The organism is Bradyrhizobium sp. T-1 (assembly GCF_053592855.1).
This window is the reverse complement of sequence record NZ_CM132115.1, coordinates 7,590,001-7,646,233: the sequence shown is the minus strand read 5'-3', so window position 1 is coordinate 7,646,233 and position 56,233 is coordinate 7,590,001. Positions and strand designations below refer to the sequence as shown.

Annotated in this window: 50 protein-coding genes, 2 tRNA genes, 2 rRNA genes, 2 pseudogenes and 1 riboswitch (2 of these 57 running past the window's edge); of the genes and pseudogenes, 33 read left to right on the top strand and 23 right to left on the bottom strand. The window is 64.3% G+C overall.

The features are described from left to right. From ACWAT4_RS36570 to ACWAT4_RS36550, 5 genes are all read left to right on the top strand, one after another. On the top strand, positions 1-754 hold the 3' portion of the coding sequence (locus ACWAT4_RS36570; protein ID WP_212297343.1) for an ABC transporter permease. Its footprint begins 206 nt before the window's first position; only the last 754 of its 960 coding nucleotides appear in the window; its start codon lies beyond the left edge, outside the window; it ends in the stop codon at positions 752-754. Further along, positions 720-1,637: an ABC transporter permease gene (locus ACWAT4_RS36565; RefSeq protein ID WP_212297342.1), complete on the top strand. Its 918-nt coding sequence runs from the start codon at positions 720-722 to the stop codon at positions 1,635-1,637. Before ACWAT4_RS36570 ends, ACWAT4_RS36565 begins: the two co-directional genes overlap by 35 nt. Then, positions 1,637-2,632 (top strand): ABC transporter ATP-binding protein, encoded by a 996-nt coding sequence (locus tag ACWAT4_RS36560; RefSeq protein ID WP_212297341.1) that lies wholly within the window; start codon positions 1,637-1,639, stop codon positions 2,630-2,632. Before ACWAT4_RS36565 ends, ACWAT4_RS36560 begins: the two co-directional genes overlap by 1 nt. Beyond that, positions 2,629-3,597, top strand: a complete 969-nt coding sequence (locus tag ACWAT4_RS36555; RefSeq protein WP_449729328.1) for an ABC transporter ATP-binding protein — start codon at positions 2,629-2,631, stop codon at positions 3,595-3,597. The genes ACWAT4_RS36560 and ACWAT4_RS36555 overlap by 4 nt, the downstream gene beginning before the upstream one ends. A gap of 64 nt (positions 3,598-3,661) precedes the next feature. Then, positions 3,662-4,912 carry an MFS transporter gene (locus ACWAT4_RS36550; RefSeq protein WP_249209557.1) on the top strand — a complete coding sequence of 417 codons (1,251 nt, stop codon included), beginning with the start codon at positions 3,662-3,664 and terminating at the stop codon, positions 4,910-4,912. A gap of 13 nt (positions 4,913-4,925) precedes the next feature. Here the strand turns inward: ACWAT4_RS36550 and ACWAT4_RS36545 are convergent, their stop codons facing one another. The 8 genes and pseudogenes from ACWAT4_RS36545 to ACWAT4_RS36510 form a co-directional block, all read right to left on the bottom strand. Beyond that, entirely contained in the window at positions 4,926-5,549 is a 624-nt protein-coding gene (locus ACWAT4_RS36545) for an HAD family hydrolase (RefSeq protein WP_449729327.1), read from the bottom strand. Between the two features lie 94 nt (positions 5,550-5,643). Next, positions 5,644-7,545, bottom strand: coding sequence for a sensor domain-containing diguanylate cyclase (locus ACWAT4_RS36540; RefSeq protein ID WP_449729326.1), 1,902 nt, complete (start codon positions 7,543-7,545; stop codon positions 5,644-5,646). A 182-nt stretch (positions 7,546-7,727) separates the two neighbouring features. Beyond that, positions 7,728-7,949, bottom strand: a complete 222-nt coding sequence (locus ACWAT4_RS36535; RefSeq protein ID WP_212426115.1) for a dodecin — start codon at positions 7,947-7,949, stop codon at positions 7,728-7,730. A gap of 148 nt (positions 7,950-8,097) precedes the next feature. Next, a complete protein-coding gene (locus tag ACWAT4_RS36530; RefSeq protein WP_449729325.1) occupies positions 8,098-9,348 on the bottom strand; it encodes a glycosyltransferase family 87 protein in 1,251 nt (416 codons plus the stop codon). A 102-nt stretch (positions 9,349-9,450) separates the two neighbouring features. Continuing rightward, complete coding sequence (locus ACWAT4_RS36525; RefSeq protein WP_008142962.1) at positions 9,451-10,008, bottom strand: HNH endonuclease; 558 nt, start codon at positions 10,006-10,008, stop codon at positions 9,451-9,453. A 213-nt stretch (positions 10,009-10,221) separates the two neighbouring features. Beyond that, positions 10,222-10,428, bottom strand: a pseudogene (locus ACWAT4_RS36520) (SBBP repeat-containing protein); the annotation flags it as partial. 167 nt (positions 10,429-10,595) lie between these two features. Continuing rightward, the gene (locus ACWAT4_RS36515; protein WP_212426117.1) at positions 10,596-11,681 is read right to left on the bottom strand and encodes a DUF2855 family protein; all 1,086 of its coding nucleotides are present in this window, start codon (positions 11,679-11,681) and stop codon (positions 10,596-10,598) included. Then, positions 11,678-12,418 carry a DNA-3-methyladenine glycosylase family protein gene (locus ACWAT4_RS36510; protein WP_449729324.1) on the bottom strand — a complete coding sequence of 247 codons (741 nt, stop codon included), beginning with the start codon at positions 12,416-12,418 and terminating at the stop codon, positions 11,678-11,680. The genes ACWAT4_RS36515 and ACWAT4_RS36510 overlap by 4 nt, the downstream gene beginning before the upstream one ends. A gap of 187 nt (positions 12,419-12,605) precedes the next feature. Here ACWAT4_RS36510 and gluQRS point away from each other — a divergent pair, with 187 nt between their 5' ends. Both gluQRS and ACWAT4_RS36500 read left to right on the top strand, forming a co-directional pair. Beyond that, complete coding sequence (gene gluQRS / locus ACWAT4_RS36505) at positions 12,606-13,475, top strand: tRNA glutamyl-Q(34) synthetase GluQRS (protein WP_449731310.1); 870 nt, start codon at positions 12,606-12,608, stop codon at positions 13,473-13,475. 104 nt (positions 13,476-13,579) lie between these two features. Next, positions 13,580-14,848, top strand: coding sequence for an ATP-binding protein (locus ACWAT4_RS36500; RefSeq protein WP_212426119.1), 1,269 nt, complete (start codon positions 13,580-13,582; stop codon positions 14,846-14,848). Here the strand turns inward: ACWAT4_RS36500 and ACWAT4_RS36495 are convergent. After that, on the bottom strand, positions 14,775-15,668 hold the full coding sequence (locus ACWAT4_RS36495; protein ID WP_212297333.1) for a YihY/virulence factor BrkB family protein: 894 nt from the start codon (positions 15,666-15,668) through the stop codon (positions 14,775-14,777). The genes ACWAT4_RS36500 and ACWAT4_RS36495 overlap by 74 nt on opposite strands. 329 nt (positions 15,669-15,997) lie before the next feature. On the opposite strand from ACWAT4_RS36495, the gene ACWAT4_RS36490 reads away from it, so the two are divergent. The 6 genes from ACWAT4_RS36490 to ACWAT4_RS36465 all read left to right on the top strand — a co-directional run bounded on the left by ACWAT4_RS36490 (position 15,998) and on the right by ACWAT4_RS36465 (position 20,160). Next, on the top strand, positions 15,998-16,192 hold the full coding sequence (locus ACWAT4_RS36490; protein ID WP_212297332.1) for a twin transmembrane helix small protein: 195 nt from the start codon (positions 15,998-16,000) through the stop codon (positions 16,190-16,192). A gap of 88 nt (positions 16,193-16,280) precedes the next feature. Next, entirely contained in the window at positions 16,281-16,853 is a 573-nt protein-coding gene (locus ACWAT4_RS36485) for a cob(I)yrinic acid a,c-diamide adenosyltransferase (RefSeq protein ID WP_449729323.1), read from the top strand. Between the two features lie 126 nt (positions 16,854-16,979). Beyond that, positions 16,980-17,729: an electron transfer flavoprotein subunit beta/FixA family protein gene (locus ACWAT4_RS36480; protein ID WP_018646529.1), complete on the top strand. Its 750-nt coding sequence runs from the start codon at positions 16,980-16,982 to the stop codon at positions 17,727-17,729. Continuing rightward, positions 17,729-18,673 carry an electron transfer flavoprotein subunit alpha/FixB family protein gene (locus tag ACWAT4_RS36475; RefSeq protein WP_212426121.1) on the top strand — a complete coding sequence of 315 codons (945 nt, stop codon included), beginning with the start codon at positions 17,729-17,731 and terminating at the stop codon, positions 18,671-18,673. Before ACWAT4_RS36480 ends, ACWAT4_RS36475 begins: the two co-directional genes overlap by 1 nt. Positions 18,674-18,883: 210 nt before the next feature. Continuing rightward, a complete protein-coding gene (locus tag ACWAT4_RS36470) occupies positions 18,884-19,765 on the top strand; it encodes a 3-hydroxybutyryl-CoA dehydrogenase (protein ID WP_212297329.1) in 882 nt (293 codons plus the stop codon). A gap of 200 nt (positions 19,766-19,965) precedes the next feature. Next, complete coding sequence (locus tag ACWAT4_RS36465) at positions 19,966-20,160, top strand: hypothetical protein (RefSeq protein WP_212297328.1); 195 nt, start codon at positions 19,966-19,968, stop codon at positions 20,158-20,160. A gap of 6 nt (positions 20,161-20,166) precedes the next feature. On the opposite strand, the gene tlpA is transcribed toward ACWAT4_RS36465, so the two are convergent. Next, positions 20,167-20,832, bottom strand: a complete 666-nt coding sequence (gene tlpA / locus ACWAT4_RS36460; RefSeq protein ID WP_212297327.1) for a thiol:disulfide interchange protein TlpA — start codon at positions 20,830-20,832, stop codon at positions 20,167-20,169. A 101-nt stretch (positions 20,833-20,933) separates the two neighbouring features. Here tlpA and argH point away from each other — a divergent pair, with 101 nt between their 5' ends. The 3 genes from argH to lysA all read left to right on the top strand — a co-directional run bounded on the left by argH (position 20,934) and on the right by lysA (position 24,005). Continuing rightward, positions 20,934-22,331 (top strand): argininosuccinate lyase, encoded by a 1,398-nt coding sequence (gene argH / locus ACWAT4_RS36455; RefSeq protein WP_212426122.1) that lies wholly within the window; start codon positions 20,934-20,936, stop codon positions 22,329-22,331. Positions 22,332-22,424: 93 nt separating this feature from the next. Next, complete coding sequence (gene lptM, locus ACWAT4_RS36450) at positions 22,425-22,715, top strand: LPS translocon maturation chaperone LptM (RefSeq protein ID WP_212297325.1); 291 nt, start codon at positions 22,425-22,427, stop codon at positions 22,713-22,715. Positions 22,716-22,739: 24 nt separating this feature from the next. Next, a complete protein-coding gene (gene lysA, locus ACWAT4_RS36445; protein WP_212297324.1) occupies positions 22,740-24,005 on the top strand; it encodes a diaminopimelate decarboxylase in 1,266 nt (421 codons plus the stop codon). Between the two features lie 80 nt (positions 24,006-24,085). On the opposite strand, the gene ACWAT4_RS36440 is transcribed toward lysA, so the two are convergent. Continuing rightward, positions 24,086-24,994, bottom strand: a complete 909-nt coding sequence (locus tag ACWAT4_RS36440) for an NAD(P)-dependent oxidoreductase (RefSeq protein ID WP_449729322.1) — start codon at positions 24,992-24,994, stop codon at positions 24,086-24,088. A 140-nt stretch (positions 24,995-25,134) separates the two neighbouring features. Then, on the bottom strand, positions 25,135-25,518 hold the full coding sequence (locus ACWAT4_RS36435; protein WP_014491654.1) for a carboxymuconolactone decarboxylase family protein: 384 nt from the start codon (positions 25,516-25,518) through the stop codon (positions 25,135-25,137). Positions 25,519-25,695: 177 nt separating this feature from the next. Between ACWAT4_RS36435 and ACWAT4_RS36430 the strand changes: the two genes are divergently transcribed. Then, the gene (locus ACWAT4_RS36430; protein ID WP_449729321.1) at positions 25,696-28,305 is read left to right on the top strand and encodes a TIGR02302 family protein; all 2,610 of its coding nucleotides are present in this window, start codon (positions 25,696-25,698) and stop codon (positions 28,303-28,305) included. A 63-nt stretch (positions 28,306-28,368) separates the two neighbouring features. Here ACWAT4_RS36430 and ACWAT4_RS36425 read toward each other — a convergent pair whose 3' ends face one another. After that, on the bottom strand, positions 28,369-28,743 hold the full coding sequence (locus tag ACWAT4_RS36425; RefSeq protein WP_128954176.1) for a response regulator: 375 nt from the start codon (positions 28,741-28,743) through the stop codon (positions 28,369-28,371). Between the two features lie 47 nt (positions 28,744-28,790). Continuing rightward, entirely contained in the window at positions 28,791-29,669 is an 879-nt protein-coding gene (locus ACWAT4_RS36420; protein WP_212297321.1) for an MJ0042-type zinc finger domain-containing protein, read from the bottom strand. Positions 29,670-29,863: 194 nt separating this feature from the next. On the opposite strand from ACWAT4_RS36420, the gene ftsE reads away from it, so the two are divergent. From ftsE to ACWAT4_RS36400, 4 genes are all read left to right on the top strand, one after another. Continuing rightward, a complete protein-coding gene (gene ftsE / locus ACWAT4_RS36415) occupies positions 29,864-30,523 on the top strand; it encodes a cell division ATP-binding protein FtsE (protein ID WP_057746699.1) in 660 nt (219 codons plus the stop codon). Beyond that, positions 30,516-31,484 (top strand): cell division protein FtsX, encoded by a 969-nt coding sequence (locus ACWAT4_RS36410; RefSeq protein ID WP_212297320.1) that lies wholly within the window; start codon positions 30,516-30,518, stop codon positions 31,482-31,484. Before ftsE ends, ACWAT4_RS36410 begins: the two co-directional genes overlap by 8 nt. A gap of 72 nt (positions 31,485-31,556) precedes the next feature. Next, a complete protein-coding gene (locus ACWAT4_RS36405) occupies positions 31,557-32,261 on the top strand; it encodes a YdcF family protein (protein WP_212297319.1) in 705 nt (234 codons plus the stop codon). Between the two features lie 11 nt (positions 32,262-32,272). Continuing rightward, a complete protein-coding gene (locus tag ACWAT4_RS36400) occupies positions 32,273-33,046 on the top strand; it encodes a lysophospholipid acyltransferase family protein (protein ID WP_212297318.1) in 774 nt (257 codons plus the stop codon). On the opposite strand, the gene ACWAT4_RS36395 is transcribed toward ACWAT4_RS36400, so the two are convergent. After that, a complete protein-coding gene (locus ACWAT4_RS36395) occupies positions 33,043-33,648 on the bottom strand; it encodes a gamma-glutamylcyclotransferase (RefSeq protein ID WP_449729320.1) in 606 nt (201 codons plus the stop codon). The two genes, ACWAT4_RS36400 and ACWAT4_RS36395, sit on opposite strands and share 4 nt — an antisense overlap. A 110-nt stretch (positions 33,649-33,758) precedes the next feature. Here ACWAT4_RS36395 and ACWAT4_RS36390 point away from each other — a divergent pair, with 110 nt between their 5' ends. From ACWAT4_RS36390 to ACWAT4_RS36375, 4 genes are all read left to right on the top strand, one after another. Further along, on the top strand, positions 33,759-34,943 hold the full coding sequence (locus tag ACWAT4_RS36390; RefSeq protein WP_449729319.1) for a DUF2125 domain-containing protein: 1,185 nt from the start codon (positions 33,759-33,761) through the stop codon (positions 34,941-34,943). Positions 34,944-35,101: 158 nt separating this feature from the next. Next, a complete protein-coding gene (locus ACWAT4_RS36385; RefSeq protein ID WP_212445266.1) occupies positions 35,102-35,317 on the top strand; it encodes a hypothetical protein in 216 nt (71 codons plus the stop codon). A 280-nt stretch (positions 35,318-35,597) separates the two neighbouring features. Further along, complete coding sequence (locus ACWAT4_RS36380) at positions 35,598-37,169, top strand: hypothetical protein (RefSeq protein WP_449729318.1); 1,572 nt, start codon at positions 35,598-35,600, stop codon at positions 37,167-37,169. A 77-nt stretch (positions 37,170-37,246) separates the two neighbouring features. Then, the gene (locus ACWAT4_RS36375; RefSeq protein WP_212297313.1) at positions 37,247-37,690 is read left to right on the top strand and encodes a hypothetical protein; all 444 of its coding nucleotides are present in this window, start codon (positions 37,247-37,249) and stop codon (positions 37,688-37,690) included. Here the strand turns inward: ACWAT4_RS36375 and ACWAT4_RS36370 are convergent. Genes ACWAT4_RS36370 through ACWAT4_RS36360 form a run of 3 tightly spaced genes read right to left on the bottom strand, consistent with a single transcriptional unit; the run spans position 37,687 to position 40,606 of the window. Beyond that, a complete protein-coding gene (locus tag ACWAT4_RS36370) occupies positions 37,687-38,628 on the bottom strand; it encodes a prephenate/arogenate dehydrogenase family protein (RefSeq protein WP_212297312.1) in 942 nt (313 codons plus the stop codon). The genes ACWAT4_RS36375 and ACWAT4_RS36370 overlap by 4 nt on opposite strands. Next, positions 38,625-39,722: a histidinol-phosphate transaminase gene (gene hisC, locus ACWAT4_RS36365; RefSeq protein WP_212297311.1), complete on the bottom strand. Its 1,098-nt coding sequence runs from the start codon at positions 39,720-39,722 to the stop codon at positions 38,625-38,627. The genes ACWAT4_RS36370 and hisC overlap by 4 nt, the downstream gene beginning before the upstream one ends. Before the next feature lie 35 nt (positions 39,723-39,757). Next, complete coding sequence (locus ACWAT4_RS36360) at positions 39,758-40,606, bottom strand: chorismate mutase (protein WP_212297310.1); 849 nt, start codon at positions 40,604-40,606, stop codon at positions 39,758-39,760. A 195-nt stretch (positions 40,607-40,801) separates the two neighbouring features. Next, positions 40,802-40,881: riboswitch (SAM riboswitch) on the top strand. A 93-nt stretch (positions 40,882-40,974) separates the two neighbouring features. Here ACWAT4_RS36360 and metX point away from each other — a divergent pair. Then, on the top strand, positions 40,975-42,192 hold the full coding sequence (metX, locus tag ACWAT4_RS36355; protein WP_212297309.1) for a homoserine O-acetyltransferase MetX: 1,218 nt from the start codon (positions 40,975-40,977) through the stop codon (positions 42,190-42,192). A 15-nt stretch (positions 42,193-42,207) separates the two neighbouring features. Further along, positions 42,208-42,870, top strand: a complete 663-nt coding sequence (gene metW, locus ACWAT4_RS36350; RefSeq protein WP_449729317.1) for a methionine biosynthesis protein MetW — start codon at positions 42,208-42,210, stop codon at positions 42,868-42,870. Between the two features lie 103 nt (positions 42,871-42,973). On the opposite strand, the gene ACWAT4_RS36345 is transcribed toward metW, so the two are convergent. Further along, on the bottom strand, positions 42,974-43,837 hold the full coding sequence (locus tag ACWAT4_RS36345; protein ID WP_449729316.1) for an alpha/beta fold hydrolase: 864 nt from the start codon (positions 43,835-43,837) through the stop codon (positions 42,974-42,976). A 216-nt stretch (positions 43,838-44,053) separates the two neighbouring features. Between ACWAT4_RS36345 and ACWAT4_RS36340 the strand changes: the two genes are divergently transcribed. Further along, a complete protein-coding gene (locus ACWAT4_RS36340) occupies positions 44,054-44,710 on the top strand; it encodes a TIGR02594 family protein (protein ID WP_212297306.1) in 657 nt (218 codons plus the stop codon). 203 nt (positions 44,711-44,913) lie between these two features. Here the strand turns inward: ACWAT4_RS36340 and ACWAT4_RS36335 are convergent, their stop codons facing one another. Then, positions 44,914-45,702 carry an MOSC domain-containing protein gene (locus tag ACWAT4_RS36335; RefSeq protein WP_449729315.1) on the bottom strand — a complete coding sequence of 263 codons (789 nt, stop codon included), beginning with the start codon at positions 45,700-45,702 and terminating at the stop codon, positions 44,914-44,916. 243 nt (positions 45,703-45,945) lie between these two features. Here ACWAT4_RS36335 and clpB point away from each other — a divergent pair, with 243 nt between their 5' ends. Next, a complete protein-coding gene (gene clpB / locus ACWAT4_RS36330) occupies positions 45,946-48,585 on the top strand; it encodes an ATP-dependent chaperone ClpB (protein ID WP_449729314.1) in 2,640 nt (879 codons plus the stop codon). A gap of 157 nt (positions 48,586-48,742) precedes the next feature. Here clpB and ACWAT4_RS36325 read toward each other — a convergent pair. The 3 genes and pseudogenes from ACWAT4_RS36325 to ACWAT4_RS36315 all read right to left on the bottom strand — a co-directional run bounded on the left by ACWAT4_RS36325 (position 48,743) and on the right by ACWAT4_RS36315 (position 53,551). Further along, positions 48,743-50,361 (bottom strand): annotated as a pseudogene (locus ACWAT4_RS36325) (hypothetical protein). A gap of 145 nt (positions 50,362-50,506) precedes the next feature. Continuing rightward, positions 50,507-52,570: a M23 family metallopeptidase gene (locus ACWAT4_RS36320; protein ID WP_212297303.1), complete on the bottom strand. Its 2,064-nt coding sequence runs from the start codon at positions 52,568-52,570 to the stop codon at positions 50,507-50,509. Between the two features lie 687 nt (positions 52,571-53,257). Beyond that, positions 53,258-53,551, bottom strand: a complete 294-nt coding sequence (locus tag ACWAT4_RS36315; RefSeq protein ID WP_143270136.1) for a hypothetical protein — start codon at positions 53,549-53,551, stop codon at positions 53,258-53,260. 10 nt (positions 53,552-53,561) lie between these two features. On the opposite strand from ACWAT4_RS36315, the gene ACWAT4_RS36310 reads away from it, so the two are divergent. From ACWAT4_RS36310 to ACWAT4_RS36295, 4 genes are all read left to right on the top strand, one after another. After that, positions 53,562-55,048: ribosomal RNA gene (locus tag ACWAT4_RS36310) — 16S ribosomal RNA — on the top strand. A gap of 186 nt (positions 55,049-55,234) precedes the next feature. Further along, positions 55,235-55,311: transfer RNA gene (locus tag ACWAT4_RS36305), tRNA-Ile, on the top strand. A gap of 33 nt (positions 55,312-55,344) precedes the next feature. Further along, positions 55,345-55,420, top strand: a tRNA-Ala gene (locus ACWAT4_RS36300). Positions 55,421-55,820: 400 nt separating this feature from the next. Further along, positions 55,821-56,233 (top strand): 23S ribosomal RNA (locus ACWAT4_RS36295) (it continues 2,460 nt past the right edge of the window). The 16S and 23S rRNA genes sit together here with 2 tRNA genes alongside, the layout of an rRNA operon.

Sequence of the window (56,233 nt, the reverse complement as noted above, 5' to 3'; positions counted from 1 at the left end):
GCTCAACGCCATGCTGCACGGCGACTGGGGCTTCTCCTTCGTCAGCCGGATGAACGTGGACACGCTCATCCTGCAGCGCCTGCCGGCCACGCTCTACGTGATCGGCTCGGCGCAGATCCTGGCGCTGCTGATTGCGATTCCCGTCGGCGTCTATGCGGCCACCAAGCCCTATTCGCTGTTCGACCAGATCGCGAACACGCTCGCCTTTGTCGGCTTCTCGCTGCCGACCTTCTTCACCGGCATCCTGTTCATCCTGATCTTCTCGGTTACCCTGGACTGGCTGCCTTTCGTCTACTCCACGGACATCAAGGCGACCGGCATCCGTTGGGTGCTCGAAATGATCCGGCAGGCGATCATGCCGGTGGCGGTGCTCGGCCTGTTCCAGGCGGCGTCGATGACGCGCTTCGTGCGCTCGGCGATGCTCGACGTGATCCGGCTCGACTACGTCACCACGGCGCGCGCCAAGGGCCTCGGCCAGGCCACGGTCATCGTCAAGCATGTGATGCGCAACGCCATGATCCCGGTCGTCACGCTGATCGCGCTGCAGATGCCCGCCGTTTTCGGCGGCGCCATCGTCACCGAGCAGATCTTCCGCATTCCGGGTATCGGCTCGCTTCTGATCTCCTCCATCCTTTCCAACGACACGCCGGTGGTGATGGCCGTCACCTTCGTCTTTGCGTGCCTGGTGGTGCTGTTCAATCTCATCGCGGACGTCCTTTATGGCTGGCTTGACCCTCGCATCTCCCTCCGCTGAGCGGGGCGTCTACTCGCCCTGGCGCGAGACGTGGCGGCGCTACAGCCGCCACAAGCTCGCCGTCGTCAGCGCGTTCCTGCTGCTCGTCCTGATCCTGGCGGTCGTGGTCGGTCCCTTCATCTGGCGCGTCAAGATCAACGACATCGACATCGTGGCCGGCCTGCAGGGGCCGTCGCTGACCCATCCCTTCGGCACCGACGACCTCGGCCAGGACATCCTGGCGCGCATGATCTATGGCGGGCGGATTTCACTCGCGGTCGGGCTCGCTGCGATGCTGGTGTCGGTGTTCATCGGCACGCTGATCGGCGCGCTCGCCGGCATGTCGCGCGGCGCGCTGGGTCACGGATTGATGTGGCTCACCGATCTCTTTCTGTCGCTGCCGCAACTGCCGCTGCTCCTGCTGCTGATCTATCTCTTCCGGGACGGGCTGAAGCAGGTGTTCGGCCCTGAAGGCGGCATCTTCATCCTGATCGTGCTCGTGATCGGCGGCCTGCGCTGGATGCCGGTCGCGCGTCTCGTCCGCGCGCAGTTCCTGTCGATCCGCGAAAAGGAGTTCGTCGAGGCCGCGCGCGCGCTCGGTGCCAGCCCGGTGCGACAGGTGGTGAAGCACATCCTGCCCAATGCGCTCGGTCCGGTGATCATCGCCGGCACGATCGACGTTGCGGCCGCGATCATCGCGGAATCGACGCTGTCCTTCCTCGGCCTCGGCTTTCCGCCGGATACCCCGACCTGGGGCCGGCTGCTGTTCGACGCCAAGGACTTTCTCGACATCGGCCCGCACTGGGCCTTGTTTCCAGGCGGCGCGATCTTCATCGCGGTGGTCGCCATCAACTTCATCGGCGACGGTCTGCGTGACGCGCTCGATGCGCGACGGGTGATCTGATGGCGCCGCTGCTCGAGATCAAGGGTCTCAAGACCCACTTCTCCACCGACGACGGCATCCTGCAGGCCGTTGATGGCGTCGACATCACCATCAACAAGGGCGAGACGCTCTGCGTCGTCGGCGAATCCGGTTGCGGCAAGACCGTGACCGCGATGTCGATCCTGAAGCTGATCGCAATGCCGCCGGGCCGTATCGCGGCCGGCGAGATCATCTTCGAGGGCCGCGATCTGGTGCCGCTGACAAGCAACCAGCTCGACGACATCCGCGCCAAGGAGATCGGCTTCATCTTTCAGGAGCCGATGACCTCGCTCAATCCCGTGCTCACGATCGGCGAGCAGATCGCCGAAAGCCTGCGCCGGCACGAGGCCGTCACCAAGAAGCAGGCCCTCGATCGCACCATCGAGATGCTGAAGCTGGTGCAGATCCCGAACGCCGAGGGCCGCGTGCATCACTATCCGCACCAGTTCTCCGGCGGCATGCGCCAGCGCGTGATGATCGCTATGGCGCTCGCCTGCAAGCCCAAGCTCGTCATCGCCGACGAGCCGACCACTGCGCTCGACGTCACCATCCAGGCGCAGATCCTTGACCTGCTGCAGGACATGAAGGAACGCTTCGGCATGGCGGTGATGCTGATCACCCATGCCATGGGCGTCGTCGCCGAAACGGCGCAGCGTGTCGTCGTGATGTATGCCGGCAAAGTGGTGGAGGAAGCGGATGTCGACGCTCTCTTCGCCGATCCGCGCCATCCCTACACGCAGGGCCTGATCCGTTCGATCCCGCGCATCGATCTCGACAGCGAGCACAAGACGCGGCTCGAGGCGATCGGCGGCTCGGTGCCGATCCTGATCAACCCGCCGGTCGGCTGCCGTTTCGCGCCGCGCTGCAAGTTCGCCATGGACGTCTGCATCGAGAAGGAGCCGCGGCTGCGCGAGATCGCGCCCGGCCATCGCATGGCCTGCCATCTCGGCGATACGCAAGTGGGAGGCGCGGCATGAGCGAGCCCTTGCTCCGCGTCAGCGGCCTGAAGAAGTATTTCCCCGTGCTGGGCGGCCTGTTGTCGCGCCAGGTCGGCAGCGTCTACGCGGTCGACGGCGTGTCGTTCTCGGTCGATCGCGGCGAGACGCTCGGTCTCGTCGGCGAATCCGGGTGCGGTAAGTCGACGACGGGGCGTTGCGTGCTGCGTCTGATCGAGCCGACCGACGGCGAAGTCGTGTTCGACGGCCAGGACGTCGGCAAGCTCGGCGGCGGCGATCTGCGCGCGATGCGGCGGAATATGCAGCTCGTGTTTCAGGATCCGTTTGCCTCGCTCAACCCGCGGATGACCGTCGGCTCCATCCTCGGCGAAGCCTTCACCATCCACAATCTCGCCTCCAACGCCACGGAGCGTGAGGAGCGTGTTGCGGGCCTGCTCGTCAAGGTCGGCCTCAAGGCCGAGCACATGCGCCGCTATCCGCACGAATTCTCCGGCGGCCAGCGTCAGCGCATCGTGATCGCGCGGGCGCTCGCGGTCGAGCCGAAGCTGATCGTCTGTGACGAGCCGGTGTCTGCGCTCGACGTCTCGATCCAGGCGCAGGTCATCAACCTGCTGGAAGACCTCCAGGCCGAGCTGAACCTCACCTATCTCTTCGTCGCGCATGACCTCTCGGTGGTCGAGCACATCTCGGACCGCGTTGCGGTGATGTATCTCGGCCGCATCGTCGAGCTTGCGAAGGCGAGCGACCTCTATCGCAATCCGCAGCATCCCTACACCAAGGCGCTGCTGTCGGCCGTGCCGGTACCGGACCCCAAGCTCAAGCGTAACCGCATCCGTCTCAAGGGCGACGTGCCGAGCCCGATGAGGCCGCCGTCCGGCTGTCACTTCCACACCCGTTGTCCGATCGCCCAGCCGCGCTGCGCCGAGGCCGCGCCGGAGCTGAAGGAAGGCGCGGGCGGACATTTTGTGGCGTGCCATCTGGCCTGAGTTACGCGGTGCATAGGTCGCCGGCGGTCTTGATCCCAAGGGCCCGTCCGGCGTAGGGGGACGCATGAGCCAGGTACAGGACGTGACGCTGGGTGCGGTTGATATGGCCCGTGCGACGGATCGCGACGCCGCGGCGCGCCGGGCGCTGTGGGGATCGGCGCTCGGCTACGCCATGGATGGATTCGACCTCCTCATCCTCGGCTTCATGCTGACGGCGATTTCGAAAGACCTTCATCTCACGCAGCCGCAGGCGGCCTCGCTGGTGACGGGAACTTTGGTCGGTGCGGTGGTCGGCGGCTTTGTCTTCGGCATGCTGTCGGACCGGCTCGGGCGCGTCCGGGTTCTGACCTGGAGCATCGTCCTGTTCGCGGTCTTCACCGGGCTCTGCGCGCTGGCGCAAGGCTATTGGGACCTGCTGATCTATCGGGCCATCGCCGGCATCGGTCTCGGCGGCGAGTTCGGCATCGGCATGGCGCTGGTGGCCGAGGCCTGGCCCGCGAGCAAACGCGCGCGGGCAACATCCTATGTCGGGCTGGGCTGGCAGTTCGGCGTGCTCACGGCGGCGCTGGTGACACCGGTGCTGTTGCCGGTCATCGGCTGGCGCGGGATGTTTGCGCTCGGCGTACTTCCGGCGGTGATCGCCTACGTGATCCGGCGCAAGCTGCACGAGCCGGATGTCTTCATTGCGCACAAGGCGAACGCGACGAAAGCTGGCTCGTCACTTCGTGCGCTCGTGGCTGATGCGGAGACGGCCAGGATCGGCATCGGGATGATCATTCTCTGCTCGGTGCAGAATTTCGGCTACTACGGCATCATGATCTGGCTGCCGAACTATCTCTCGACGCGGTTCGGCTACGGCCTGACGCAATCGGCGCTGTGGACCGCTGTCACCATCGCCGGCATGGCGCTCGGCATCTTCCTGTTCGGCCATGCCGCGGACCGTTTCGGCCGCCGTGCGGCGTTCCTGACCTACATGCTGGGCGCGGCGATCATGGTGGTGGTCTACTCGCAGTTGACGGCCGCCGGCGCGTTGCTGGTCGGCGGGGCCGTGATGGGCTTCTTCGTCAACGGCATGCTCGGCGGCTATGGCGCGCTGATGAGCGAACTTTATCCGACCGCGGCGCGAGCCACTGCGCAGAACGTGTTCTTCAACATCGGGCGGGCAGTGGCCGGTTTCGGTCCGCTGGTGGTCGGCATCGTCAGTGCCGCTTACGGCTTTCCGACCGCGATCGCAGGTCTTGCACTGCTTTACCTGATTGACATCGTGGCGTTGCTCGCCCTGATCCCGGAGCGGCGCGGCGTCGATCTCGCCTGACGTCGGATTCGCCTCACTCCTCACGAAGCAGGCCGTAGCCTGACAGGGCCGTCTTGAACGTTTCCACGGACGAGTGGTGATGCGCAAGGAGGCCGGCTTGCCGTGCCCCGGCGACATTTGCCGCGAGGTCGTCGACAAAGAGGATGGTCGCGGGGCTGGCCTTGAGCTCTGAAACGCAGCGGCTGTAGCAGAGCGGATCGGGCTTCGCCGCTCCGAATTGGGCTGACGTGTAGATCTTGGAGCCGAACAGCGGCCGCAATTCCGGCAGCAGCGTATCGATGTGATCGGCGACCAGTGTGGTGTTGTTGGTCAGGACCGCAATATCGACACTTCGGCGCAGCTGACCGACGATCTCCAGCATGGCGCGATCGGCCCGCATTGAACAGCGTCGCGCCTCCACCCATTCGTCGAGCGACAGCGGATAACCGATGCGCTCGCCGAAGCCTCGCAGATAGTCGGCGGCATCAAGCGTGCCGGAATCGCCGAGCAGCTCGAAGCCGCTGTCCCAGATCGCCGAGTGGACGGCTTCGCTGCTGGTCCCCGCAAGCGCGGCGAGGTGCGCGACACGCTTTCCCCTGTCGTAGCCGCAGAGAACGTTGTCCATATCGAAGAGGACGAGCTTGATTTCGTCAGCCACAGCAGCGCTCTCGGATGGCCGAACATCCGGCCGTGACCGCAGTCATAACCGGTCGGAGCGCAGACAACAAACCCGGCGGCGTTCGTCGATCCCGTCACGCACTCTTCGCGGGCCAGGGGACGACCTGTCCCGACATCACCAGCCGGTCACGGCCGCTGTCCTTGGCGGTGTAGAGTGCGCGGTCGGCGGCAGCGACCAGCGTGCTTGAATCCGTGACCTGGGACGGAAGGCCGGTCGCGGCGCCGACGCTGACGGTCACCAGGCGGGACGGTGGATTTTGCGCATGCAGCATGGCGAGATCGTGCAGCGCCTGGCGAATCCCTTCGCCGACTTCGGCGCAGCCATCCGGGCCGGTGTTGGGCAGCAACACGGCGAATTCCTCGCCGCCATAACGCGCCGCGAGGTCGGCAGGGCGCCTGGCGGTGGCGGATAGAATCCGGCCGAGCGCGCGCAGGCACCCATCGCCGGCCAGATGCCCGTAATGGTCGTTGAACTTCTTGAAATGATCGACGTCGATCAGCAGGAGCGACAACTGGGTGCCGTCGCGCCGCGCGCGCGCCCATTCATCGGCCAGGCGCTCGTCGAATGCGCGCCGGTTGGCAAGGCCGGTGAGGCCGTCGGTCGTTGCAAGCGAGGCGAGCTTGTCCTGAAGATCTTTCTGCTCCGTCATGTCGCGTATGACGGCAACGACGCCGTCGATCTCGCCGCTGTCCGATGCCAGGGTCACGTGCAGTGCCGCTTCGGCCCAGATCTCACCCTTGTCGCGATGACGTTGGCGATAGACGAACCGCGCCTCCTCGGCTTCGCCTCTCTTCAGCGCGGCGATGGCCTGCTCGACCCGTTCCATGTCATCGGGGTGGATGCCGGCCAGGGCCGACGTATCAAGCAGTTCCTCGGCCGACCATCCGGTGATGCGCACGCATGAGGGGGAGACGTAAAGCAGGCGGTTATCGAGCCCGATCCGGGTCACCATGTCGCTGGATTGCTCGGCCAGCAGACGGAAATTCGCTTCCTTGGCGACCAGGACCTGTGCCATGCGCTGCCGCTGCGACAATTGACGGACCAGATAGAAGCCAATCACGGCGATCAGCAGCACGAGGCCGAAGACGACGATCGCGCGCGTGGCCGCGGCGTGTCGCCAAGGGGCGAGCACGTCGTCCTTCGACTTGCTCGCGAGCACGAACAGCGGATAGCGGCTGCTGCGCTGGTAGTAGCTCAACCGCTGCACGCCATCGAGTGGCGACTTGAAATAATAGACAGCCGCGGCGGGACGGCTCTCCCAGTTCTTGAACAAGGGCGCATTGGACAGGTCGCGTCCGACGAAAGCTCCGCTCTCGTCACGAGTCCGCACCAGCATGGTGCCGGCATTGTTGAGCAGCGATACCGAGCCATTCGGCCCAAAGTCGAACCGCTCGTAGAACTTTGCGAAATAGGCGACGTCGATCGTCAGCAGGGCGACGCCGGCGAAGCTGCCGTCGGGATGATTGATCCGGCGTGACGCCGTGATGATCCATTGGCCGCCGGAGCGACTTTTGACGGGGCGACCGATCAGCGTGCCCTTGTCGGGGGAGTCGCGGTGCTGGCGAAAATACTCGCGGTCGCTGTTATTGAGCCCGGAGAAGTCGATTTGCTCGGTGGTGGCAAGCCAGCGGCCGGTCTCGTCATAGACGAAGATGCCGCGAATGCGATCCGAGGATTTGCGGGTCGGCAAATAGGTCTGGAGCTTTGAGATTGTGTCCGGGCCGGTCCCGTCGAGCTCCAGCCGGTGGACCAGCCCGACCAGGATCGTATCGGCGAGCTCGAACGTGTCGTCTGCATGCTGGATCAGCGAATGCGCAAGATTGGCGACGTCGATCTCGGCGTTCTTGAGCTCGGTATTGCGCGTTTCCCATTCGCGCCAGGCGCTCAAGCCTAGGATCGTCATGCAGATCAGCGCGACGAAGCCCGCCGCCCAGAGCGGAAGGCGTGTCTTGCCGAGTTCGCGGCTCGTGACCATGGGGCTTGCTCCAATTCGGGGCAAACCTCTCACTTTGGCCTTAACGGCTCATTGCAACAACTGTGATGATTGTGCGGAGCCGTACTCAACCGGAGGAAGTTTCCGACGTTTTGATCGACTCTCGTCGGCGGATGTTTACCAAGGTTTCCGTAACGCGATGGTTTCGTCTCGCGTCCGTCGTGTCACCCTTCCAGCGTGAAACCGACGCGCAACGTCACCTGGTAGTGGCGCACGGCGTTATTCTCGATATGACCACGCGTCTGCACCACCTCGAACCATTTCATCTCGCGAACGGTTTTCGCGGCGCGGCTGATCGCGTTCTTGATCGCGTCTTCGATCGAGGTCTCGGACGATCCGACCAGTTCCAGGATCTTGTAGACATGATCCTTCTCGGCTGTGGGCATGGCGAGTCTCCGTCGGTTGCGCTGCCGCATTCGCGGTCGCATGGGCATCAGAACTGAACGGACAGCAGCCGTTCCGGTTCCGCTGGCTGCCATGGCCTGCCCGCGCCATTCGCGCAATGACGTCACCGCGCGCTTATCGGACGCGAAGCTACGCTGGCTCGCCGTGCAGGCGGATCGCGGCAGGCTTGGCCTCGCGCAGCAGGACCCACAGCAATATGGCGAGCACCGCCATGAGCGCGAAGCCTCCGACGGCCGGCGTCATGATACCTCCCGGGCTGCTCGCATGGACGCTCTCTGCGGACAGCCGCGCCGATTGCAGAAGTCCGTAGGCATTCGCCAGCAGGAGGAGGGCGTAGAGGGTGCTGCGTTCGCGCGGGCTCGCCAGGCTGGCAAGCTCGGGAAGCAGCAGCGCAAGACCGATCCCCACGATCGGCAGGTCATAATCGTAGGCGTAGGGGCTGATCATCACCGACGCGACCGCGACGATGCCGAGCGCGAAGCGGGGAGACGGTCCGCGAGCAATCGCGAGTGCGACGGTGACCAGCGCAAGCGCCGCCATGGCCATCTGGCCCCAGAACGCCCAAGCCGCGGGGAGGCCGGCGTTGTACAAGGCCGCATAGGCCGAGATCATCCGAAACAGCTGGTAGCGGCCGTCCTCCAGATAGCTTGCTGCTTCGCGAATGCTGCCGAGCCACGCGATCCAGATTTGCGGACCGAAGGCGAGCGTGCAGACGAGCGAGCTCGTGGTCACCACGATTGCAGCCGTCAGCACCGCCGGCCAGCGGCGCGTCAAAAGCATGTAGATGCCGGCGGCAACGGCCAGATGAGGCTTGATGACCATCATGCCGAGCACGACGCCTGATAGCACCGGACGCCGGTCGGCGTTGATGCAGACCAGCCCGATCAGCGCACCGGTCAAAAGGCCGTTCTGGCCGATACCGATGGTGATCGCGATGGCCGGAAAAAAGACGACGAGCACGGCTGCGAAGCCGTGTCCCGCGATGACGCGCAGCACCATCAGATAAGCCGCGAGCGTGACCGCCGTGAAGAGAAAATAGGCGGCCCAGCCCGGCAGGAATGCGAAGGGGGCAAGCAGCAGGTCGAATTGCGGCGGATAGGTCCAGGGCATGACGCCGACAGAACCGCCCGCGGCCGCCATCTGCATCTTCGTGAACGACGCAAACTGGTAGGTCAGATCGAGATCGCCGAGCCAGATTCGCTGCGCGACAATGTGGAAGGCGGCGAAGTCCGCGGTCTGGCTGCCGTACCAGAGGCCGCCCTCGAAGAACCGGAAGGTCTTGAAGCCTAGGATGACGGCCAGCAGCGCAAGAATGACGCAGAGATAGATCGTCCGCTTCCGCGGCGAGGTCTGGATCTGCTCCAACGTTGCGGTGAGCATCGGTTCGCTATCTCTACGCCGCGGCAAGGCCTGCCGATCTGCGGGCGAGATTGCGGATCGAACCTTAAGGTCCGGTAACGAAAGCCGCCGGTTCTTGCAGCACTACGGATCCAGCTCCGTATCCCAGTAGAGATAGTCCAGCCAGCTGTCGTGCAGATAGTTCGGCGGAAACAGGCGGCCGTTGCGGTGGAGCTGGTGGACCGTCGGCGCGAACGCGCTCTGGCGCGGAAACATCTTGGCTTGCGCCGGTGTCAGATTGCCCTTGCGCAGGTTGCAGGGCGAGCAAGCCGCGACCACGTTCTCCCAGGTGGTCTGGCCGCCTTTGCTGCGCGGGATGATGTGGTCGAAGGTGAGGTCTTCGGGCGAGCCGCAATATTGGCAGGCGAAACGATCGCGCAGGAAGACGTTGAACCGGGTGAAGGCGGGGTGGGTGGTCGGCTTGACGAAGGATTTGAGCGAGACCACGCTCGGCAGCTGCATTTGCAGCGTGGGACTGTGAACCGCCTGATCGTAATGCGCTACGATGTTGACGCGGTCGAGGAACACCGCCTTGATCGCGTCCTGCCACGACCACAGAGACAGTGGGTAGTAACTCAGCGGCCGGAAGTCCGCGTTGAGGACCAGCACCGGCCAACTGCCTTGCGAGACATGTGCGTTCAAGTAACGCTCCCGGCCTCCAATATACGCTGCGAAGCAGCATGTACTGACATACTACATGCAGCGTGACGGGATTGTGAAGCCCGTTGAGCGACTTATTCAGGGCGCACGCAATACGGCGGCGGGGTGGCAAACGCTCAAAAACGCCGCGATTTGGCGCGGGCGCGCGGTATCGGCGCGGAACAGCCTCGACCAAGACCTTGGGACGCGCGGCGGCTATTCCCGCACGCGCTCCAGCTTCTGCAGGCATCGGGTGGCGCGCACGACGGCCGGCATCTCTTCGTCCGGAAAGCTGGTCTTCCAGTCGGTGACGCCGACTACGCCGACATAGATGTTGCCTTTCGAATCCAGCGCGATGCCGTGCGGTGCCAGAAACTTTCCGCTGGCGACACCCGGGCCTTCCACGCTGCCGAGCCGTGCGAGTGCCGCGCGATCTGGCTTGCCCATCGCGCGCTCGAACCCATCGAGCCAGGCTTGGGCGGAGACGGCCATATCCTTGGTGCGATCCAGTATGCGCGACCTCGTGGCCGCCTTCGCGGCGTTTCCTTTGAGAGGAACGCTATACTGGATTAGCCGACGTCAAAAGCGCATTACCCGAGCAGCGAGAGCATGTGGCCCTGCTCAGGCGGAATGCGCCCCTTCAGCGTCGCGAGATAAATGCGCTGCACGGCTTCCGGCCCGCGGCTCTCGACCACGCTCAGGCATCTTTCCAGCATCGGCGCGAAGCCTGACCATGCGGCGCCAAAACGCTGCTCGATACCGCCCGGACCCCAATCCTTCGCGCGCTTGCGGATGTGGTCGGGCGCGAAGAACCAGCGTGGCTTTGCGCCGGGCAACGTGCCCTCGTTCGCGTCGGTGGCGCGATGCGTCAAGCCGACGCGTACCGAGCAGGCCATCTGCCCGCCGAAATGGTTGTGCAGCCCGGCCCGCAACGCGCTGCTGCCGGCCATGTCGACGAAGGCAACCGGCTTGTCGGTCGGGAGTGAATTGACGCGGTCATAGGTGACGACGTCGTCATAGCAGGGCAGCGAGCCGACAAAACCCGCATTGCCCGCCGAGGTCAGCCCGATCACCTTGCGGCCGCGGCTGTGCAGGAGATGCGCAAGCCCGAAAGCAGTCTTGCTCGAGGCGCTCGACAACAGCACGGTGCGCGCGCCGAAATCGTCGTTCTCGGCCAGAAAATCGTCGACCAGGAACGACAGCATGAACAGCGGTCGCAACAGCGCCTGTAGGTCGCCCTGATGCCCGGCAAAGGCGGGATCGCCGGTGACGCGGGAATAGAGATTGTAAACCGGCGCGACCTGCTTGCGATGCTCGGCGCCGTCACGAAGCGCGCGCTTGCTGACGTCTGCGGCTTCGATGACGAGATGGGTCGCCATCGGGAAATAGCCGAACAGAAGTTCGCCGACGGCGACGCCTGGATGTTTGGAGGCAATGACCTCGCCGAAGCCCCACACCGGGATGTTGCCAAAGCCCTGCGGCGCCGGAAAGATCTGCCAGTATTTCAGCTCGTCGCCCATCACGGCATAGGTGATGTTGTTGGCGGTGAACGCGAAGCGATCGACCTTCACCAGAAGCGCATCCGCGGGCAATGCGGCTGCATCCGGAAGAGTGGTCTCGATCAGCTTGCATTGCTCGAGATCGTTGCGTGCGACGACGAAGTCGGTCGATGTCATGGTGAAGGTCCCGGCTTTTTCCGTGCCGGCATCTTCTCCTTTACGGCCGTGCGCTTTGCAACAGCAACTTTGTTTGAAACGGCGTTCACTTCGCCGGCGATCACGCCCTCGCGCTTCTTCACCGCGCGGTAATAGCTCCACCACAGATGCGCGGCGGCGCCACGGAGCGGTCGCCAGGGCTCGGCGAGTGGTGCCATCTGCTTTTCGGTCGGCCGGGCCTTCAGGCCTAGCCCGATGCGGATGCCCTCCTGCACGGCAAGGTCGCCGGCCGGCCAGGCGTCGCCGTGGCCGAGGCAAAACAGGAGATAGACGTCGGCCGTCCATGGCCCGATGCCGGGCAGCGAGATCAACGTGTGATGCGCGGCGTCGGCATCCTCTTCTGCGAGCACGTCGAGGTTCAGCCGCTCCGCGATGATTTCGCGCGCGAGATGTTTCAGCGTCTTGATCTTGGCTGCGGACAGGCCAAGCCGCCCCAGCCGGTTGGTACGGGCGCGGCGTACCGCGTCATGGTCGAATGGATCGAAGGCGGCCGACAGCCGTCCCCAGATCGCCGCCGCGCTCGCGGTCGAAAGCTGCTGCCCGCAGACGATATGGGCAAGCCCGGCAAAGCCAGGTTCGCGCCGCCGCAACGCCGGCATGCCCGCGATCTCCAGCACGGGCTTGAGGCGCGGATCGCGCTTGATCAGCGCATGAACGGCCTCTTCGAGATCGGATTGGGTTTCGAGGTGGATGGTCATTGCAGTTTGCCAAACTCTCTGCGGCGTCATGGCCGGGCTTGACCCGGTCTGGAATATCTTACTCCGTCATTCCGGGGCGATGCGAAGCATCGAACCCGGATTCTCGAGATTCCGGGTTCGGTCCTGTGGACCGCCCCGGAATGACGGCCGTGCGTTCAAGCCCGGCCATGACGAGATCAGTCGCATGATGCCACCCGTTTTCCGATTTGCCCCCAGCCCGAATGGCCATCTGCATCTCGGCCACGCTTATTCGGCGCTGCTCAATTTCGACCGCGCCCGCGAAGCCGGCGGAGCGCTGTTGCTGCGGATCGAGGATATCGATGCCACGCGATGCCGGCCGGAATTTGAGGCCGCGATCTACGAGGACCTCGCCTGGCTCGGGATTGACTGGGAAACGCCGGTGCGGCGGCAGTCGGAGCATCTCGCCGACTATCGTGCCGCGTTGGAAAAGCTCTCCGCGCTCGGTCTCGTTTATCCTGCGTTCGAAAGCCGCGCCGAGATTGCCAGGCTGGTTGCTGCGTGCAAGGCCGATGGGCCATGGCCGCGCGATCCCGACGGAGCTCCGCTCTATCCGGGCGAAGCGAAATCGCTGCCTGCCAGCGAGCGATCGCGTCTGATCGTTTCAGGTGCGCCCTACGCGTTGCGGCTCGACATGGCGGTCGCCCGCCAGCGGGTCGCCGGCCTGACCTGGAATGAGTTGGGCGAGGGGCCCGATGGCGAGCGTGGCACGGTCGCCGCGCGGCCCGAGGCGTGGGGGGACGTCATCCTGGCTCGCAAGGAGACTCCAACCAGCTATCATCTGTCCGTGGTGGTCGACGACGCGCTTCAAGGCGTGAGCGAGATCGTGCGCGGTCAGGACCTGTTTCACGCCACCTCGGTCCACCGCTTGCTCCAGGCTTTGCTCGACCTGCCCGAACCCGCCTACCGCCACCACGCCCTGATTCGAGGCGCCGACGGCCGGAAGCTGTCGAAATCGGACTGTTCGACCGGCCTGCGCGAGTTGCGCGCGGCTGGTGTCTCGCCCGCGGGTATCCGCAGGTCCGTAGGATTAGGCTAAGTTTCTCTGGGGGTTAGCCAAACACCGCCGTGACTCCGAGGGTTCCGCCGTGCCATGCTCGGCTTCGAGCCTGGGGTTCGAAGGGGATGCTTCGAAGGGGATTTATGGCGGCGAAAACGCGGACCACGCGAAAGTCCAGGCAGCCGCCTCGGAAGCGGTCCGGGGCGGTCGGCAAAGTGCAGAAGCGCAGCACCGGCGCCGTCGCGCCCGACGTGATCCAGGCGGCACTTGCGGCCTTTGCCCATGAGGTCCGCACACCCCTGACCGGCATTCTCGCGATCAGCGACCTGCTTTCGACCTCCGACCTCGGCGAGCGGGAGCGGCGCTGGGCCGACACCATCAAGGCCGGTGCCGAGCATCTGGCGAACCTTGCGACGCTGTTCGTCGATGCCGCCAAGACCGGCAAGGGTGCGGGCGGCGGCACGTTGCGGCAGGATTTGTTCGATCTGCGGGCGCTGGCCCGTAGCACCGGCGATTCGCTCGCCGGTCGCGCCGCCGCCAAGGGGCTCCAGGCCAAAGTCGAGATCTCCGACAAGCTCCCGGGCCTCGTGGTCGGCGATCCCGTCCGCCTCCGTGCCGCGCTCGAAAACCTGATCGACAATGCAGTCAAATTCACCGAGCGGGGCGGCGTGGCGATCTCGGCTGCGCCCTGGCGCCCCGCCAAGGGCAAGGCTGGCGGCAAGGGCAAAGAGAAGGACAAGCGCCGGGTCGGTGTTGCCTTCTCGATTTCCGACAGCGGCATCGGTCTGACCATGGCCGAGATCAAGCGGCTGTTCCGTCCGTTCACCCAGGCCAATGTCACCATCGCCTCGCGGTTCGGCGGCGCCGGGCTCGGTCTGTCCTCGGTGAAGCAACTGGCGCGGGCGATGGGCGGCGACATCACGGTTGCGCCGCGGCGCGGCGGCGGCGCAACCTTCATGCTGACAGTCACGCTCGATGCGGCGGGGCCGGCGAAGTCGCGCAAGGCCGACGGCGACAAGGCGAATGGGCTGGCGGCGCTGCGGGTGCTCAGCGTCGAGGACAATCCATTCGGCCGCGTCGTGCTCAACACGATACTGACCGAGCTCGGCCATCATGCCGAGTTCATCGGACGCGGCGAGGATGCGGTGAACCGGCTCGCGCAAGGCGGGTTCGATGCCGTGCTGATGGACATGGTCTTGCCGGGGATCGACGGTGTCGAGGCGATCCGGCGGATTCGTAAGATGCAGACGCCGCTGGCTCAGATCCCGATCATCGGCGTGTCGGGCCGTGGCGAGGACGAGGCAGCGTCGCGCGAGGCCGGCGCCGACGCATTCCTGGTCAAGCCTGTGTCCCCGCGGGCTTTAGCGACTGCGCTGCTTGAAGCGACACGCCGTGAGGAAGCCGTGACTTGATGATCGCGGCGTTGAGTTCGCCGCCGTAAACGAAGATCGCGGCGATGAAGTACAGAAACACCAGCGCGATGATCACCGAGGCCAGCCCCGCATACATCGTCACGTAATTATTGGCGAAGCGGGCCAGATATTGCCCGAACACGACGCCCGAGATCAGGGACGCCACCATCGTGAAGACGATGCCGGGCAGGATTTGCACGAAGCTGCGCCGCCCTGCCGGCAGCCAGGCGTGCAGGATGAACAGCGCCACCACCAGCGCGGCGATGGTGATGCCGTAGCGCAGCCAGGTGAGGATGCTTTCGTTGGATTCGACGAACAGCGGAATGTGGCGCCGCGCAGCTTCGATGAGCAGCGGGCCGAGCACGATCAGGAACGCCATGGCGAGCGCGGTGAAGGCCGCGACCAACGTGTAGCCGATCGACTCCAGCCGCAGCCAGTACCAGCGCCGCATCTCCACCACCGCGTAGGCGCGGTTGAGCGCGACCCGGAGCGCCTCGACGCCGTTCGAGGCGAAATAGACCGATAGCACCGCGCCGATGGTCAGCACGCCGGAGCGGGTGGTGGTCAGCACGTCGTGCACCTCGCCCGAGATGGAATCGGAGACCTGCTTGGGCCAGACCTCGAGCATCAGGCTGGCGGCCTGGTCGGCGAGCTCCTTGGAGCCAAAGAAGCCGGCGAGCGAGGTCAGCACGATCAGGAAAGGGAACAGCGCCATCAGCGTCGACAGCGCGATATGGCTCGAGATCGCCCAGCCGTCGTCGGCCAGGAACGTGTAGAACGCGTCCTCCACGACGACGTAGATGGTGCGGATCGCTTTCACGGCTTGCTCCAGAGCAACGCTGCTCTCTCTTCGCTCGCGGCCCGAATTCGCCTCGCCCCGCTTGCGGGGAGAGGCCGACGCGCGGAACGCGCGGCGGGTGAGGGGGACTCACCGCAGGGGCCGAGAGAGGGAGACTCGCGGAGGCTCCCCTTCACCCGAAATCCGCGTTGCGCACGTATTCCGGCCTCTCCCCGCAAGCAGGGAGAGGCGAACCGGACGGGCCGCATGCGCAAATCGGAAATCATGCCGCTAGCTTCTGACATTATCGGCCTGAAAGCCAGATTGGGAACGCCATGGCGGAGCGCCGCACACGGTGTTATCACCCCCAAATGGCATCTCTCCTGAGTACTTTCATCTTGCCGGTGGCAGCCGGCGCCGTGGCGTTGGTGCTGCTGCTCGGCCTCGTCAACATGATGCGTGGCGGCTCGCCCAACACCTCGCAGAAATTGATGCGCTGGCGCGTGCTGCTTCAGTTCATCGCGATTGTCATCGCCATGATCGCGGTCTGGGCGATGGGGCGGTAGGGCATGATCCGGACCCGAAGAACCGCGTTCGCGCAAAGTGTGAAGCGGTTTTCCGACAAGATCATGCCCTGAGAACAAGGAGACTTTCATGGTCGTGCTCAACCGCATCTACACGAAGACCGGTGACGACGGCACGACAGCGCTCGGGACCGGGGAGCGCCGTCCGAAATATGATTTGCGCATCGCGGCCTATGGCACGGTCGATGAGACCAATGCCGCGATCGGCGTGGTGCGCCTGCACACGAAGGAAGCGCCGGAGCTCGATGCGATGCTCGGCCGCATCCAGAACGATCTGTTCGATCTCGGTGCCGATCTTGCGGTGCCCGAGCGCGAGGGTAAGGCGGAACGGCTGCGGGTGGTGGCGAGCCAGGTCGAGCGGCTCGAGCACGACATCGACGCACTCAACGACAAGCTCGCGCCGCTGACGTCCTTCGTGCTGCCGGGCGGTACGCCGGCCGCCGCCTACCTCCATGTTGCCCGCACGATTTGCCGCAGGGCGGAACGCGTGATGGTGGAACTGGCGGCCCAGCCCGGAGAGCCGGTCGGCGCAGCTGGCATCCAATATATGAATCGCCTGTCGGACTTCCTGTTCGTGGCCAGCCGCGCTGCTAACCATAACGGCGTCGGCGATGTGCTCTGGGTTCCGGGCCAGAATCGCTGACCCATTGAGGTCGGCATTTCAGGGGGCTAAAATTAGGGTCTTTCGCGCGTTGACCGGGCCGGATCAGGCCTTTAGGTTCCGCGCCAGTTGAATAACCCCCCTCCCAAATTGAGTGAAAGAGGATCGATGAAGGTCTTAGTGCCGGTAAAGCGGGTGGTCGATTACAACGTCAAGGTCCGCGTCAAGGGCGATGGATCGGGCGTTGAACTCGCCAACGTCAAGATGTCGATGAACCCGTTCGACGAAATCGCGGTCGAGGAAGCGCTGCGTCTGAAGGAAGCCGGCAAGGCGACCGAAGTCGTGGTGGTCTCCATTGGACCGGCGCAGGCGTCGGAGACGATTCGCACGGGTCTTGCCATGGGCGCCGATCGCGGCATCCTGGTGAAGGCCGAGGGCACCGTCGAGCCGCTCGCGGTCGCCAAGATCCTGAAGAAGGTTGCGGACGAAGAGCAGCCGGGCCTGATCATTCTCGGCAAGCAGGCGATCGATGACGACAGCAATCAGACCGGCCAGATGCTGGCTGCGCTGCTGGGCTGGTCGCAGGCGACCTTTGCCTCGAAGCTCGAAGTCGAAGGTTCTGACTTCAAGGTGACTCGCGAAGTCGACGGCGGCCTGCAGACCGTGAAGCTCAAGGGACCGGCGATCGTCACCACCGACCTGCGTCTCAACGAGCCGCGCTACGCCTCGCTGCCCAACATCATGAAGGCCAAGAAGAAGCCGATCGCGGAGAAGACCGTCGCTGATTACGGCGTCGACGTCGCTGCGCGCCTCGAAGTTCTCAAGACGACTGAACCGGCAGGCCGCAAGGCGGGCGTCAAGGTCAAGGACGTCGCCGAGCTGGTGTCCAAACTCAAGAACGAAGCCGGGGTGCTCTGATGACGACGCTTCTGATTGCCGAACACGACAATGCGTCGTTGAAGGATGCAACCAACAAGGCCCTGACCGCGGCCGCAGCGCTCGGCGCCGACGTCGAGGTGCTGGTGGCGGGCCAGAACGCCAAAGCCGCTGCGGACGCCGCGGCCAAGCTTGCCGGCGTGAAGAAGGTGCTGCTCGCCGATGGCGAGACCTATGCGCACGATCTCGCCGAGCCGCTGGCCGCGCTGATCGTCTCGCTGGCCCCGTCCTATGACGCGATCGTCGCGCCTGCGACCTCGCGCTTCAAGAACGTGATGCCGCGCGTCGCCGCTCTGCTCGACGTGATGCAGGTCTCCGAGATCATCAAGGTCGTCGCCCCCGACACCTATGAGCGTCCGATCTACGCCGGCAACGCCATCCAGACGGTGAAGTCGAAGGACGCCAAGAAGGTCATCACCGTCCGTACCTCCACCTTCGCCGCAGCAGGCGAGGGCGGCAGCGCGCCGGTCGAGAACGTTGCGGCGGCGGCCGATCCGGGCCTGTCGACCTTCGTCGGCGAGGAAGTCGCCAAGAGCGACCGTCCCGAGCTGACCTCGGCCAAGATCATCGTTTCCGGTGGCCGTGCCATGCAGAGCCGCGAGAACTTTGCCAAGTATATCGAGCCGCTCGCCGACAAGCTCGGCGCCGGCGTCGGTGCCTCGCGCGCGGCGGTCGACGCCGGCTATGCGCCGAACGACTGGCAGGTCGGCCAGACCGGCAAGGTCGTGGCCCCCGAGCTCTATGTCGCGGTGGGCATTTCCGGCGCGATCCAGCATCTGGCCGGCATGAAGGACTCCAAGGTGATCGTCGCGATCAACAAGGATGAGGACGCGCCGATCTTCCAGGTTGCCGATTACGGCCTGGTCGCCGACCTCTACCAGGCGGTTCCGGATTTGACCGCCGAACTCGGCAAGCTCGGCAAGTAAAACGCGCTAAAAACACCGGCCGGAGGTATAAGCTCCGGCCGGTGTTTCATTTCTGAGGCGTTTTCTTTGGCGTGGGGCACGGCTTCGAAGCGATCCAATCTAGGTTTCGAGCCAGGATTCTGATCTAATCGAGGTTCTGATTAAATCGGCTCTCCCGGCTCAGGGGATTAGGCAGGGCGCGATATGCGCGCCGTTCCGGTGGATGACATTATGGCGGCAGTAATCAAGAAGGTCGGCGTGATCGGCGCGGGTCAGATGGGCAATGGCATTGCGCATGTGGCGGCCCTGGCCGGCTTCGACGTGGTGCTCAACGACATCTCAGCCGACCGCCTCAAGTCGGGCATGGCGACCATCAACGGCAATCTGGCGCGCCAGGTCTCCAAAAAGGGCGTGACCGAGGACGACAAGGCCAAGGCGCTCGCGCGCATCAAGCTCGCCGAGAAGCTCGACGACCTCGCCGACTGCGATCTCGTGATCGAGACCGCGGTCGAGAAGGAAGAGGTCAAGCGCAAGATCTTCCACGAGCTCTGCGCGGTGCTGAAGCCGGAGGCGATCGTCGCCTCCGATACGTCCTCGATCTCGATCACCCGCCTTGCCGCCGCCACCGACCGGCCCGAGCGTTTCATCGGCATTCACTTCATGAATCCGGTGCCGCTGATGGAGCTGGTGGAGCTGATCCGCGGCATCGCCACCGACGATTCGACCTTCGAGGCGTCCAAGGAATTCGTCGCCAAGCTCGGCAAGCAGGTCGCGGTCTCCGAGGACTTCCCGGCGTTCATCGTCAATCGCATCCTGCTGCCGATGATCAACGAGGCGATCTACACGCTGTATGAAGGCGTCGGCAACGTCGAGGCGATCGACGCGGCGATGAAGCTCGGCGCACACCATCCGATGGGCCCGCTCGAGCTTGCCGATTTCATCGGCCTCGATACCTGTCTGTCGATCATGCAGGTGCTGCATGAGGGCCTGGCCGACTCCAAGTACCGGCCGTGCCCGCTGCTGGTGAAATACGTCGAGGCCGGCTGGCTCGGCCGCAAGACCCAGCGCGGCTTCTACGACTATCGCGGCGCCAAGCCGGTTCCGACGCGATAAGGCGGCAGGGTCGCAGTCGTAGTAGGGGGGCAAAGGCGCAAAGCGCCGTGCCCACCATGTCTCAAATCATGCAATGGGTTTGGTGGTCACGCCTTCCCTTTGCCCGCCCTATGGCGCCTCGGCGCGTGGGGCGACCATGTGACAATTCATGTCGCGTTAACTCATCCGCCCTAGGCTGCCGCCGGTAAGAGGGTTTGCGTATGGACATGATGGCGATGGTCAGCACCATGCTGGCCTCTCAGCAGGGCGCGCTGCAGTCGAATATCGCGGCGACCTTGACGAAGCAGAACATGGACATGGAGAAATCCACCGTCCTGACCCTGATGGGCGCCGGCCAGCCCTCCCTTGCCAATGTCGGCCCAGGCGTCGGCGGCAACCTCAACGTCACCGCCTGAACTCCCTTAAAGGGACGCCGCGGCCGGTCCCAGCGCGGCGCGGAGCAGCTTGAGCGCGTCGTCGCTTGCCCATTCCGCCGGCCCCGCGATCGTCGCGATCTCGCAGCCCTGCGGGTCGACCAGCACCGAGGTCGGCATGCCCAGCGCCCGGCCTATTGCCTTAAGGTCCTGGAAAACCTTGGCTTTCTGGTCGGTGAAATAGCCGAGCCTGGTTAGATTGGCGTCTTTCAGGAAGCTCTTCGGCTTCTCGGGGTCGCGGGTGTCGATATTGATCGCCACCACCTCGAAATTCGGGCCCGACAGCTTGGTCTGGAGCTGGTCCAGCGCCGGCATCTCTTTTCGACACGGCACGCACCAGGTGGCCCAGAGGTTGACCAGCACCGTCTTGCCCCGGAAATCCGACAGCTTCCTCGGCTTGCCGTCGGCGTCCTCGAAGGCCAAATCCGGCAGCTTCAGGGGCGCGCTTGCCATGGTCAGCGCCGCGACCTCGCCGTGGGCGAGCGGGGCGATCTTCTGGGCCGTGGCCACCGCCGCCCGGCAGGCCGGATCGCCTGATGGGCCCCGGCTCAGGCCCAGCCCGTAGAGCGCAGCGAACCCGGCCAGCCCGCCGATCACCACGGTGGCGATGACGATGGGGATCCGGCGCGTGGCGGAAGGCTTCTGGTCGAGCATATCGTTTGTCATCCGGTCGCAGATATGGCTATCAGGGGCCTCTTAATACGGCTGGCCTTCGCCAGCAAACATGCGGCAAAGCAAGGCGTGAGCAGGGGATCATGAGCAACAAGATGTGGGGCGGCCGGTTCTCGGAACGTCCCGATGAGATCATGGAAGAGATCAACGTCTCCATCGACGTCGATCGTCACCTCTTTGCCCAGGACATTGCCGCGTCCAAGGCCCACGCCGCGATGCTTGCCGCGAACGGCATCATCACGGCCTCTGATGCGAAAAATATCGGCAAGGGTCTAGACACGATTTTGTCAGAGATCGGCAAGGGCGGCTTCGAGTTCAAGCGCGCGCTCGAGGACATCCACATGAATGTCGAGAGCCGCCTGTCGGAGCTGATTGGTCCCGCCGCCGGCCGCCTGCACACCGCGCGCTCGCGCAACGACCAGGTCGCGACCGACTTCCGTCTCTATGTCCGCGACATCGTCGACGAGACCGACATGGCACTCGCCGCGTTCCAGCGGGCGCTGGTGGAACGCGCGCTGGAGCACGCCGGGACAGTGATGCCCGGCTTCACGCATCTGCAGACCGCGCAGCCCGTGACCTTCGGCCACCATCTGCTTGCCTATGTCGAGATGGCCGCGCGCGATCGCGGCCGTTTCCAGGATGCGCGCAAGCGGCTCAATGAATCCCCGCTCGGCGCGGCCGCGCTCGCCGGCACCTCGTTCCCGATCGACCGCCACGCCACCGCGAAGGCGCTGGCCTTCGATCGTCCGATGGCGAATTCGCTGGACGCAGTCTCCGACCGTGACTTCGTGCTGGAGACGCTGTCGGCCGCCTCGATCTGTGCCGTGCACATGTCGCGTTTTGCCGAGGAGATCGTGATCTGGACCTCGCCGCTGGTCGGCCTCATCCGCCTCAGCGACAAGTTCACCACGGGCTCCTCGATCATGCCACAGAAGCGCAATCCGGACGCCGCTGAGCTCGTGCGCGCCAAGACTGGCCGCGTGATCGGTGCGCTCAACGGTCTCCTGATCGTGATGAAGGGTCTGCCGCTCGCCTATCAAAAGGACATGCAGGAGGACAAGCAGGGCGCCATGGAGGGCTTTGCCGCGCTGTCGCTGGCGATCCGCGCCATGACCGGCATGGTCCGCGACCTCGTGCCCGACGAGGCCAAGATGAAGGCCGCCGCCGGCGAGGGCTATGCCACCGCGACCGATCTCGCCGACTGGCTGGTGCGGACGCTGAAGATGCCTTTCCGCGAGGCCCACCACGTCACAGGCCGCATCGTCGCCAAGGCGGCCGAGGGCGGCGTGGCGCTGCACGAGCTGCCGCTAAAGGAGATGCAGGCGATCGAGCCCAAGATCACCAAGGATGTGCTCGGCGTGCTCTCGGTCGAATCGTCGGTGAAGAGCCGCACCAGCTTCGGCGGCACCGCGCCGAAGAACGTGACGTCGCAGGCCAAGGCCTGGGCGAAGCGGCTGGAAAAAGAGCGAAAATTGGGCTGAAGGCAAAATTTCGCTTATGTTTCATGGTCATCCGGCTCTCGCCAGAGCGCGCCAATCTCTGTATGGTGCGCCCCGCGTAGTGGGGATTTCGTCGTGACGTCAAAGTTTCGCCCGGCCGGGTCGGGGTGGGCCATCATTGTCTTGAGCGTGAGCGCGCTTGCGCTCGCCGGCTGCGGCCGCAAGGGGCCGCTCGACCTGCCGCCGACGGCCTCCGGCGCGTCCACGGCCAACATCGCCGCACCGACCGACACCGAGACCGAAGCCCAGAAGGCGCCGAGCGTGTTCAATCCGACCTACGGCGCGGAAGCCGCGCCGGCGGCGACCAAGGGCAGAAAAAAACCGTTTATTCTCGACCCGCTCCTGGACGAAAAGCCCAGCCGCTAAGGCTGGGGCAACTGAGCCAACGCCATGAACCATTTCGACTATCGCAACGGCGTGCTGCACGCCGAGGCGGTGAACCTGTCCGAGCTGGCCGCAACCGTCGGCACGCCGTTCTATTGCTATTCGACCGCAACGCTGGAGCGGCACTATCGCGTCTTCGCCGATGCCTTTGCCGGCGAGAAGGTGCTGGTCTGTTACGCCATGAAGGCGAACTCCAACCAGTCGGTGCTGCGCACGCTGGCGAAGCTGGGGGCCGGGGCTGACGTCGTTTCCGGTGGTGAACTGAAGCGCGCGCTCGCGGCCGGCATCCCCAGCAGCAAGATCGTGTTCTCCGGCGTGGGCAAGACCGAGACCGAGCTGCGCGCCGCGCTCGCCGCCGACATTCTCTGTCTCAACGTCGAATCCGAGCCCGAGCTCGAGCTGCTGTCGCGCCTTGCGACCGAGATGGGCAAGACCGCGCGTATCTCCATCCGCGTCAATCCGGACGTCGACGCCGGTACGCACGCCAAGATTTCGACCGGCAAGTCCGAGAACAAGTTCGGCATCCCGATCGTTCACGCCCGCGAAGTTTACGCCCGCGCGGCGAAGCTGCCGGGGATCGAGGTCACCGGCACCGACGTGCATATCGGCAGCCAGATCACCGATCTCTCCAAGATGGAGACGGCGTTCCGCATCCTCTCCGATTTCGTGCAGACCCTGCGCTCCGACGGCCACAACATTTCGCATGTCGATTTCGGCGGCGGGCTCGGCATTCCCTATTACATGGATCGCGAGGCGCCGCCGGCGCCGGATGCCTATGCCGCCATGGTCAAGCGCGTTAGCCACAATCTCGGCTGCACGCTGATGTTCGAGCCTGGCCGCATGATCGTCGGCAATGCCGGCATCCTCGTCGCCAAGGTGATCTACGTGAAGCACGGCGACGGCAAGAACTTTGTCATCATCGACGCCGCCATGAACGACCTCATTCGCCCGACGCTGTATGAGGCGCATCACGACATCCTGCCGGTGATGCAACCGGCCAAGGGCGCGGCCATGATCATGGCCGATGTCGTCGGCCCGGTCTGCGAGACCGGCGACTACCTCGCATTGGACCGTGCGCTGCCGACGCCGAAGCCGGGTGATCTCATCGCCGTCATGACGTCAGGTGCCTATGGCGCCGTGCAGGCCGGCACCTACAACACGCGGCCGCTGGTGCCGGAGGTGCTGGTGAAGGGCGATCAATACGCGGTGGTGCGCCCGCGCATCGAGGTCGAGCAGCTCATCGCAATGGATACGCCAGCGCCGTGGCTGTGAGCCGTTGAGGAGCGGTACAACCGCGCCTCATCCTCGCTGTCGTCCCGGCCTTCGCCGAGACGACGGCAGAGCATGTAGTGCTACTTCCCCGCCAAACCGCCCTTCGCTCCGCCCACGATGACACCCGCCTTCTTCTCGATCGGCTTGATCGCCGCGGTGAAATCGGACTCGGCGCCTTCCGCAGCTATCACGGTCTCCCACAGCCGCCCGACCGCATCCGCGACCTCCATCGACAGGCCGAGCTGCTTCATCTCCTCCAGCGCCAGGCGCACGTCCTTCACCATCAATCCGGTGGCGAAGCCGAAGTCGAACGTCCGCGGCAGCACCGAGCGCGGAAACTTGTCGCGGCTCGCGGTGTTCATGCCGGAGCCTGAATTGATGACGTCGATCATCACGGCGGGATCGAGCCCGGCCTTCACGCCCATCACCACCGCTTCCGATGTCGCCACGATGGCGGTGGCCGAGAGGAAATTGTTGGCGAGCTTCATGGTCTGCGCAGCGCCGGGCTTCTCGCCGATGAAGAACACCTTTCCGATCACGTCGAGCGCGCCCTTCAGCAGCTCGAATTCCGCCTTCGGCCCTGACACCATCACCGCCAGCGTGCCCTTCTCGGCGCCGCCGACGCCGCCGGAGACGGGGCAGTCGATCTGCACGATGTTGCGTTTCGCCAGCAGGCCGTGAATCCTCGAAGCCATCGCCGAGCCGACGGTGGAGAGGTCGATGAAGCGTTTTGCACGGCTTCCCTCGATCACGCCGTTTGCGCCCGTCGCGACGTCGAGCGAGGCCTGCAGCGACGGCAGGCTCGCCATCACGGTCTCGACCTTGTCGGCAACGTCCTTCGGCGACGTCGCAGCGCTCGCGCCCCGCGCGACCAGCCTGTCGACGACCTCCTTGCGGGTGTCGAACACGACGAGCTTGTGGCCGGCCTCGATCAGCCGCCGCGCCACCGGGAAACCCATGTTTCCGAGGCCGATGAATCCGATGTCCATGGTGTTTCCTTGTTTCTTGTCTTCGTTGTTGTCGAACCGCGCGCGCCCTCTCTCGTTGTCGTCCTGGCGAAAGCCAGGACGACGATGAGGAGGGACGTGGCGTCCCTCACTTCCTCACCCTCATTCCAATGCTGGCGCCCTCACGCCTTCCCGTCGATCTCCGCGAACACCTCGCGCGCGATGCGGAAACTGTCGACCGCGGCGGGCATGCCGCCATAGATCGCGACCTGCATCAGGATCTCGCGGATCTCGTCGCGGCTGACGCCGTTGGTGAGCGCGCCCTTCAGATGGGCGCGAAACTCGTGCTGGCGGTTGAGGATCGCGATCATCGCGATGTTGAGCATGCTGCGGGTCTTGCGCGGCAGCTCCTCGCGGCCCCACACCGTGCCCCAGCAATATTCATTGAGCATCTCCTGGAACGGACGGTTGAAATCGTCGACGTTCTTCAGCGCGTTGTTGACATAGGCCTCACCCAGTACCGCTTTGCGGACCTCCAGGCCCTTGTCGTGCATCTTCTTGTCCATGACGTTTCCTCTATTTCCCTGGCGTTTCCTTGGGATGGCGGCGCGGAAATTACGGGGTTGAGCTGGGCCAGTCACGTCCTCGTGTTATGCGGGAAAAGGGGTATCTCCCGTACGGGAACGGATGCCTCAGTGCTGCCGTTGTGGTACGCTTCTCTACCGGGCAACCTGGAGAGTTGATTGAACGGCGTCACCCCCGACCCGTCAGACCCGATCCGCGATGGCGACGCTCTGTCGCGGTTGAAGCTGGCGCAGGCCCTCGAGCGGTCCACCTATGCCATCGCGTGGGAGCGTGCCTGGCCCGCTCTGGCGCGCGTTCTTACCGTTGTCGGCCTGTTTCTGGCGGTGTCCTGGGCCGGTCTCTGGCTTGCGCTGCCCTTTGTTGCGCGTGCCATTGGCCTCGTCGTTTTCGCAGGGCTTGCCGCTGGCGCCCTGTTCCCCCTGATTCGCTTTCGCTGGCCGCGCCGCGAGGAGGCGCTCGCCCGGCTCGATCGCGGCTCGGGCATCCGCCACCGGCCAGCGACGACGCTGACGGACACGCTGAGTTCGCAGGATCCGATCGCGCAGGCGCTCTGGCAGGCGCAGCGCGAGCGCACGTTGGCCTCGCTCAAGCGCATCCGCGCCGGCTTGCCGCACCCGCGCCTCGCTCTCCACGACCCCTGGGCGCTGCGTGCGCTGGTCATGGTGATGCTGGTTGCGACCTTCTTCGCCGCCGGCGACGAGCGCGCGATGCGGCTCGGCGCGGCGTTCGACTGGAACGGCGTGCTGACGCCCACCAATATCCGCGTCGACGCCTGGGTCACGCCGCCGCTCTACACCGGCAAGCCGCCCGTGATCCTGTCGGCCGCGAACAAGGAGGCCGCAGCGCTTCCGGCCTCCGGACCGCTCGGCGTTCCCGCCGGGTCGACGCTGATCGTGCGCTCCTCCGGTGGCAGCCTGGATGTCGTCGTGTCCGGCGGCCTCAAGGAAGTCGCGCCGGCTGAGGCCACGCCCAAGGGCACCAACGAGAAGCATTTCACCATTACCGGCGACGGCACCGCGCATGTCCGCGCGCCCTCGGGCCAGCCGCAATGGGCCTTCGCTGCGACGCCGGACCGTCCGCCGACGATCGCGCTCGCCAAGGATCCGGAGCGCCAGGCGCGCGGTGCGCTCCAGCTCGTCTACAAGATCGAGGACGATTACGGCGTCACCGGCGCCGAGGCGCAGGTCGCCACGCGTTCCGCCGATGCGGGTAAGGACGGCGACGGCAAGACCGCGGCGCGGCCGCTGTTCCAGCCGCCGCAGTTTCCGCTGGTGTTGCCCAATGCGCGCACCCGTAACGGCGTCGGCCAGACGGTGAAGGATCTCAGCGAGGATCCCTATGCCGGTGCCGATGTCACGCTGACCCTCACCGCCAAGGACGAAGCCGGCAACGAGGCCGGAAGCGAACCTTTCAATATGCGCCTGCCCGAGCGGCTGTTCACCAAGCCGCTTGCGCGTGCGCTGATCGAGCAGCGCCGCATCCTCGCGCTCGACGCCAATAAGAATTCCGACGTCTACACCGCGCTCGATGCGCTGATGATTGCGCCCGAGCTGTTCACGCAGGAGGCAGGGCAGTATCTCGGCCTCTACAACGTCGCGCGCCAGCTCGAGGCGGCGCGCACCGACGATGCGTTGCGTGAGGTCGTGGCAAGCCTGTGGGCGCTCGCGGTGACGATCGAGGACGGCAACATCTCCGACGTCGAGAAGGCGTTGCGCGCGGCGCAGGATGCACTGAAGCAGGCGCTGGAACGCGGCGCCAGCGACGAGGAGATCAAGAAGCTCACGCAGGATCTGCGGGCGGCGCTCGACAATTTCATGCGCCAGCTCGCCGAGCAGTTCCGCAACAACAAGGATGCTCAGCAGCTCGCGCGTCCCCTCGATCCCAACACCAAGTTCCTGCGCCAGCAGGACCTTCAGAACATGATCGACCGTATGGAGCGCCTGTCGCGCTCCGGCGACAAGGAAGCGGCCAAGCAGCTGCTCGATCAGCTCCAGCAGATGCTGGAGGGCCTTCAGATGGCGCAGCCGGGACAGTCCGGCGAGAGCGACATGGAGCAGGCGCTGAACGAGCTCGGCGACATGATCCGCAAGCAGCAGCAATTGCGCGACAAGACCTACAAGCAGGGCCAGGATTCCCGGCGCGATCGCATGCGCGGCAAGCAGCAGCCGGGCGACCAGTCGATGTCGGATCTTCAGCAGGACCAGCAGGCGCTGCGCGACCGCTTGAAGAAGCTCCAGGACGAGATGGCCAAGCGCGGTCTCTCGCCGAAGGGGCAGAAAGGCCAGCAGGGACAGAAGGGCCAGCAGGGTCAGCAAGGCGACCAGGGGCAGGATGGCGATCAGGACGCCGACCAGGGCGACGATGATGGCGGGCTCGATTCCGCCGACAGCGCCATGGGTGATGCGGGCTCGAAGCTTGGCGACGGCAACGCCGACGGTGCGGTGGACTCGCAAGGCAAGGCGCTGGATGCCATGCGCAAGGGCGCGCAGAAGATGGCCGAGGCGATGCAGCAGGGCGATGGCGACGGCCAGGGTGACGGCCCCGGCAATCGCGCCGGCCGCCAGCAGAGCGGCGGCAACCAGACCGACCCGCTCGGCCGGCCTCTTCGTCGCGGCAGTATCGATGACGATTACACGGTCAAGATCCCCGGCGAGATCGACGTGCAGCGCGTCCGCCGCATCCTCGAAGAACTCCGCCGCCGCCTCGGCGACCCCTCGCGCCCGCAGATCGAGCTCGATTATATCGAGCGGCTGCTGAAGGATTTTTGAGGCCCGGCTCTCTCCCAGTGTCGTCCCGGCCTGCGCCAGGACGACACCGAGTGTGCGGAGCCGCTACCCCTTCTTCGCCGCAAGCGCATCCGCCACGGCCGTGCGGATATCGGCGACCGAGAACGGTTTTGTTACGACGTCGTGCACCAGCGCGTTCAAATTCGAGGCGCGCTCGCGCTGATCGGCAAAGCCGGTCATCAGCAGAATAGTCAGGTCGGGAAAATCGCGCGCGGCGGAAAGCGCCAGCGCGATGCCGTCCATGACGGGCATCTGGATGTCGGTGAGCAACAGGTCGAACGCGCCGTCCTCGCGCGTCAGGATTTCGAGCGCCTCGGCGCCGTCCTGCGCGGTGACGGTCTCGTGGCCGTCCATGGCGATGGCACGCGCCACCAATTGGCGCATCGAATCCTCGTCATCGGCGATCAGTACTTTCGGCATGACACCAACCTTGGGACCAACCTCCCGTGCAGACCTTGCGGGCCTGATTATACGCTGCCGCCGGCAATGTCGCGCCGGTTGAAGAAGCGAACGTCGATATTGCGGCCTTCCGGCGGCGGCGAGGCCAGGCGCGAGCGGAAGAAGGCGCGCTCACCGGGCTGCAGCACGGTCTGCTCCAGCACCGAATTCCAAGCGTAGATCTCTGCACCTTGCGCGTCGCGCACGGCAAAGCGCAAGCGCGGGATATCCAGCGGCTTCTTGCCCTGGCCGACGATCACACCCTCGATCACCAGCACCTGCTTACCGTCCACGGTTTCGGACGAGAGCTTGACGTCCTTGAAGGCGAGCCCGCGCAGGTTCACCTCGAGGCCGACCATCTTGTAGAAGGCCGCCGTCTGCGGCAGCAGGCGAACCATGTCGCCGCGCCAGATCACCAGCGCCAGCACCAGCGCGCCCATGGCGGCGCAGGCCATCGGCAGGCCAAAATGGGATTTCCGCCGGACCACGGCCGGGGCGGGCCGGCTGACCTTGGCCCCGCGGCGGCTGAACAAGCCACGGAACCAGGATTGGTGCTGCACGCCGACGACTTCCTCCTCGGCGACCCGGGCCGCGGCCGACCATTCGTCCTCTGGCTCGACAGCATCCTCGGTCGGCCAGTCACTGGCGATCGAGGGGCTTTCGACCACGGGGGCCTCGGCGGCATCGTCGTCTTTGGCGTAGGAGTTCCACTGCTCGGCAAGGTCCGACTGGTCGTCGGCCTGGCGGGCCGCGGCCATGGCCGGCATCACGGCCTCCTCGGTGGCATCCTCGGGATGCGCCACCCAGGTCTCCTTGCAGCGGGAGCAGCGGACCGTCCGCCCATTGGCCCCAAGGCTTGCAGGCTTGATGGCGTAAGATGTCGTACAATGCGGGCAGACGATATGCATGGACGGCCTCGACGATGACCTCGCGCGCAACCTGGCGCCAAGGGACTCCCAAGAAGCGACTTCTAAGGATGCTGCCGGGGATGCTACAGGGCGACCGTTAACGAACCGGAAACCATAACGGTCGCACAACCCCTTGATCGCGCGCGGCGAAACCTCGCTGGCCGCGCGGCGTCACCTCTCGAACGGAGCTGAGCTTGGTTCGGTTCGAAAATGTCGGATTACGCTACGGTCTGGGGCCGGAGATCCTGCGCGACCTCAGTTTCCAGATCCCGGCGCATTCCTTCCAGTTCCTCACCGGCCCGTCCGGCGCCGGCAAGACGTCGCTGCTGCGCCTGTTGTTCCTGTCGCACCGGCCGACGCGCGGCCTCGTCAATCTGTTCGGCCACGACATTTCCACGCTCGGCAAGGACGAGATTGCCGACTTGCGCAAGCGCATCGGCATCGTGCTCCAGGATTTCCGCCTGCTCGACCACATGACGACTTACGAGAACGTGGCGCTGCCGTTCCGCGTCATGGGCCGCAGCGAATCGAGCTACCGCAAGGAGGTCATCGACCTCCTGCGCTGGGTCGGTCTCGGCGATCGCATGGATGCGCTGCCGCCGATCCTGTCCGGCGGCGAGAAGCAGCGCGCGGCGATCGCGCGCGCGGTGATCTCACGACCGCAGCTGCTGCTCGCCGACGAGCCGACCGGCAGCGTCGACCCGACGCTGGGGCGAAGGTTGCTGCGGCTCTTCATCGAGCTCAACAAATCAGGCACGGCCGTCATCATCGCGACCCACGACATCGCGTTGATGGACCAGTACGAAGCGCGCCGCTTCGTGCTGCATCAGGGACGGTTGCACGTCTATGAGTAGGACCGACGAGCGCGGCGTATTGGTCGATCTCGGACAGGAGCGTCCGCAGCTGCCGGCCAAGGCGCGCAACATGTCGCCGATCGTGCCGCGCGCCTCGATCCACGGTCGCGCGCTGGTCGCCGTCGTCGCCATCATGACTTTTCTCGCCTCGATGACGACGGGCGCGGTGCTGCTGGTGAGCGCCTCCGCCGCAGAATGGCAGTCGGATGTCGCGAGCGAGATCACCATCCAGGTCCGCCCGCAATCCGGACGCGATATCGAGCGCGACACCGCCGCCGTCACCGAGGCGATGCGCGCGCAGGCCGGCATCGTCGAGGTCAAGCCGTTCACCAAGGACGAGAGCGGCAAGCTGCTCGAGCCCTGGCTCGGCACCGGTCTGTCGATGGACGATCTGCCGGTGCCGCGCATGATCATCGCGCGCGTGCAGCCGGGAACGGTGCTGGATCTCGGAGCCTTGCGCGCCCGCGTGACCCAGGTGGCGCCGAGCGCCAGCGTCGACGATCATCGCGCCTGGATCGAACGGATGCGTTCGATGACCAATGCGACCGTGCTTGCCGGCATCGGCATCCTCGCGCTGGTCATCGTCGCGACCATCATCTCGGTCTCGTTTGCGACGCGCGGCGCGATGGCGGCGAACCGTCCGATCGTCGAGGTCCTGCATTTCGTCGGCGCCGGCGACCGCTACATTGCCAATCATTTCCTGCGGCACTTCCTCAGGCTCGGCCTCGAAGGCGGCGTCATCGGTGGCGGTGTCGCCATGCTGCTGTTTGGCTTCTCCGAGTCGATCGCCGGATGGTTCTCCGGCACCCCGGTCGGCGACCAGTTCGCAGCCCTGCTCGGCACCTTCTCGCTGCGGCCGTCCGGCTATGTCGTGCTCGCGGTGCAGGCCGTCCTGATCGGCGCGATCACGGCGGTCGCCTCGCGCCAGACCCTGTTCGCGACGCTGAACGATGTGGACTGAGCCCGATAAACCGGACTCCACTTCGCCTCAAAACGTCCTAAAATAATCCGGGGAAGGGATCACCGACATCATATGACCTCGCCGACCGACGATCGATCGCCGAAACTGCCGCGCGGCTGGCTCCGCGCGACCGTCGTGTCGACGATCGCGTTCGCCTTTGTCGGCGCAGCGGCGGGCTTCATCGCGTTCCTGTCGCAATTGCGCGGCGGCGAGATCGCGCCGGACCGCAAGGCCGACGGCATCGTGGTGCTGACCGGCGGTTCCTCGCGGGTGTCGGATGCGATGGAGCTGCTCGCGGCCGGCTACGGCAAGCGGCTCCTGATCTCGGGTGTGCACCCGACCTCGACCGCGAGCGACATCTCCCGGACCCTGCCGGAGAACCAGTCCTTCATGACCTGCTGCGTCGATCTCGACCGCACAGCGCTCACGACCCGCGGCAACGCGGCGGAGGCGCGGCGCTGGGCCGAGGGGCGCGGCTTCAAATCGCTGATCGTGGTGACCTCGAATTATCACATGCCACGTGCGCTGGTGGAATTCTCCCATGCGATGCCGGCGACGGCACTGATCCCGTTCGCCGTGGTCGGTGACAAATGGCGCGAGGAGCCGTGGTGGACCTCGGCCTCGACGCTGCGGCTGCTGTTGTCCGAATACGTCAAGTACGTTGCCGCCGAGCTCAGGGTCCGGCTGGAGGATTTCGGGATTGACCTTTCCCCCGAGATGTCGGAGCAGCCTGCGGGTCTGCAATCCAAGCGGCCAGCCACCGCGCAGGCCAATTGATCGGATTTTCGATGTTCCTGATTTTTCTGCGCTCGCTGCTGTTCAACGTGCTGTTCTACACCGTGCTGGTGTGCCTCGCGATCGTAGCGCTGCCGACCTTCGCCTTGCCGCCGCGCGCGATGCTGACGGTTGCCGAATGGTGGGCGAAGGCGACGGTGTTCCTGATGCGTGTGGTCTGCAACATCAGGGTGGAATTCCGCGGGGTAGAGAAGATCCCGCAGGGACCGCTGGTGATCGTCGCGAAGCACCAGTCGTTCTGGGAGACCTTCGTGCTGCCGGGCTTCTTCAACCGCCCGATCTTCATCCTCAAGCGTCAGCTCATGCAGATCCCGGTGTTCGGCCAGTTCCTGGTCAAGACCGGGATGATCGCGATCGACCGCAACGCCGGCGTGAAGGCGCTGCTGGACATGACCCGGCGCGCGCGCGAGGCGGTGCGCGGCGGCGGACAGCTCGTGATCTTTCCGGAAGGTACGCGCCGTGCGCCGGGAGCGCCGCCGGACTACAAGACCGGCTTTGCGCAGATCTATTCGTCCTGCGGCGTGCAGTGCCTGCCGATTGCGCTCAATTCCGGCCTGTTCTGGCCGCGGCGGACTTTCATGCGCTATCCCGGCACGCTGGTGGTGGAGTTTCTCGATCCGCTGCCGCCGGGCCTGCCCAAGGATGAGTTTCTCGCGCGCGTGCAGACGGCGATCGAAGACGCGACCGCTCGCATCGTTGAAGCGGGCCGCAAGGAGCAGGAGCAACTGATCGGCAGCGCGCCGAGCTACGCGCCGTCAGAGAGCTAACGGTTCTCTTGATCGTCCACGGGAGGTGGTGCGTGCTGCGCATCACCATGCAGCATCATCGCGAGCTGATGCAGCTGTGTGTCGCGAAAGCCTTCGGCCTCGATCGCCTTCACAGTCGCCGTCACATAGTCGCGATTGGCCCCGGATTGGCCGTGACCCTGCAGCACATGGCGGTGCTGCTCAGCGAGCGACAGCCGCCCGGCATATTGCACGTGACCGCGGTCGACGACATAGGCGAGCGCCGAGACGCGCTCGCGGGCTTCGTTCTCCAGCCAAACCGAGCGCATCACCTCGCGATAGACCGATGTCACCTGCTCGCGCTCCCGCAAATAGGCGACCACCTCGGTGCGGTCCTTTTCGGCAACGCGGAAGGCGATGCCGCGGCAGGCGCCGCCGCGGTCGAGCCCCAGCACGAGGCCAGGCTGCTCCGGCGTGCCGCGATGCACGAAGGAATAAACGCAGAGCGCGCGGTGCTCGCCGACCAGCCGCGCCGGAACGCGTTCCTCGAATGCGAAGCCCGGCCGCCACATCAGCGAGCCATAGCCGAACACCCAAAGGTCGCCCTTGGCTGACGTGACGGAGGGGAGGGTGATTTCCGACATTTCGGGCACGGCTACCAGAACTGGGTGCGCAAACGAAGCGAATTCTCCGCCTTTCGCCCGAGGCCGGCCTCGCTTACATTTGACAAAATCTGGGGTCAAAGGGTCGCCGCATGTCCGATATGACCATTGCCGCAGGCCGGCGCTCCCGTTGGGGGCTCTTCATTGCTCCCGTCCTTCTCCTGATCCTTGCGGTCGCCTGGAGCGGCTTCTGGTTCTATGCGGCCTCGCAGGCCGAGGTCGCAGCCGATGCCTGGCGCGCGCAGGAGGCCAAGTCCGGCCGCATCTATGATTGCGCCAAGCGGTCGATCGCGGGCTTCCCGTTCCGCTTCGAGGTCCAGTGCTCCGGCGCCAGCGTCGCCCTGGTCTCGCAGAATGCAAGCAAGACCCCGTTTACGGCGAAGCTCGACAACATTCTGGTTCTGGCTCAGGTCTACGATCCCAAGCACGTCATCGCCGAGTTTTCCGCGCCGGCGACACTGACCGACGGCGTCACGCAAAACACCTTCGTGGTGAACTGGAGCAAGGGCCGAAGCAGCGTGGTCGGCTTGCCGGCAATCCCGGAACGCGCCTCCCTCGTGTTCGACGATCCCAGCCTCAACAGGCTCGATGGTTCGGTGCAGGTGCCGCTCGCGCGCGCCAAGCAGATCGAGCTGCACGGGCGTCTCGCGGACGGATCCCCGTCCGATCATCCGATCATTGAGACCGTGCTTCAGATCGCGCAGGGCAGCATCCAGGGCGTGCACCCGCTGCTCGCCGAGCCGTTCGAAGCCGACACGCGCGCGAAGATCACAGGGCTCTCCGACCTCACCCCAAAACCCTGGCCGCAGCGCTTCCGCGAGATCCAGACCGCCGGCGGTCACATCGAGATCGTGCAGTCGCGGATCCAGCAGGGCGAGATGATCGCGGTCGCGGCCGGCACGCTGGGCCTCTCGGTCAATGGCCGACTGGACGGCGAATTGCAGATGACGGTGGCCGGCCTCGAGCGCGTCATTCCGGCACTCGGCATCGAGAAGATGCTGGAGGAGGGCGTTCCGCAGGCAACGCTCGATCGCGTCGCGCCTGGCGTGAAATCGCAGGACCTCAACAATCTCTTTGGTGCTCTCGACCGCGCCGTTCCCGGCCTCGGCAAGGTCATCAAGCAGAACGCCAATGCCGGCGTTGCCGCCGGCATCAATTCGATCGGCACCGAGAGCACGCTCGAGGGCAAGAAGGCCCGCAGCTTCCCGCTGAAATTCGTCGACGGCGCCGTGCTGCTCGGCCCGTTCAAGGTCGGCCAGATTCCGCCGCTATATTAGCTGTCTCTCGCCGCCCGGATGGAGCCATCCGGGCTACCGGCACCTCACGATCTCTTCGCTGGATCGTGATTGTCCATCGGGAATGCGGAGCCGCAAATCCCGCTCTCTCTCCATGTCGGCTGCTCGATGAGGCGGGCTGGCCGGGCAGGAGAGATACCATGACCATATCCAAGCTGTTCGTTGCTGCCGTCGCGGTCGCCGTTGCGACGCCTGCGTTCGCGCAGTGGCAGTCGCAGGAGCCGGCTGCCTACGAAGCCCCATATCCGCATGGCGACCGCAGTCTCGCGACCCCGGCCACGCGCGACACGATGGCTTACGTGCCTTCTGCAAAATCACCGCGCCCCACGGTGATCCGCGCGACCAAGGGCAAATAGCCGCCATCCCCCTTGAGACGTAGCGCGTCGCGGAGTTGGGCCCGGCCATGACCCGGTCGGGCCCAATGCGCGCTACATCCGATGCGAGCGGAATCGCGCGCGTGCGGATCGGTCGAGCGATGAAAATATTCCGAACATGATCGTCAGGAAAACGTGATGCAGAAGATGCGCCTCGCCGAGAATAACAGCTGGCCCATTCAAATCACTCCACACCAGGGAAGCATGCACGCGCCGGGGGCGCAACCAACAGCAGCTGCTTCCCAAGTGGAGGGAGGCCTACGTGCGGATCATCAACTACGGACTGATGCTGGGAGTGCTCGCTGCCTGTTCGGGACAGGCGCGTGCCGACGACAATGTCACAACCGAAATCCAGGCGCTGAAGGCGAAGCTGAAGGAGCTCCAGCAGAAGGTGGATTCGGAGGCGCGTAAGACGCGTCAGGTCGAGGCGGCGCAGTCGCGAGCCGTGCCGATGCCGGCGACGTACAAGGCGCTGCCCGTCGATCCCTGCGCAGCCGGAAAGATCTGCTACAAGGGCGTCACGCTGACATTCGGAGGGTGGGTCGACCTCACCGGCATCTACCGTTCGCGCAACATCGCTTCCGACACCGGCTCGGTCTACAATTTCATTCCCTATCAGCAGAGCCACAATTTCTATTTTCCGGAGACGCGTTTCTCCGCGCGCCAGAGCAGGTTCTCGGTGCTCGCCGAAGGTAACGCCGATCCCGATACGCATCTCGCCGGTTACGGCGAAATCGACTTCGAGGGCGCGGCGCAGACGGCAAGCTCGGTCGCGACCAACTCCTTCAATCCGCGCATGCGACAGCTCAGCCTCGAGGTCGATCGAACCGATCTCGGCCTGCACTTCCTTGCCGGCCAATCCTGGTCGCTGAATGCGCCGACCAAGTCGGGCATCGACCCTCGTGGTATCGACGCGCCGGGTGTGATCGACTTCGAATCCGTTCCGGGACTTTTGGCGGCACGCCAGCCGGGTCTGCGCGTCTGGAAGGATCTCGGGCCCGAGTTCAAGATCGCTGCGTCGGTCGAAAATCCGCAGACCGCTTTCTTCGGCGGCAATACGCCGACGGTCGGTACGCCCGCGGTCGGCCCGCAGGGCGTGCTCAACTCGAACCTCCAGGTCAATCTGACCGGACCGGGCGGCAGCTTCTTCAACAACCTCAACAATGTCAGCTTGAACCAGGTGCCTGACGTCACCGTCAAGGCGGCGTGGGATCCGCGACTCGGGCCCTACAAGCTGCATGTCGAAACCTGGGCGCTCTATCGTCAGCTGTTCGACCGCTTCAATGGTGCCAACCACACCTACGACACCGGCAGCTTCGGCGGCCACGTGTTTGCCGAGCTGATTCCGAAGACCCTCGACCTGCAGCTCTACGGCGCGCACGGCGTGCTCGGCCGCTTCACGGCGACGCCGTTCCCTGATGCCGCGCTGGCGCAGGACGGCACGGTGCTGCCGCTGACGATCACGGCGGCCGCGGCCGGCCTGATCTGGCACGCAACGCCGACCCTGGACGTCTACAGCTATGCTGGTCTGGAAAAGGCCAAGGCCAATTTCGCCAACGTCGGGACCACGCCGTTCGGCTACGGCAATCCGCTCTACAACAACACCGGCTGCTTCACCGAGAACACGCCGGCGGCGACGTGTAACGGAAACACCAGGGAAGTCCGGCAGGTCACGGCCGGAATCTACGACACCGTCTACCAGGGCAATTACGGTACGCTCAAAGCCGGCGTGCAGTACTCCTACACGCAACGCTTCGCCTTCGCCGGCGTCGGCGGCGCGCCCAAGACCGACGACAATATCGTCATGACGCAGATCCGGTACTATCCGTTCTAGAGCATGATCCGGAAAAGTGTGCAGCGGTTTTCCGATCAGATCATGCTTAAACTCAAATAGTCCATCGTGAGTGGCAATTGTCCGACGGTCTTCTGATCCTTCGGCTCGCGCACGTCGTCGCCCGGCTTGGCCTGGCGATGACGGGTGCGGTGGGTGCGACCTTCGTCGCCGCATTGCTGATGCGGGTCGAGCTGCCCTGGTTCGACACCGTCGAATTCACTGTCGTGCTGATCGTGCTTGGAATGGTCGGCGCTTATCTCGGGATCGATATCCCGCGCTGGCCGCAGCTTCAGGCCGGGTCGGCCCACCGATCGCCCGTGATCGGCCTTGCCAGCGCGACCGGCACATTTCTCGCGGCCGGGGCGGGCCTGCTCGCGCTTTATGCTTTCGTGCTCGACGAGACGTCCGATCCCGCCGGCAATCTCCTGTTCGGGGCCACCTGGATGCTGGGCGTATGCCTGCAGATCGGCGCCGGCCTCGCCGGCCGCCGCCGCATCGCGCGAGCGAAGGACCGCTGTTAGCCGGGCTTCTTGTCGAGCTGCCCGTGCTGGCGCCCGAAGTCGGCGGTCGCCGAATCCTGGCCGATCTCGACGATGCCGCGGCGGATGGCGCGGGTGCGGGTGAAGTGATCGAACAATGCCTCGCCGTCGCCGCGGCGGATGGCGCGGGTGAGCTTTGCCAGATCCTCGGTGAAGGTGCCGAGCATTTCCAGCACGGCGTCCTTGTTGGCGAGGAAGACGTCGCGCCACATCGTCGGATCGGAGGCCGCGATGCGGGTGAAGTCGCGGAAGCCGCCGGCGGAGAATTTGATGACTTCCGACTCGGTCACCTGCGCCAGCTCGTCGGCGGTGCCGACGATGGTGTAGGCGATCAGATGCGGCAGATGGCTGGTGATCGCGAGCACGAGGTCATGATGATCCGGGGTCATCACCTCGACCTTGGCGCCCATTGCGGCCCAGAAGGCGCGCAAATGCGCGGTGGCTGCGGTGTCGGTGCCTTCCGGCGGCGTCAAAATGCACCAGCGGTTGATGAAGAGCTCGGCGAAGCCGGAATCAGGTCCCGAATGCTCGGTGCCCGCAACCGGATGCGCCGGCACGAAATGAACAGTCTTCGGCAGGTGCGGCGCCATGTCCTTGACCACGGCGCCCTTGACCGAGCCGACGTCGGAGATCACGGCGCCGGGCTTCAGATGTGCGGCGATCTCCTGCGCCACCGGCCCGCAGGCGCCGACGGGAATGCAGAGGATGACGAGATCGGCATCCTTCACCGCTTCTGCGTTGGTCGCCACGACCCGGTCGACAATGCCAAGCTCGAGCACCCGTGCGCGCGTCTTTTCCGAGCGCGCGGTGGTGACGATCTCGCCGGCCAGGCCCTGGCGTTTCGCGGCGCGCGCGATCGAGCCGCCGATCAGGCCGAAGCCGATCAGCGCGACTCGCTGGAAGTGCGCCTCCACGCTCACTTGTCGGCCATGAAGTCGCGCAGGGCCTCGGCGACGAGGCGATTGGCCTCCTCGGTGCCGATGGTCATGCGCAGCGAGTGCGGCAGGCCGTAATTCTTCAGCGCGCGCAGCACGAGGCCGCGCTTGGTGAGGAAGGCGTCGGCGTCGTCCGCGGTCTTGCCCTTGTCGGTCGGGAAATGGATCAGCACGAAATTGGCGACGCTGGGGGTCACCTTCAGCCCGAGCTTGCCGATCTCCTCGGTGAGCCAGCTGCGCCAGGTTTCGGTGAACTGCTTGGACATCGCCTGGTGCGCGGTGTCCTCGATCGCGGCGACTGCGGCGTACATCGCCGGCGTCGACACATTGAAGGGACCGCGGATGCGGTTGACGGCGTCGATGATGTGCTCGGGCCCGAACATCCAGCCGACGCGCAGCGCCGCAAGGCCGTGGATCTTGGAGAAGGTGTGCGTCACCACCGTATTCTCGGTGGTGGCGACGAGCTCGATCCCCATCTCATAGTCGTTACGGGAAACATAGTCGCTATAGGCGGCGTCGAGCACCAGCAGCACATGCGAGGGCAGGCCGGCGCGCAGGCGCTTGATCTCGTCGAACGGGATATAGGTACCGGTCGGGTTGTTGGGGTTGGCGAGCCAGACCAGCTTCGTCTTCGGCGTCACCGCGTTCAGGATCGCGTCGACGTCGCAGGTCAGGTTCTTTTCCGCCGCAACCACGTTCTTGGCGCCGACCGCCATGGTCGCGATCGGGTAGACCAGGAAGCCGTGCGTGGTCGAGATCGCCTCGTCGCCATGGCTGAGATAGGTGTGGGCGAGCAGGTTGAGGATCTCGTCCGAACCAGCGCCGCAAATGATGCGGTTGGGGTCGAGCCCGAAGGAGCGGCCGATCGCCTCACGCAGCACGCGCGAGGTTCCCTCAGGATAATCTTCCAGATGCTCCGCGACGTGCTTGAAGGCCTCGATTGCCTTGGGCGAGGGTCCGAACGGCGTCTCGTTGGCCGAGAGCTTGAACACCTTGCGGCCCGGCTCAGCGACCGGGCTCTTGCCGGGCGTGTAGGGCGCAATATCGAGAATGCCGGGATTCGGCACGGGGCGGGACATCTTCAACTCCGGATAGGCTTTAAGCGGTTCGCGATCTACGATTTCGACCCGGTCGGGGGCACCGTATAGCGCGTTGCGTGGCTGCCGACGAGGGCCGTGGAGCGCACGGAGGCCCCCGCTTCGATCAGGGCAGCCCTGATTTTGTCGATGCTGGTGGCGCTCGTGACCGAGATCAGCAGGGCCGCGCCGTCGAAGGCGGTATCGGGCACCGCCACGATCTCGGCCAGCGGCGACAGCGCCCGCGCGACCTCGGCGTTCCAGCCGGACACGCGCACGCTGAAGGTCTCGACCTCCGTCACCACGGCGCTGTCGGCGACACGCGAGATCGCGAACACGGGCAGCGCGGCCGGATGGTCGGCGCGCTCGACGAAAGGCATCCGCGCGATGATCTTCGGCGCGCCGTCCGCTTCCAGCTCCAGCCACCACGGCGTGCGGCTCGAGGTCGCCGAGACCAGCGCCAGATCGCCCTTGGACTTCGCCACCGCCTCGACCGCGGCCTGCGCGCTGAAATGCGCGACATAAGGAACCGTGAAGCCGAAATGGAAGCGCACGGAATCACGCATTGCTGGCTCGCTCACCGAGATGTCGGCATGCACGGAGAACGGCGCCTGGACATAGGTGAAGGTCGAGATGATGACGCGCCAGATGCTCTCGACCGTGTCGAGCGGCAGGATGCCGCGATGGCGCTGCACGATGTCGCGCATCATCGCGGCCTCGCGCGCCGGACGGAACGCCGAGCCGACCTCCTGGGTCTGTTTCACCTGGATCAGGCGGTCGATGATGTCGCCGCGCTGCATCAGCAGGCGATGCATGCCCTCGTCGATCGCGTCGATCTCCTTGCGCAATTCCTGGAGCGATGGTGGCGCGGGCGGACGTTGGGACATATCTGCGAGGTGCTGTTGTAAGGGCTGTTCCAATGCGGATCGGGCGAGCCGGATCCACTGCGGATAATGTCTTGATTAGGCAGTCACGGCGGCGAAAGCAAAGAGAAATGACGCCCTGCGAGGATGCGCATTGAGAGACTGTTTTGCCTCGTCCGGACCGTGACTTGACGAAAAGCGCCCAAGACAGTAGGTTTTTGCCTGTTCCGTGGTCATTTGAGCCGGCCGGCTTGCAGCCACGTTAAAAAATTCGCTAAACAGGCCGGGGACGCTTCCGATCCCGGCCGAACCTATCGTTCAGGCCGGGTTTTTCATGGCCTGATGTCAGTCGCGATCTGAAGTCCGATCGCAAACGAGGTCGATGGTCAGAGATGGTTGGCGTCAAGTCTGTCCCAAGTCCTACGATCCCAAGTCCCGCGATCAGTGCCGACGATCGGTCGCATGAGGTCGATCATCCCAGTTCAGAGGTCGCGCAGTTCGGCGCCGAGCAGCCGCTGCGGCTCGATTGCGGCATCGATCTCTCCCCGTTCCAGATCGCCTACAAGACCTATGGCGAGCTCAACGCCGATCGCTCCAATGCGGTGCTGATCTGCCATGCGCTGACGGGTGATCAGCACGTCGCCAACGTGCATCCCGTCACCGGCAAGTCCGGCTGGTGGGAGACGCTGGTCGGCCCCGGCCGGCCGCTCGATCCCAGCCGCTACTTCATCATCTGCTCCAACGTGATCGGCGGCTGCATGGGCTCGACCGGCCCTGCCTCGATCAATCCCGCGACCGGCAAGGTGTGGGGCCTGGATTTCCCCGTCATCACCATCCCCGACATGGTGCGCGCGCAGGCGATGCTGATCGACCGGCTCGGCATCGACACGCTGTTTGCAGTGGTCGGCGGCTCGATGGGCGGCATGCAAGTGCTGCAATGGACCGCGGCCTACCCGACGCGAGTCTACTCCGCACTCGCGATCGCCTGTTCGACGCGGCATTCGGCGCAGAACATCGCCTTCCACGAGCTCGGCCGTCAGGCCGTGATGGCCGATCCAGACTGGCACAACGGCGCCTACGCCGATCGGGGCATCCATCCGCATCGCGGCCTCGCGGTCGCGCGCATGGCCGCGCACATCACCTATCTTTCGGACGCCGCGCTGCATCGGAAGTTCGGCCGCCGCATGCAGGACCGCGACCTGCCGACCTTCTCGTTCGACGCCGACTTCCAGGTCGAATCTTATCTGCGTTACCAGGGCTCGTCTTTTGTCGAGCGCTTCGATGCCAACTCCTATCTCTATCTCACACGCGCGATGGATTATTTCGACATCGCCGGCGACCACGGCGGCGTGCTGGCGAAAGCGTTCGCCGGGATCGAGACGCGCTTCTGCGTCGTCTCCTTCACCAGCGACTGGCTGTTCCCGACCTCGGAATCACGCGCGCTTGTGCACGCGCTCAATGCGTCGAGCGCGCGGGTGTCGTTCGCGGAGATCGAGACCGATCGCGGCCACGACGCCTTCCTGCTCGATGTGCCCGAATTCTTCGATATCGCCCGCGCCTTCCTGCAATCGGCCGGCAAGGCGCGCGGGCTCAGCGTCAAGAACGACTGACAAGGACGGCTCGCGATGTCTGTACAGGAAGTGCTGCCGCTCAATGGCCTCGCGTCGGAGCAGTCCGGCCCGTTTCGCGCCGACCATCTGCTGGTCGCCGAAATGGTCAAGCCGGGCTCGAAAGTGCTCGATGTCGGCTGCGGCGAGGGCGATCTGCTTCAGCTGCTGGAGACCCGCGGCATCGACGGCCGCGGCATCGAGCTGTCGCGTGAAGGCGTCAACCGCTGCGTCGCCAAGGGCCTCGCGGTGGTGCAGGGCGATGCCGATACCGACCTCGTCAACTATCCCGACGATGCCTTCGACTACGTGATCCTGTCGCAGACGCTCCAGGCCACGCGGCAGCCGAAGGTCGTACTGGAGAATCTCTTGCGCATCGGCCGCCGCGCCATCGTCTCGTTTCCGAATTTTGGCTTCTGGCGAATGCGGCTCCAACTCCTGATCGGCGGCCACATGCCGCGCACGGAGAATCTGCCCGCCAGCTGGTACGACACCGCCAATATCCATTTCTGCACCATCAAGGACTTCGTCGAGCTCTGCGACGAAATCCACGTCAAGATGGAGCGCGCCGAGGCGCTCGACCTCTACGGCCGTCCGCTGCGGCTGCGATTGCCATGGTGGGTGTGGAATCTGTTCGGCGAGCAGGGCGTGTTCTTGCTGAGCCGCGGTGGCGAAAAATAGTCTCTCGTCATTGCGAGCGCAGCGAAGCGATCCAGAGTTCTTCCGCGGAGGGGGATTGCTTCGCTGCGCTCGCAATGACGGAATACTTGGCTGCGACTTTGCCCTAATGCGCCGCCAGCGACCTCGGATCGCGCACCGGCCAACGGCCCGCCTCCACCAGCGTCACGAACCGCTCCACGCTCTCGTTGAACAATGCGGGCTCTTCGAGATTGAGCACATGGCCGGACTTTGGAAACATCGCCAGCCCCGCGGCCGGGAGATGCTTCTTCAAGAACAGGCTCGCCCCGACGCAGGGATCGTCCTCGTCGCCGCAGATGATCAGCGCCGGCGTCGCCGCGGCCTTGATCGCATCCGTCATGGTGTAGATCGAGGGGCGGCGGCCCTGGAAGCCGCGCATCGTGTTCGCCGACCCCCTGGCATCGTGCCGCGCCAGCGCGGCGTAGAAATCGGCGTGGCCGCGCGGGTCTTTCCCCAGGAAGGGAATCCGGCTCGGCGCCTCGCGCGTGACTTTTGCGACCTCGGCGGAGCCGAGCGTCTCGAACTGCTCTGCGTTGGCGCGGCACTGCTTGCGCCAGGCCTCCAAATTCTCGAGCTCCGAGCCTGAGCCGACGCCGGCAAGCGTCATCGACAGCGTGCGCTGTGGCGCGTTCAATCCGATCTGGAGCGATGAGTAAGCGCCCATCGACAGACCGACGAGATGCGCGCGTTCGACCTTGAGATGATCGAGCACCGCTAGCGCGTCGGTGTAGAAATGCTCGAAGGTGTAGACCTCGCCATCCGGCACGTCCGACGGTGTGTAGCCGCGCGCCGAATAAGTGATGCAACGGTGGCTGCGCGAGAAGTAGCGCATCTGCGGCTCCCAATTGGTGTAGTCGGCCGCGAACTCGTGCAAAAAGATAATCGGCGTTCCCTGACCCGCTTCTTCGAAATAGATGCGGACGTCGTCCCTGGTCGTGGCGTGGGGCATTAACCGTTTCCCTCTCTTCAAGCCGCCTTTGCAGGATTGCAGTTAATGCTGGTGTCCGCAATGCGGCAGCATCCCGCGAGCATCAACACAAAATCATCGCAGCTATTCGCCCGCACGGCGTCTTTTTCTTGCCACATCGTCCGGCTTAACGGCCTTTTCGATGTCGGCCACCGCACGGGTCGACTTGGGAAGTGGGGGTGTCAACGAGGATGAAGTATGGTTGAGTTGTTTGCGTCTCGCCTGTCGCGTTGTGTTGTCGCGCTGGCGATTTTCTTCGCGGCGGTTGCCGTGTTTGTTTCTCCGGCCTCAGCGCGGCCGCATCATCGTCATAGCGCAGAGCGGCACGGTTACGTGCATCACGCCAGGCATCATCATTATCGCCACCATGCACGCAGCTCGCGCTTCGAACGTGGCGCGGCGCAGTTGCGGGCGAGCGGCTTTGCCGACACGCAGGCCAGCTACAATCCGAATGCCAATAGCGGCACCGCCAATGACGGCATGGCTGCGAGCAGCGGCTTCGGCGGCGGATCGGGCCTCGTGTCCGAGGCGCGCCGCTATATCGGCGGCAATCCGACCGGGCGCGGCAGCCTGTGGTGCGCGCGCTTCATGAACATGGTGCTGCAGCATACCGGCCATCAGGGCACCGGCTCGGACATGGCGAGCTCGTTCGCACATTACGGCACGCGCGTCTCCGGTCCGCAGGTCGGCGCCATCGCCGTGATGTCGCGTGGCCGGCGTGGCGGTCACGTCGGCATCATCACCGGGATCGACGCGCAGGGGAATCCGATCATGATCTCCGGCAACAACGGCAATCGCGTTCGCGAGGCGCCGATCTCGCGCGGCCGCGTCTATGCCTATGTGATGCCGAATTGAGTTGAGAGATGCGAGGGGTGCCCTTGCGTCAAACAAGATCATCGTCCCGGACAAGCGTCAGCGCAGATCCGGGACCCATCACCACAGGCTTGCGTTGTTGTGCGAGTTGATAACCACGAGTCTTCGCCAAACCACTCTCTGTGGCTATGGGTCCCGGATCGGCGCGCGCTTTGGGTGCGCTTGTCCGGGACGGCGAACAAGGCTCACACCAATCTCGGCTCTTCCACCGCAACCGCATCCCCCACGTCGATCTCGCCATCGGCGATCACCTCGGCATAGATGCCGCAATTCATGTGGCCGAGATGGCGTGACAGCGTCGGGGGTATCTCGAGATCGCGCTTGGCCGTCACCGGGTCTACATTTGTGGCCGGGCAGCGGACAATGCGCTTGACCACGTTCAGCCGGGCCTGCCCGATTGCGAGCGTCTGGCCGACCAGGTCGAGCTCCGACCAGGCCGGCCAGCCCGTCACGTAGAGATTGGCGCGGAAGCGCAGAGGATTGACCGCTTTGCCGCCGAGCATGGTCTCGATGGCACGGACGCTGTCGAGATTGACGATGGACACGACCTTGCGGTCGACATCGGAAAAGCTGTGGTCGCGCCCGGACAGCACCTTCGGCGGCCCTTTCAGCTCCGGTTGGAAATTCTCCGTGAAGTAGCGTTCGATGGCAGCGCGGCCGTCCGCGGTCTCCAGATCGCCGCTGGCGACGATCTGGCCGTCCTTGCGGATGGTCAGGCGGTTGCTCGCATCGTCGAACCGGCTGTCGAGCGAGGCCAGCCGCTCGTTTCGTGCCAGCATCAGAAACTGGATTTTCGGCTTCCAGCTGGGTGCCTCGGGATCGAAGCCGCTCGGGCCGTTCTCGATGGCGTAACGGCGGTCGGCGGGCAGGGGCTGGCCGGTTCGCAAGGAGACCCGAGGCAGAGGCTCGGGCGTCAGGCCCTTAATCGGGTAGCGGTAAAGGCCGGTGATTTCGGCGGTATGGCTGGCTGTCATGCGGCTACTTAAGGGATTCGGCTCGCACCCGCCAAGCCGGCCGGTCAGCGCACGAAATTGTGAACTCGCCTCTTCCGATCCGAGGACGCCCTTCCCACATCTGGGTCAGGCCGGCGCCAGCGCCGGCTGATAACGACCGCTTGCCGTGTTGAGGAACGTCAACGCGACCGGCGGAAACCCAATGAAGATGCCGTTTGGGGTGCCTGAGAGGGCCCCATGGGCAGGCCGAGGGACAGAAAAGCTATGAATATCGAGAAGTATACCGAACGCTCCAGGGGCTTCATCCAGTCCGCGCAGTCGCTTGCGGTGCGCGAGGGGCATCAGCAGTTTTCCACCCTGCACGTCCTGAAAGTGCTGCTGGATGACAATGAGGGGCTGGCTGCCGGTCTGATCGACCGCGCCGGCGGTAATTCCCGCGCGATCCTGAAGGCGACCGAGGACGCCCTCAACAAGGTGCCGAAGGTCAGTGGCGGCGGTGCCGGCCAGATCTATCTGGCGCCCGAGCTCGCCCGTACCTTCGATGCGGCCGAAAAGGCCGGCGAGAAGGCCGGCGACAGCTTCGTCACCGTGGAGCGGCTGCTGCTCGGTCTCACGCTGGAGAAGACCAGCGAGGCCGGCGTGATCCTCAACAAGGGCGGTGTCACCCCGCAAAACCTCAACGCCGCGATCGAGGCGCTGCGCAAGGGCCGTACCGCGGATTCCGCGACCGCCGAGAACGCCTATGACGCGCTGAAGAAATATGCCCGCGACCTGACCCAGGCCGCGCGCGACGGCAAGCTCGACCCGGTCATTGGCCGCGACGAGGAAATCCGTCGCACCATCCAGGTGCTTTCGCGCCGGACCAAGAACAATCCCGTCCTGATCGGCGAGCCCGGCGTCGGCAAGACCGCCATCGCGGAAGGGCTGGCGCTGCGCATCGTCAATGGTGACGTGCCCGAGAGCCTCAAGGACAAGAAACTGCTCTCGCTCGACCTCGGTGCGCTGATCGCGGGTGCGAAATATCGCGGCGAGTTCGAGGAGCGGCTGAAGGCCGTGCTCCAGGAGGTGACCGGCAGCGAAGGCAATTTCATCCTGTTCATCGACGAAATGCACACGCTGATTGGCGCGGGCAAGGGCGACGGCGCGATGGACGCGTCCAATTTGCTGAAGCCGGCGCTCGCCCGCGGCGAGCTGCACTGCATCGGCGCGACCACGCTCGACGAGTATCAGAAGCACGTCGAGAAGGACGCGGCATTGGCGCGGCGCTTCCAGCCGATCTTCGTCAGCGAGCCCTCGGTCGAGGACACCATCTCGATCCTGCGCGGCCTGAAGGACAAGTACGAGCAGCACCACGGCGTGCGGATCACCGATTCCGCGCTCGTGGCCGCGACGACCTTGTCCAACCGCTACATCACCGATCGCTTCCTGCCCGACAAGGCCATCGACCTCATGGATGAGGCGGCTGCGCGGCTGAAGATGCAGGTCGATTCCAAGCCGGAGGAGCTGGATTCGCTCGATCGCGAGATTATCCGGCTCAAGATCGAGCAGGAGGCCCTCAAGAAGGAAAGCGACCTCGGCTCCAAGGCCCGGCTTCAGACGCTCGAGAAGGATCTTGCCGAACTCGAGGAGAAGTCGGCAGCGCTGACCGCGCGCTGGAGCGCGGAGAAGAGCAAGCTCTCCGACGCCCAGAAGCTGAAGGCCGAGCTCGACAGCTTGCGCGTCGAACTGGCGAACGCCCAGCGACGCGGCGAATTCCAGAAGGCCGGCGAGCTGGCCTATGGCCGGATCCCACAGCTCGAGAAGCAGCTTGCCGATATCGAGGCCAAGGAGAGTTCCGGCGAGATGATGGAGGAGGCGGTGACCGCCAACCACATCGCGCAGGTGGTTTCCCGCTGGACCGGCGTGCCGGTCGACAAGATGCTGGAGGGCGAGAAGGAGAAGCTCCTGAAGATGGAGGAGCAGCTCGGGCAGCGCGTCGTCGGCCAGGCCGAGGCCGTGCGTGCGGTCGCGACCGCCGTGCGCCGCTCGCGTGCGGGCCTGCAGGACCCGAACCGGCCGACCGGCTCGTTCATGTTCTTAGGGCCCACCGGCGTCGGCAAGACCGAGCTGACGAAAGCGCTCGCCGAGTACCTCTTCAACGACGAGACCGCGATGGTTCGCCTCGACATGTCCGAATACATGGAGAAGCACTCGGTGTCGCGGCTGATCGGCGCGCCTCCGGGCTATGTCGGTTATGACGAGGGCGGTGCCCTCACCGAAGCCGTGCGGCGGCGGCCTTACCAGGTCGTGCTGTTCGACGAGATCGAGAAAGCGCATCCTGACGTCTTCAACGTCCTGTTGCAGGTGCTCGATGACGGCCGCCTGACCGATGGCCAAGGCCGCACCGTCGATTTCCGCAACACGCTGATCATCATGACCTCGAACCTCGGTTCGGAATTTTTGGTGAACCAGCCCGAGGGCGAAGACACCTCAGCCGTGCGCGAGCAGGTGATGGGGATGGTGCGCGGGCATTTCCGTCCCGAATTTCTCAACCGCGTCGACGAGATCATCCTGTTCCACCGCTTGCAGCGGAGCGAGATGGGCCGGATCGTCGAGATCCAGTTCGCGCGGCTGCAGAAGCTGCTGACCGATCGCAAGATCGTGCTGACGCTCGACGCCTTGGGGCGCGATTGGCTCGCCGCCAAGGGCTGGGATCCTGCCTACGGCGCCCGGCCGCTGAAGCGGGTGATCCAGCGCTACCTCCAGGATCCGCTCGCCGAGATGATCCTGGCCGGCGACGTCAGGGATGGCGACACGGTCGCGATCTCGTCCGAAGGCAATGTGCTGACCTTCAACGGCAAGGCACAGCAGACCGCGGAGATTGCCCAGTTCGAGGCCCCGGCGTCGAAGCGCAAGCTGAACTGAGCGCCAGCGCGCATCGCGAAATAAAATCGCCCCGGAGAGGTCGTTCTCTCCGGGGCGATTTTTTTCGTTGGCGCGATGCTCTCTCCGTTCCTTCCCCCACAAGGGGAGAGGGAACGACCCCGCGTGGGGCGTTAGTCGGGCCTCAAGGCGTCAAGCCTTACTTCCTCACGACCTTGTAGATCGCGTTCTCGATGTCGGAGCTGAAATAGATGACGCCGGAGGCGCCGACGGCGACTCCTGTCGGGATATTGCTGGGCAGGCCGCCCGGCGCGCCGATCAGGCCGATCGGAAGATTGGCCGCGATCTCGGTGACCGTGCCGCTGTCGGGTGCGATCTCGATCAGGCGCTTGGCGCCGACCTCCGCCACGATCAATCTGCCGTCGCTGCCTCGGGCCAGGCCTTCGGGCATTTTCAACTCTTTGGCGAGCACGGTCTTCTCGCCGTTCTTGTCGATCCTGGAGACGGTGCCGGCAAAGGCTTCGGTGACGTAGACCTCGTCGCCCGATCCGCCGACGAGCCCGACCGGGCCCTCGAGACCACCGACCACCGTGGCGCGGTCCTTGCCATGCTCGCCGCTGACGCGGACAAGCGATTTGGTGCCGAGCTCGGCCACCAAAATACTGCCGTCGGAGAGCACGATCGCGTCGTGCGGCGCCTTGAAGCCGTGCAGCATGTCGCGCGTGGCGCCGGTCTTGCCGTCGATTACCTGGACCGTGCCGGTGAACCAGCTCGACAGGATGACGTCGTTGCCCTTCGCGGTCGCGCTCATCGGATATTCGAGGGTGACGCCGTCGGCGTGCATGCGCGCCTTTTCGGAGACCTCGCCGGTCGCGCCGTCCACCGTGCGATAGGCAAATACGTCGGCGACGTGGATCGTATCCTTACCGTTGTCCGAGGTGACACCGATGCCGCCGGGCAAAGCGAGCTTGCCGATGATGACCTGCTTCACCAGACCGGTCACCGGATCGACCTCCTGGATGCCGTTGTCGGCCATGTTGGAGACGTAGATGCGGTCCTTGTCGTCGATGGCGAGATTGTCCAGCGACGGCTTCAGTTGCGCGACCATGGCTTTGGTGCCGGACTTGGGATCGACGCGCACGAGCTGGCCGAGCGCGGTGTCGACAACCCAGAGATTGCCCTTGGAATCGAAGTTCACCGCGGCCGGGACCTTGAAGCCGTCGGCAACCACCGTCAGCTCGGCCTTGTCGACGTCGACCTTGGCGACCTGCCCCTTGAACCAGAGCGGACCGTACAGCTTGTCGTCGGGACCGAACTCGAAGCCGTTGAGACCGCCCATCTCTCCATGATCTGACGCGGCGGTTTGACGCCCTCGACGTCGATTTCATAGAGGGTGTCGCCGAGGAAAACGGTGGTGGCGTAGAGCCGGCCGTCCTTGCGGTAGGCGAGCGAGTTGATGCCGGGCAGGCCGCTGGCCAGCTTCTTGATCGGGCCGTCGCCCTTGCGCGCATAGAGGTCGCCGGCGAGGAATCCGGTCCAGGCCATGGTGCCGTCGGGTGCGAATGCGATGTCGTCGGCCATGCCGACAGGAGCCGGGATGGCAATCTTTGCGGTGCCGCCGGCGATGTCGACTTCGTAGAGCGCTGCACCTGCGACGCTGCCCGCAAACAGACGGCCGGCCTTGTCGATTCCGAGCCCGTGGACGCCATGAAACGCCGAGCCCGGGACGAGTTTGGTGACCTCCCAGTTGTCGGCAAATGCGCTCGTGGTCGAGACAATTGCAGCGACGAAAGCTGCGCAGGCGAACCTGTGATTCATGGCGAGACCTCCCGATTTTTTGGAAAGTATTCGCCCGTCATGCCGCTTTGGCAAACGAAACTTGAAATTGTGCGCGACCAAATGACGTCGCGGCATGATCATCTTTTTTTGGAGATGTCCGGTTCGAATTCGGCCGGCGATCCAATCAGCGGTTGCTGATCTGGAGCGGGCCGCCGGTCGCGTCCGACATGCGGGCGATGGCGCCGCCCCGGCCGCTCATCATGCCGTCGAGACGGTCGCGCTCCTTCTCGAAGCCGGCGAGCATCGGGCCTTCCAGCGAACGGCCGCGTGGCAGTTTCACGCGCATCGGGTCGACGAAGCGGCCGTTGACGAGAATTTCGTAGTGGACATGCGGGCCGGTCGACTGGCCGGTCGAGCCGACGAAGCCGATGACCTGGCCCTGCCGCACCTTCTTGCCGGGCTCCATGCCCTTGGCGAACGCCGACATGTGGCCGTAGGCGGTCTCATAGCCGTTGTTGTGCTTGATGCGGACATATTTGCCGTAGCCGCCCTCGAGCTGGGCCTTTTCGATCACGCCGTTGCCGGCGGCGAAAATCGGCGTGCCGTAGGCGGTGGCCCAGTCGACACCGGTGTGCATCTTCACATAGCCGAGGATCGGATGGCGGCGGCCGCCGAAGCCGGAGCGCATGATCGCGCTGTTGACGGGCTTGCGGACCAGGAACTTCTTCGCGCTCTTGCCGGTCTCGTCATAGTAGTCAACGACGCCGTCGTCGGGGCTCTGGTAGCGATAATATTTCTTGGTTTCGCCGCCGACCGTGAGCGAGGCGAACAGCACTTCGCTCTTGTCGACCGCCGTCGAGCCCTCGTCCTCGCCGGCGTAGAACACGTCGAAGGAATCGCCCGGCTGCACCTTGCGCTGGAAATCGACGTCGTAGGAGTAGATCTTGATCATGTCGTCGATGACCGGCATCGGCACTTTGTTGCGCATCGCGGTCTCGTAGATGCTCTGGTAGAGCCGCACGCCGCTGCCGTCATCGTCGTCATCGTCTTCGCTGTTGGCGTTGGCCGTAGCGTCGGCGACGGTGTTCATGCTGGAGACGTCGACCGCGACGTATTTGCCGAGATCGGACAGTGCCGCGATCGCCTCGACCACGGTGTCGTTGGCGACGACGACGCGATAGGGCTGCAGCCTCGCGCCGGGGCTTGCGGGCGCCATCAGGATGCGAAGCTTTTCGCCTTCCTTCAGGCCGCCGTCGCGGCCGCGCGGACCGAGGGTCGCAGCGATCGCCTTGATTTCGTCGGGCGTCGCGCCGAGATCGCGCAGCACGGAGCCGACGCTGTCGCCCTTCTTGACGACATGGACGCGCTCGCCGTTGGGATTGCCGCCGGTGATCTGTTCCTTGGTCTTCGGCAGCAGCGTGACGTTTTCCGGCACCACGCGGGTCTCGAAACCGGCATAGGGATCGGACGGCGACACTTCAGTGGCGTAGGCCATCTTCATGTCGGATGAGCCGGCCGCGCCGGAGACGTCGGCGGTGGCGTTGGCGAGCGAGGCGTAGCGTACGCCGCCATTGCCGCGCCAATTTGCGGCGTCGCGCACCCGCATCAGGATGTCATCGAGCGCCACCACCGCGGAAATCTTGGCCTTCGGCAGCACCGGCGAGAGGTCCTTGGTGACGAAGGAGACCTCGGCGTCGGGCTCGACGGCCTCGGGATTGTTCGGATCGTCGGAGGCGGTCTTCGGATCGGAGCCGACGTCGGTGAGCAGACGCTGGGCATTGAACGGCGGGATCTTCGCCGACAAATCGCTCGTCGTCATCGACAGATTGCCGGCGATCCGGACGAAGGGACGCACGCGCATCACGTCGCGGCTGCCGACGCGGGCGACCGTCGAGACGCGCACGATGTTGCGCGAGGCGGTGGAGTCGTTCGGCGGCGGCAGGCGGTCGCTTTTGTGCAGTGTGACGGTGCGATCGGCGGCACCGAAGGCCCCGCGCAGCGCGCCTTCGACCCGCTCCGGCACCTTGGCGAAGGTCATTTCGCCGTCGAGAGATGCGAAAACGGCGCCGCCGATCAGGGCTGCGCCGCAGAGTCCGGTCAGAATTGTGCCGCTGAACCATTGCACCGAGACGCGACGGCGATCGATGACGGCGGCCTCGGAGCCATCGACGGACAGCGGCGGCTCGTGGCCGAGATCGATGATCCCGGTTTCACGCCCGTAAGCGCCGCGTGACGTCCTCTGGTTCAACCCAAGTCCCCCATCAACGACCCGAAAATCTTCGCTTCGAGCTCCCCCCGGTTGCCCTCTTGCAGGGGCATCGCGGGAAAAGCCGTGCCGCACAGGTGTTCGCGCTCAGTAGGCCCCGGATGAGGCCCGGCCGAAATTACGAACAGCAGGGCAGGTGAAGGTCTCTCGATGTCTTTCGAATGTCCGAAGAAGGCCGCGTCATCATCAGATCGCCTTCTCTGGACCCCATGAAAATCGTAGGCAGCCCCCACTGGCATCCTGCGATTCAAGCTTGTCTCTTATCAGAACGCCGCGGGATTGTGGCTCTAGTACGGCGCCCAATATGGAAAAAGTTTCCTGAACGGCCGGGCGCAGGGGCCTCGGGGAGGGGCGTCGCCAGTCGCCGCCGGAGGCCCTCAGGAGCCCCTCCGGAGCCCCCGGCGGGCCAAACTTTTTTTCAGATTTTTTACGGTCCGACCTCCCCTCGGCCGCTCCGCGCCCCTCTAATTGACTGGAATCGCTAGAATTTTTTCGCCAATCCACTGTGCGACGATTTGTTGACGATTGGCGTTGACAGCCCGGAAGGCGGGGCCTATAACCCCAACCACTGAGCGCGGCGCCGCCGGGTCACTGACCAAGGCGAGCGAACGCGCCACTGATGCTCCTCAACTTGTTGAGTGACACAACAGCCGACACAATCGGTTGGAGTCATTCGACGTCGGTAAGAGTGTCGGAACCCTTCCACTCCGGAAGGTTGGGGCCTCCACGGTCCCGGGCTGTTTGACAAGTGAAGATGAAGAAAGAGAAACGTGGACGGCGGAGTCCTTGCGGGTCTCGCTTCTGAAAAGCTTCGGCTTTTCTGATCGAGACCGGACGAAAGACTTCGGCGGTACACGTTTCAAAGGAAACACCATCGTTGCCCGCGATGTGAATCGCAGGCAGCACATCGACTTCGGTCGATAATGGTGGGACCTCGTCAAACGTTGTGATCAGCCGGTTCAAAGTTCAAGTCCAACTTGAGAGTTTGATCCTGGCTCAGAGCGAACGCTGGCGGCAGGCTTAACACATGCAAGTCGAGCGGGCGTAGCAATACGTCAGCGGCAGACGGGTGAGTAACGCGTGGGAACGTACCTTTTGGTTCGGAACAACACAGGGAAACTTGTGCTAATACCGGATAAGCCCTTACGGGGAAAGATTTATCGCCGAAAGATCGGCCCGCGTCTGATTAGCTAGTTGGTAGGGTAATGGCCTACCAAGGCGACGATCAGTAGCTGGTCTGAGAGGATGATCAGCCACATTGGGACTGAGACACGGCCCAAACTCCTACGGGAGGCAGCAGTGGGGAATATTGGACAATGGGGGCAACCCTGATCCAGCCATGCCGCGTGAGTGATGAAGGCCCTAGGGTTGTAAAGCTCTTTTGTGCGGGAAGATAATGACGGTACCGCAAGAATAAGCCCCGGCTAACTTCGTGCCAGCAGCCGCGGTAATACGAAGGGGGCTAGCGTTGCTCGGAATCACTGGGCGTAAAGGGTGCGTAGGCGGGTTTTTAAGTCAGGGGTGAAATCCTGGAGCTCAACTCCAGAACTGCCTTTGATACTGAAGATCTTGAGTCCGGGAGAGGTGAGTGGAACTGCGAGTGTAGAGGTGAAATTCGTAGATATTCGCAAGAACACCAGTGGCGAAGGCGGCTCACTGGCCCGGTACTGACGCTGAGGCACGAAAGCGTGGGGAGCAAACAGGATTAGATACCCTGGTAGTCCACGCCGTAAACGATGAATGCCAGCCGTTAGTGGGTTTACTCACTAGTGGCGCAGCTAACGCTTTAAGCATTCCGCCTGGGGAGTACGGTCGCAAGATTAAAACTCAAAGGAATTGACGGGGGCCCGCACAAGCGGTGGAGCATGTGGTTTAATTCGACGCAACGCGCAGAACCTTACCAGCCCTTGACATGTCCAGGACCGGTCGCAGAGATGTGACCTTCTCTTCGGAGCCTGGAACACAGGTGCTGCATGGCTGTCGTCAGCTCGTGTCGTGAGATGTTGGGTTAAGTCCCGCAACGAGCGCAACCCCCGTCCTTAGTTGCTACCATTTAGTTGAGCACTCTAAGGAGACTGCCGGTGATAAGCCGCGAGGAAGGTGGGGATGACGTCAAGTCCTCATGGCCCTTACGGGCTGGGCTACACACGTGCTACAATGGCGGTGACAATGGGATGCTAAGGGGCGACCCTTCGCAAATCTCAAAAAGCCGTCTCAGTTCGGATTGGGCTCTGCAACTCGAGCCCATGAAGTTGGAATCGCTAGTAATCGTGGATCAGCACGCCACGGTGAATACGTTCCCGGGCCTTGTACACACCGCCCGTCACACCATGGGAGTTGGTTTTACCTGAAGACGGTGCGCTAACCGCAAGGAGGCAGCCGGCCACGGTAGGGTCAGCGACTGGGGTGAAGTCGTAACAAGGTAGCCGTAGGGGAACCTGCGGCTGGATCACCTCCTTTCTAAGGATGGCTCTTCAGAAGCTTGCTTCTATCGAGCTGTTTTAGAAACATCAGGGGCCAACAGATCGCCAGATCGTTGAGCTCCATTGGCGGGATTTCGCCGTCTACGTTTCTCTTTCTTCGCGGACGAACACGCGCTGGGCCTGCAACGGCAGGCTCCAGGGTCCTTAACGGGATATGCGTTAGGGGCTTGTAGCTCAGTTGGTTAGAGCGCGCGCTTGATAAGCGTGAGGTCGGAAGTTCAAGTCTTCCCAGGCCCACCACACTCATCGAGTGAGCATTCGTCTTCTGGTTACGGGGCCATAGCTCAGCTGGGAGAGCGCGTGCTTTGCAAGCATGAGGTCGTCGGTTCGATCCCGTCTGGCTCCACCAGATGGTTTGATCACCGAGATCTTGTACCGTCGTCCGCGAAACATCACTTCGCATCCTGCTAGTCTGGATAGACAGCAAGATGCGTGTTTTCTGACATCGTAAAGAGGAGATCGATCCGAGTTGGGTCGTGCAGCAGATTGTTGCGCGGATCCTTCATTATCTCCGGATCATTTTCGGCGCTCGTCGCTGACCGCAAGGTTGGCAGCGAGTTGTAAAATGATCCTTTTAGCGAAGCTTGACCGCCTCGCTATCGGAACGATCTTACGAAGCAAGCTGGTCTTTCTAATCATTGTCCGGCTGTACGTAGCGTTCATCGAGGGCGCGCGCCTTAGAGATTTCGATCTCTTGGCGATCGTACAGACAACATTCTGCCGAGTGTGTGGACATTGATAATGAGAGCAATCAAGTGCCTTAAGGGTGTTCGGTGGATGCCTTGGCGCTGAGAGGCGATGAAGGACGTGCTACGCTGCGATAAGCCGTGGGGAGCTGCGAAGAAGCTTTGATCCGCGGATTTCCGAATGGGGAAACCCACCTTCGATAGCCGGAACTCCAAGACCTTTGTCGAAAGACATCGGTGTGGGGTTCGATCAGATAATGTGAGAAGCCAGGCCTTTAGATTTCGATCGAAGAGGTTTTGGATTTCCGGTTATCAAGAGAAGGTATGAGACTTCTGAATACATAGGAGGTTTCAAGCAAACCCAGGGAACTGAAACATCTAAGTACCTGGAGGAAAGGACATCAACAGAGACTCCGTTAGTAGTGGCGAGCGAACGCGGACCAGGCCAGTGATACATCAAAGACAATCGGAACCGG

Excerpts from the sequence above, each read along its gene's own strand:
- ACWAT4_RS36565 (WP_212297342.1), top strand. The coding sequence starts at position 720 with ATGGCTGGCTTGACCCTCGCATCTCCCTCCGCTGAGCGGGGCGTCTAC.
- ACWAT4_RS36560 (WP_212297341.1), top strand. The coding sequence starts at position 1,637 with ATGGCGCCGCTGCTCGAGATCAAGGGTCTCAAGACCCACTTCTCCACC.
- ACWAT4_RS36555 (WP_449729328.1), top strand. The coding sequence starts at position 2,629 with ATGAGCGAGCCCTTGCTCCGCGTCAGCGGCCTGAAGAAGTATTTCCCC.
- ACWAT4_RS36550 (WP_249209557.1), top strand. The coding sequence starts at position 3,662 with ATGAGCCAGGTACAGGACGTGACGCTGGGTGCGGTTGATATGGCCCGT.
- ACWAT4_RS36540 (WP_449729326.1), bottom strand. The coding sequence starts at position 7,545 with ATGGTCACGAGCCGCGAACTCGGCAAGACACGCCTTCCGCTCTGGGCG.
- ACWAT4_RS36535 (WP_212426115.1), bottom strand. The coding sequence starts at position 7,949 with ATGCCCACAGCCGAGAAGGATCATGTCTACAAGATCCTGGAACTGGTC.
- ACWAT4_RS36530 (WP_449729325.1), bottom strand. The coding sequence starts at position 9,348 with ATGCTCACCGCAACGTTGGAGCAGATCCAGACCTCGCCGCGGAAGCGG.
- ACWAT4_RS36515 (WP_212426117.1), bottom strand. The coding sequence starts at position 11,681 with ATGACATCGACCGACTTCGTCGTCGCACGCAACGATCTCGAGCAATGC.
- ACWAT4_RS36510 (WP_449729324.1), bottom strand. The coding sequence starts at position 12,418 with ATGACCATCCACCTCGAAACCCAATCCGATCTCGAAGAGGCCGTTCAT.
- gluQRS (WP_449731310.1), top strand. The coding sequence starts at position 12,606 with ATGCCACCCGTTTTCCGATTTGCCCCCAGCCCGAATGGCCATCTGCAT.
- ACWAT4_RS36500 (WP_212426119.1), top strand. The coding sequence starts at position 13,580 with ATGGCGGCGAAAACGCGGACCACGCGAAAGTCCAGGCAGCCGCCTCGG.
- ACWAT4_RS36490 (WP_212297332.1), top strand. The coding sequence starts at position 15,998 with ATGGCATCTCTCCTGAGTACTTTCATCTTGCCGGTGGCAGCCGGCGCC.
- ACWAT4_RS36485 (WP_449729323.1), top strand. The coding sequence starts at position 16,281 with ATGGTCGTGCTCAACCGCATCTACACGAAGACCGGTGACGACGGCACG.
- ACWAT4_RS36480 (WP_018646529.1), top strand. The coding sequence starts at position 16,980 with ATGAAGGTCTTAGTGCCGGTAAAGCGGGTGGTCGATTACAACGTCAAG.
- ACWAT4_RS36475 (WP_212426121.1), top strand. The coding sequence starts at position 17,729 with ATGACGACGCTTCTGATTGCCGAACACGACAATGCGTCGTTGAAGGAT.
- ACWAT4_RS36470 (WP_212297329.1), top strand. The coding sequence starts at position 18,884 with ATGGCGGCAGTAATCAAGAAGGTCGGCGTGATCGGCGCGGGTCAGATG.
- ACWAT4_RS36465 (WP_212297328.1), top strand. The coding sequence starts at position 19,966 with ATGGACATGATGGCGATGGTCAGCACCATGCTGGCCTCTCAGCAGGGC.
- tlpA (WP_212297327.1), bottom strand. The coding sequence starts at position 20,832 with ATGCTCGACCAGAAGCCTTCCGCCACGCGCCGGATCCCCATCGTCATC.
- argH (WP_212426122.1), top strand. The coding sequence starts at position 20,934 with ATGAGCAACAAGATGTGGGGCGGCCGGTTCTCGGAACGTCCCGATGAG.
- lysA (WP_212297324.1), top strand. The coding sequence starts at position 22,740 with ATGAACCATTTCGACTATCGCAACGGCGTGCTGCACGCCGAGGCGGTG.
- ACWAT4_RS36440 (WP_449729322.1), bottom strand. The coding sequence starts at position 24,994 with ATGGACATCGGATTCATCGGCCTCGGAAACATGGGTTTCCCGGTGGCG.
- ACWAT4_RS36435 (WP_014491654.1), bottom strand. The coding sequence starts at position 25,518 with ATGGACAAGAAGATGCACGACAAGGGCCTGGAGGTCCGCAAAGCGGTA.
- ACWAT4_RS36425 (WP_128954176.1), bottom strand. The coding sequence starts at position 28,743 with ATGCCGAAAGTACTGATCGCCGATGACGAGGATTCGATGCGCCAATTG.
- ACWAT4_RS36420 (WP_212297321.1), bottom strand. The coding sequence starts at position 29,669 with ATGCATATCGTCTGCCCGCATTGTACGACATCTTACGCCATCAAGCCT.
- ACWAT4_RS36410 (WP_212297320.1), top strand. The coding sequence starts at position 30,516 with ATGAGTAGGACCGACGAGCGCGGCGTATTGGTCGATCTCGGACAGGAG.
- ACWAT4_RS36405 (WP_212297319.1), top strand. The coding sequence starts at position 31,557 with ATGACCTCGCCGACCGACGATCGATCGCCGAAACTGCCGCGCGGCTGG.
- ACWAT4_RS36400 (WP_212297318.1), top strand. The coding sequence starts at position 32,273 with ATGTTCCTGATTTTTCTGCGCTCGCTGCTGTTCAACGTGCTGTTCTAC.
- ACWAT4_RS36395 (WP_449729320.1), bottom strand. The coding sequence starts at position 33,648 with ATGTCGGAAATCACCCTCCCCTCCGTCACGTCAGCCAAGGGCGACCTT.
- ACWAT4_RS36390 (WP_449729319.1), top strand. The coding sequence starts at position 33,759 with ATGTCCGATATGACCATTGCCGCAGGCCGGCGCTCCCGTTGGGGGCTC.
- ACWAT4_RS36385 (WP_212445266.1), top strand. The coding sequence starts at position 35,102 with ATGACCATATCCAAGCTGTTCGTTGCTGCCGTCGCGGTCGCCGTTGCG.
- hisC (WP_212297311.1), bottom strand. The coding sequence starts at position 39,722 with ATGTCCCGCCCCGTGCCGAATCCCGGCATTCTCGATATTGCGCCCTAC.
- ACWAT4_RS36360 (WP_212297310.1), bottom strand. The coding sequence starts at position 40,606 with ATGTCCCAACGTCCGCCCGCGCCACCATCGCTCCAGGAATTGCGCAAG.
- metX (WP_212297309.1), top strand. The coding sequence starts at position 40,975 with ATGGTTGGCGTCAAGTCTGTCCCAAGTCCTACGATCCCAAGTCCCGCG.
- metW (WP_449729317.1), top strand. The coding sequence starts at position 42,208 with ATGTCTGTACAGGAAGTGCTGCCGCTCAATGGCCTCGCGTCGGAGCAG.
- ACWAT4_RS36345 (WP_449729316.1), bottom strand. The coding sequence starts at position 43,837 with ATGCCCCACGCCACGACCAGGGACGACGTCCGCATCTATTTCGAAGAA.
- ACWAT4_RS36340 (WP_212297306.1), top strand. The coding sequence starts at position 44,054 with ATGGTTGAGTTGTTTGCGTCTCGCCTGTCGCGTTGTGTTGTCGCGCTG.
- ACWAT4_RS36335 (WP_449729315.1), bottom strand. The coding sequence starts at position 45,702 with ATGACAGCCAGCCATACCGCCGAAATCACCGGCCTTTACCGCTACCCG.
- clpB (WP_449729314.1), top strand. The coding sequence starts at position 45,946 with ATGAATATCGAGAAGTATACCGAACGCTCCAGGGGCTTCATCCAGTCC.